Raw genomic sequence first — 57,671 nt, 5'->3', positions numbered from 1 at the left:
GCGCATAGGGCGGCAAATCCCATCCTTGCCGCGTGAAGAGATCTAACAAATAGTCAAACACACCTTCGATAATGCGCTGGCAAAACACGCGGTAGCGCTCCATGCGGGGGTGACGGTAGATGCGCTCTTTGTTAAAGGCGTAGAGCCGCAGCACCAATTCGTTTTTCTCGTCGGAAAAGCCGACGTAATCTTTCCCCGTCGACTCCTGCACTACATCGGCGACAAGCGTGCCGATAATCTGCCCGTTTGAACTGCCCAGCGCCTGCCTCACTAGGGGGTCTACCTCCGCTAGGGTGACAAACTTAGCGGTAATCGCGTCTTCTAAGTCGCGCCCGAGATAGGCTATTTTGTCGGCGAGGCGCACGACACAGCCCTCGTAGGTATTGGGAGCGAGCCCGCGGTCTTTAACTTCAGCCAGTATCTTTGGGAGAGGCTCCGGGGCAAGGCGTTGTTCAAAACGCTCTCCACAGTGACTAATTACACCGTCGCGCACTCCATACGTCAGGTTAAGCCCTGCCCCGTCGTGCGCTAACACATCTACCACGCGCAGACCGTGCAACTCGTGGATAAAGCCGCCAATCTCCGTCGTCCTGTTGTGCAGCACGCGTTCGCCTTCGTGTCCGAAAGGCGCGTGCCCCAAATCGTGTGCTAAGGCAATCGCCTGCGCCAAGTCGGCGTCGAGCCCAAGCGCCTTACAAATAGTTACGGCAATCGTGGCCACGTGCAGCACATGCTCAATGCGTGTGCAGACGTGGTCGTTTTGTGGCGCATAAAAAGCTTGCGTCTTGTGCTTGAGACGGCGAAAAGGCGTGGAGTGGATGATGGCCGTGACGTCGCGAAAGTAGTCGCCGCGCAAGTCGGCCTCGCGTGGGTAAGCGCGCGCCCGCAGTAGAGCAGGTGGCAGTGGATTTAGCATGGACTTCCTCCCTTCTGTGCATGGAACGTTTATCCATGGAGAGAATAGGCGTAGGAGGTGGAAGAGTGGTGAGCCTGTGGGAGAAGATTAGCGCGTGGTTGACCAAGGGGACATCCCAAGATACAGCGACAGCCGCCGTTCCCCTGCAAGGATACGCAGAAGACCTTACTTACTTTCAGGAACTGTTCAGGCAGGCGCCCGACTTTACGGTACGCGAGTTTCGCCTCGGCGTCGCCGGGAGGAAAATGGCGGCTCTATACCTGCGTAGCCTGGCCGACGAAGCGCGCATCGCGGCGGAAGTTATCCTGCCGCTCTCCGGCCTTACCGCGCTGGTCGACCCAACTCCAAAGAGTAGCGGCACAAACACCCTCCGCAATCTCTTGACATGTGGGACGATTACCGAAACTGACACACAGGACGACGCACTAAACCGCTTGTTGCTTGGCGAAGCGATTGTCTTGGCGGATGGGCTTAAGTCAGCCTTGGCTGTCGACGCCCGCGCTTACCGCGGCCGCAGCGTCACTCATCCCGAAATAGAGACCACGGTCTTTGGCCCGAAAATCGCCTTTGTCGAAGACTGCGAACTTAACCTCGCGCTCGTGCGCCAGCTGATACGCACGCCTCTGCTCCGTATAGAGACGTTTACGCTTGGCAAACGCAATCCACGACGCCTCTTAATGCTCTATATAGACGGCTTGGCCACAGCGGATACCGTAGGGCAGTTGCGCCAAAAGCTCTCGTCAGTCGATGTCGCCGGTTTGCTCCAGACAAACTACCTGACCTCTCTGCTCGGGGTTACTCCATGGTCACCCTTCCCCCAAGCCATCCAGTCCGAAAGGCCGGATCGTGTGGCCGGAAATCTGCTGGAAGGCCGCATCGCGCTCTTCTTAGACGGCTCTCCGGAAGCCTTAATTCTGCCGATGGGGTTTAGCGACCTCTTTCAAAGTCCGGCCGACTACTTCGACCACTATGCGGTAACGAGCTTAATGCGGGCATTTCGCCTGCTGGCGTTTCTTATCGCTACCACACTGCCCGCGCTGTATGTGGCTATTATAACGTACAACTACGAGCTCTTACCAACCGACTTGCTCTTTGCCGTAGCCGCGGCGCGTGCCGGCATACCCTTTCCGCCGGCGGTTGAATCGGTACTGATGTTAGTCCTAGTCGATATTCTCCAGGAAGGGACGCTGCGCATACCTTCGAAAATCGGTCAGACGGTGGGCGTCGTAGGCGCATTTGTGCTGGGGCAAGCGGTGATTCTCGCCCGCCTGGTGAGCCCCCTCCTTGTCATCGTCGTCGCTATCACCGTAGTTAGCTCATTCGCTACACCCGACTACCGCGTAGTAGGTCTGACGCGGGTACTCAGGTATGTGCTGTTGGCGGCGGCAGCCGTTCTGTCGGGCATAGGTATTACGGCGGTCTGGACGGCGATTTTCATTCATATGGCTTCTCTAGAAATATTAGGGGTGCCATACCTGCGCCCCTTTGCTCCCTTGCGCTTATCTAGCTTTTCGGACTTTGTATTTCATAAGCCCTACCGAGGATTCACCTCCGAACAAAATAGGCGGATACAGGGGAGTGACCAGTGAACCCAAAACCGTCTGTCACCGGCTTTCAACACGGCATGTTGATTATAAGCGCACTGATTGCCAACGGCATTTTCTCGCTGCCGCGCGTAACGGCCGAGGAAGCCGGACGCTCGGCGTGGGTAGCGGTGGCGGTTGCGGGCTTGGCGGTGCTTCTTGTGGCCCTTCTCTCCAATCGTTTGGCCGGTCTTTTCCCCGGCGAAGATCCCGCACAGTGGAGCACCAAGCTTATGGGACCGCTCCTTGGGCGCATCTGGCTCCTCTTGTACCTCGTTAAGGCGTGTTTTTTTGTCATCCTGACGATGCGTATATTTTCGGCCATTATTACCAACCGCATGTTGACGCACACCCCAAGCACCGTCTTTGCTACCATTATCTTAGTACTCTCGGTGCTGGCGGTATCGGCCGGCATTAACAGCTTAGCCCGCTTGGCGGAGCTTAGCGTCATGCTCTGGTTCCCGCTGATGACGCTCCTAGTCGTACCCTTAGTGGCCGGGCATATGGTCCACCTGCGGCCCGTCTTTGGCGACGCCGATGTCGGCAGTTTCCTAGCCGGGGCGATAGCCGCGGCCTATAGCTATGCGGGCTTTGATATTCTCCTCTTTAGCTACCCGCATCTGCGAAAACCAGAAGAGTCTGTTCGTGCCGTGCTGTGGTCGATAGGTTTAGTGACAGCCGTGTATACTCTGACCACAGTGGCGGCCATCGCCTTTTTTGGCCTTGAACACCTGACGCGTTTGTTAGTCCCTACACTCGTTATGCTGAGCATCGCCGAGACCAGTGTAATCGAGCGCTTCGACAGCTTGGCCCTGTTTATGTGGATAGGCATGGTCGTGATGACTTCCGGCACGCAGCTCTATATGGGCACGCGCCTTATCCAAGGGTTGGTACCGAAAGCATGCTTCCGTAAGACGGCGGTTTTTCTCGGTTCATTCCTGCTAATCGCCTCGTGGGGCGAGACACCGCTGCGCGAGCTGATTACCTTAGCCGACCTCCTTGGCACTTTCGACCTCTCCTTTTTTACGCTGAGCGCCGTAATTCTGCTGCCGCTTGGCTACTTCGCCCTAAGGAAGCGGCAAAAGCAATGAAGAAAGCCAAGTGCCTTTTGGTGCTAGGACTTATCGTCATCTCTACCCTGCTTAGCGGCTGCTGGGATGCTCTTCCCGTAGAGAGAAGAGCGTTTGTAACTAGCTTAGGCGTAGATTGGCTGCCGGAGGCCCCGCACCTAAATGTAACGATTGTCCACCCGCTGATGGAGGAGAGGCGTATGCGGGAAAACCGCGTATTGACCATTCGCGCCCACAGCGTGAGCGAAGCCTTAACGCTTTGGAACCATACCAACGGCCAGCATCTCTCCCTAGCCGTGTTGGGAGTGCTTGTGATCGGAGAAGCGGCGGCTAAACAGCCGCTGTCGCCGGTACTAAACGACCTCTGCGCACATCCTGATTTTAGGCTCGGGGCACATGTAATTGTCACGCGGGGTACGGCGCAAGCGCTCCTGTCTGTGCAACCTCCCGCGCACCAGCTTATTTCCGTACACTTAAGAAGCCTGTTAGACCGGGCCATCTTCAGGCGGGACGCCCCGCGCACCACAGTTTCGGCGTTTATTACGCATATGATGATGCCGGGGATGGACGCCATGACCGCACTGGTCAGCCCCATCGGCACGCTAGACCGTAGGCAGGCCGAAAAAGAGGCGGAGGCAGCCGCGCCAAACGGTCAGCAGGCGGGCGGAGGAGGAGGTGGTGGTGCCGGTGCCGGCGGTGGCGGAAACGGCGGAGAAACCGCGCCGCGCCCTCCGCAGGAAGACGTGCAGGTGGTAGGCGCCGCTATCTGGCAGGGCGACAAGGTAGTCGAGACACTTACTTTGCCCGAAGCCCAGTTTGTGTACCTAGCCATGGGTAAGGCGAATCGCCTGATGGTAAACGTCATGTTTCCGCCGGACGAGAGGCTGTTCCCTAAGCAAAGTGCCATGGTTCTAAGCATGGAGTCCGTAACAGCTAACTGGAGTCTTGAAATGGTGCAAGAAGTGCCGCATTACACTTTGCGGCTTCAGGTACGACTTAGCCTGCACAACTATGCGGGTGATGTTGACTTAAGCAAAAAAGATAACAGCGCGCTGCTGGAGAAGATGATTGGCGACGTACTGCGGCAAAACACGCTGCAGGCGGTACAGAAGGTGGCGGCTACAGGCGGCGACCCACTGCGCCTCGGGCAACTTATGCGCAGGCAGTACCCAGAGCTTTGGAACAGCAAGGAATGGCGCAACAAAATCCAAACGGCGCAGTTTACGGTTAAAGCAGAGGCGCAAATACGCAATATTGGTCTGGAGCTGCTAAGGCTTGAGCCGGTGGATAAGTGATGACGGGCGCACTTTGCACTTTGCACTTTGCACTTAGTGGACGGGGGGGCTGCTGGTAGAGGGAAGTGCCTAGTGCCCAGTGCTCAGTGCCCAGTAGAGCGGCGTCGCGGCTGTGTCCTGTTCCCCTTCGGTCACAGCTCAAAGCTCAAAGCTCAAAGCCCCTAAAGCCTAAAGCCTAGCGCCTAGAGTGACAGAAAGCCCAACACCGACACAAGCGGGTGTTTGTGCTGCCATTCGCGTCCGGCGAGGCGCGCGGCGGCCTGGCGCGCTTTGTCTTCGGGCGAGGCCAAGTCGTAATACTGCTGCAGGCTTTCGCGGTCGAGCTGGTGCTTTAGCTGCATGCCGACATAACACCGGAGCGCCTGCGCTTCGGCTTCGGTCAGTTCGGCGAAAGCGGCAGTGCACAGGCCGCGCTCAAGCACAACTGCGAAGTGCTGGCGCGCGTGGGTGGTGGCAAGCACCGCCTCGGGGCGAAGCTGCAACACCTTGCACAAGAGCTGTACGTACTGCCTGAGTTGGCCGTCGGTGCACCCAAGCTGTGCAGCTAAATCTATCAGCTGTGCCGCTTTAAGCCCTTCCAACAGGCGTGCCATCCGCATCAAGATAAGCAGCATCCTCTCGGCGCTAGCTGCACCTTGCCCGCTTAGCGCTAGCGCCGGGCGTAGCCGCTCTAATTCTGCTAAGCCACGCGGCGTCACCTGCATAAGCGGGAGAAGCTTGCCTTGTGCTTCTTTGTTCACAGTCTCTAGGAAGCCGTTCCGCTCAAGGTGGCTTATGGATTGCTGCACGTCTTTGTAGTCAAGGCCTGCCAAGGCACCAAAGAGCTCGGAAATGCCATTTTCTCGCGCTAAATGCTCGGTGCTTGCGCTGGCCTCACCTAAGAGAAACTTGATGATTCCACTCCGCCCGCGTTTGCCGCTAAAGGCCTTAGCACAGAGCAGCAGCATGCCGCGAATTTCATCTAGAGTCAGAGACATCTCGCCACCTCCTACAGGAGATATACGGTGGCGAGACTGGTTTTTCCTGCTATAATAATCGGGACAGTGCTGTCGCTTGTCACTTGTCGCTTGTGAGGAGGGCTACCAGCCGCCAGCAGAGCAGTGACGGGGTGGAAAGGTGGAAAGGGTAAAGGCGAAAGGGAACGGGAGTGGCTTTCCGCTTTCGGCTTTCCGCTGTAAGCCGTAAGCCGTAAGCCGCAAGGCCCCCGTTCTACGGCGCACGGAGCACGAAGCACGGAGCACGCTCCCCTCTGCCAGCGCCAGTAGTCCCTCGCTCTACTGGGCACTGAGCACTGGGCACTAGGCACGAAAAGGAGGCCCGCCATGCACTGGATACTCGAGGGCATAACTACAGCCATTCGCATGCTCGCGACGGGTGAAGGCGAAATCTACGAAATCGCTTGGCTGACGGTGCGAGTAAGCGGCAGCGCTACGCTTTTGAGCGTTTTACTTGGGGTTCCGCTTGGGGCCTACCTAGGGTTAGTGCGCTTTCCGGGACGACAAGCGGTGCGGGCTGTGGTCAACTCAACCTTAGGGCTACCGCCCGTCGTGGTCGGTCTGTGGGTTAGCCTGTTTCTCTGGCGAAGCGGGCCTTTAGGTGGTCTCAGGCTTATGTACACGCCTTATGCACTTGTTATCGCCGGCTGCCTAATCGCCCTGCCACGCGTAACAGCCCTGACTATGGCCGGAGTTATGCAGGTAGAGGGTGGCTTAGCCCTGCATATAAGAGCACTGGGCGCGAACAAGTGGCAGACGATCTGGCTTGTGATACGGGAGGCCCGCCTAAGTATTCTCGCCGCCGTGATGGCCGGCTTCGGCTCGGCGGTGGCCGAGGTAGGCGCAGCCATGGCTGTGGGCGGCAATATCCGCGGGCATACACGTGTGTTGAGTACAGCCATTGTACTTGAGGTAAACCGCGGCAACTTCGCAGTCGCTGTGGCGCTTGGGTTTATCCTGCTGACCTTGTCTTATGGGGTCGCGCTCATACTCACAGCTATGCAACAGGGGAGGCTGTGGAATGCTCACGGTTAAAGAGCTGTGCCTGACCATCAACAAGCGAAGAATCCTCGCCGTACCCGAGTTCACGGTGCGCCGAGGGGAGTTTACGGCTGTAATCGGCCCAAACGGAGCGGGCAAGACCTCGCTGCTGCGGGCCCTTGGGGCAATTGGTGAAGCTAGTCACCAAAGCTATAGCTTAGAAGGCACGGCGCACCGTTGGCCTACGGATCGCTTAGCCATAACGCGCCTGTACTCGCACGTTTTCCAGGCACCGCGACTTCTGTCCGGCAGTGTGCTAGACAACGTAAGTCTGCCGCTTCGGCTAAGAGGCGTAAGCTCACGGCTAGCGAGAGAACGCGCGCTGCATTGGCTGGGTGTTACGCAAGCTGAAACGCTCGCAACCCGTCAAGCTAAGACGCTTTCGGGCGGCGAGACAGCTAGAGTAATTCTGGCCCAGGCCCTAGTGACCGAGCCGCGCATCGTATTTCTCGATGAGCCCTTTACCTATTTAGACGTGGAAGCGCGGGCCTATCTCCTGCGGCACTTACGGGAGTGGCTTGCCCTCACGGATACAACCGGAGTTATGGTCAGCCATGATTACAGCGAAGTAGCGCTGCTTGCCGACAGACTGGTAGTGATGGACAGGGGCATGATTGTGGCGGACGGGGAGCCGTCGGCTATTCTCGCCGCCCCTACCCGACCCTTTCTCTGCGATTTTGTCAGCCTGGGACGCGCGGCGTACCGCACACCCACTCCTACCCAGCCGAAAGTTGGTCCACAGCCAGCCCGGGGCGTATAAGCACGAGCGGGGTGCGTTCGCTGCCCTGCCCGGCCGGGTTGTCGCGGAGCATCCCCATGAGCTCTGCTTCGCTAAACCCTAAATGGTCGGAGTGCCCAAGAATGGTTACGCCGAGGTCGTTGGCGTCGACGATCATACAGGCAATGCCAAGTTTTGTCTCAATCTCGCGGCATACCTCGCTCGGTTTATCCGGCACCAACACCCCTTTAGTAAGGTACCAGTCAAAGGCATCGGCACAGAAGCCGTCGATGCCGGCGATGCCGTGCCCCGCCACCATGTAGAACACGCCCTTGATGCCAAAAGGTCGCGTGAGAGCTGCGCAGGCCGCGGCCAGCAGAATGCGCGGCAACCCGGCGAGGTTTATGGCGATTTGCATCTTGTAGGGATTACCTACGGACTCCCCGGCCGGCGTCATATTGACGAAGCGGCTTAAGAACTTTGCCCAAAAGCTTAGCTTAATATCGCTCATTTCCAGTATTCTGTTCTGGCAAAGAGCGATGACCTTCTCGCTTATCGACAGGATGTCGCCCGGCTGATAAAGCGCACTTACGTAAAAGCGGATTATCTCAAGATAATCTTCGCCGGGGGTTATAAAGTGCGTCTGTATGGCGTGCCGATAGAAGGCCCTGCCGTTGACCACAATCGTTACTTGTTTATCCGGGTTAGCGTAGAAAGTGTCCATGACTTTCTCCCTTGTCTTGAGATTTAGAGTGTCGCTTGTCGCTTGTCGCTTGTCGCTTGTCGCTTGGGGAGAGGCTTTAGGCCTTAGGCTGTAGGCGTTAGGGGCTTTGAGCTGTGAGCTGTGAGCGAAGGGGAAGCGAACACTACGGCGATACCCGCTCTACTGGGCACTGGGCACTGGGCACTAGGCACTGGGCACTGGGCACTTCCCCCATCCCCTCACGGCGCAATGCGTCGCAGCCCCTTTCCGTCCGGTTGCACCGTATAGAGCGCGTGGCGGCCTTCTCCCTCTACTTGGATAAAGGCAATGCGCTTGCCGTCAGGCGACCATTGCGGCGACGATTTGGGCAAGCGGCTTTCCGTAAGTCGGCGAGGGTTTAGCCCTTCCTTATTTATAGTGAAGACTTCTAAACCCTTGCCTTGGAAATCCTGCAGAAAGACAATGTGCTCGCCGTCCGGGGAGAAGCGCGGGTCGGAAGCGCGTCCTCCGGTGACTAAGCGCGCTTGGCGGTAAGGGTTAATGTCGGCTACGTAGATGTCGCGCGGTACGGGCACTATGGAGAGGTTAATGTCCTCGGCCTGCCACGTGTGAAACACAAAGCGAGGTAGAGTGGGCTGCTTATGCGCGCCGAACGCGTTGTGCACCGGGCCTCCTTGGGAGAGACGGTTGGCGGCAAGCGTCGCTAGGTTGACTTCCCAAAGGTCGTACTTAAAATTCCAGCTGTGACTATGTCCCTCAAACGTACTCCACAGGTAGACTTTATCCGAGGCGTCACCAAAACCGAGCAGGCGGTTTGTATCGCCTTGGGAAGGAACGACGACCGCGCGCGCTGCTACTAAGTCGTACAGCACTACATCCTGGTAGACATCGGAATGAGCGTCGGCGGCGCCAAAGCTGCGCTGAAACGCGACAAACCTGCCGTCGGGTGAGAACATGGGCGAGGCCGGATAAGCGCCGCTTAGCGGTAAATCCAGACGCCGCGTAGCTCTCGTCGTGCGGTCATAGAGAGCCGGGTACCGCTCGTTTCCCCCCCCGTAAGTGACAAAAGCCACGTAGCGACCGTTTGGACTCACAGCCACGTCAAACTCGGTTTGTGTGCCTTCTGTAAGCCTGCGCGGCCGTCCGCCGGTACCCCCTACCAGCCAAAGGCGCTGTTCGCCGGCGGCGTCTTTGGCCACAACTAAGCCCTCATTGCCCGGAAGCCAAGCAAATGAGGAAATTGTAAAAGTCTCAGGCCCCGCTTCGCGCTCGAACCACTGACACCCAACTAGCAGCACAGCCAGGATCATCCCCAGTGCAACCAAGCGTACGGCTTTCATGCTTAGCCTCCGATCGTTTCTAAATCCCTGTCCCTAAGGTCGGTGACGAACATATGTCCCGGGGCATGCGTAATGACCAAATCGGGCTTAGACTGCATGACCACGGCTTGCGGGGTGCAGCCGCACGCCCAAAAGAGCGGCAGCTCACCCGGGCGTATGGTCACCGCGTCACCCATGTCGGGCGCCGAGATGTCCCTAATGCCAAGTGCCGCCGGGTCGCCGATGTGAATTGGCGCGCCGTGCACGGCCTTGTAGCGGCCGGTAATCTGTACCGCTTTGGCTACATCCCGCGCGGCAAAGGGGCGCATGCTCACCACCAGCGGTCCGCTAAACACACCGGCGCTCTGGCAAGGAATATTCGTGACGTACATAGGCGCGTTGCGTCCTTCGCTGATATGACGCACCTCTAGGCCTTGTTCCAGTAGAGCTCCTTCAAAGCTAAAGCTACAGCCGAGCAAGAAGCTTACGAAGTCGCTCTGCCAGTAGTCGACAATGGTAAGCGGCTCGGCCTGAAGTACGCCGTGGCGAAACACCCGGTAGCGTGGCAGGTCCGTGCGTATGTCGGAGCCGGGGGCTAGGAACTTCGCTTCAAAGCACCCGGGCTCTAGCACCTCAAGTACGGGACACGCTATGGCGTTACGCTGGCAGAAGAGCAGGAAGTCAAAGGCAAGTTCCAACTTTAGGATAACCAAATTGGCCTGCGCGTACCCAACCGCTAAGCCTGCTGTTGGCCGCGTGTACTCTCCGCCGCGCATCAGCGCTCGCCATTGACTGGGACTACGACTCTCGCGCTTCTCTTTCACGGTACCACCTCGCTGGCGTAAACATGAAATTGCTCCCCAAGTATGGCGACACTAAGTTCCCGCCGCGACTTTGCGCGACAAGGCGGCGCCGCAAGTTTTTTCGCTTGCTCGCAGAGGATTGACAACGCCTGCTCTAACGACACGACGCTAAACTGTAGCCTGTCGCCTGGTTTTAGCTGCCCAAAGAGCGGCAAGTCTGCCCCGATTACAGTGGCAATCTTGGGGTACCCGCCCGTAGTCTGCCTGTCGGCCAACATCACTATCGGTTGACCGCTTGGCGGCACCTGAATACTTCCCGGCGCCACGCCGTCACTGACAGTGTCGCCGCCGATATGGCGCGCAAGCGGCTGACCGCGCAAGCGATAGGCCATGCGGTCTGACTCCGCGGCGACTTCGTACTCGCCCTCCTCTAGCTGCAGGAGAGTCTCCGGCACAAAAAGCTCGTCTTGTGGCCCGAGCATGATACGCACACGCGTGAGGTCCTGCGGCAGAGCCGGCAGCAGCGCCCGCGGCACAAAATTGCCGACAAGCCCGGAGCGGTCTTCGCACTCCCCTACGCTCAGGGTATCTCCCGCTCGCAGCGCGCGGCCGCCGAGCCCTCCTATTTGCCCACGCAAAAACGTCGCACGGCTGCCCATTACCGGCGGGACGGCGATGCCACCTGCCACAGCAAGGTAGGCGCGCGCGCCGCGTATGGCCGTGCCACAATCTAATCTGTCACCCGGAGCTAAGGTAAAGGCCTCCCACTGCGGCGCGGGCTTCCCATTCACGGAGAGTGCAAACCTCCCCCCCGTTACCGCTACCAAGAGGCGCGCGTTAGCGAGAAGTACCGGCCCCTGCATGGTTATCTCAAGTGCGGCGAGCGAGCAGTCGTTTCCCACTAGCTTGTTGGCCCACTGCAAGGAGTAAGTGTCCATGGCACCGGAAACAGGCACGCCAAACGCCTGCAAGCCATGCCGCCCACAGTCTTGTACGGTGGTGAGTAGCCCTCCAGAAAGCACGGACAATGTCTTCATACTATCATACTATCTCCTCACGCGTGACGCGCGGCACATATTCGTCTCTGGCCACCTGCGCTTCTATGTCGGCGTACTCATCGGGCGTGACTGGTCGAAAACGCACGCGCTGCCCGGCTTTAAGCAGCACCGGCGGCGAGAAGTCCGGCCTGTAGAGCCTAAGCGGTGTACGACCTAAGAGATGCCAGCCTCCGGGGCTCTCGAGCGGATAGATGCCCGCCTGCAGTTCCGCAATCGCCACCGAACCCGCCGGAACCTTAGTGCGCGGCGTCGCCAACCGCGGCAAAGACAAGCGCGGGTCTAGCCCGCCGAGATAGGGGTATCCCGGCATAAAACCAATCATATAGACGGTGTAGTCTGCCTGTGAGTGAAGCTCGATTACTTCCCGAGAAGTCAGCCCTACCTTAAGCGCTACGTCGCTTAAATCCGGCCCCCACTCGCCGCCGTAGAGCACGGGAATCTCTATCGTCTCGCGCCACAGGGACGCGTCGTTGCCGTCGTTGTGCAGCAGTTTTGTGCAATGCGCGATTAGCGCTTCGCGGGAGAGCTGTAAGGGATCGTAGGATACCAAGAGCGAGGCGTAGGCCGGCACACTCTCTTTGAAGCCTAGGAGGTTTCCGGTCCTTAGCCGTTGGTCTAGGGAGTGCACTGCTCGGTTTAGAGCCGGGTCAATCGCTTGTCCGAACTCCACTACGAGGTGACTTTCGCCCGCAGACAGAAAACGCGGCATAACGTCAGCGCCCCCCTAACGGACTAAAGGCAACTCCTGCCTCACCTAGTGCCTTACGCATGGCGCTCACAAACTGCAGGGCGTGCGGGCTGTCCCCGTGCACGCAGATAGTGTCGGCGGTTACGGCTATCCGCTCGCCGGTGACGGCGGTGACGAACCCGCGCGTGACCATATCTAAGGCTTGCCGAACTACCAGGTTTACATCCGTGTAGACTGCACCCGGGTTGCCGCGCGGCACCAACGCGCCGTCCGCCTGATAAGCGCGGTCGGCAAACACCTCGCGCGCTACGGCGAGTCCGGCCGCGAGGCCCTCGTCGATAAGTTTCGAACCGCCCATACCTACCAGCCACAGCGCGCTGTCGACGTCCCTTACTGCGCGCGCAATCGCGGCGGCTAACCGCGCATCAACCGCGGCCGCATTGTAGAGTGCGCCGTGCACCTTGACATGCGTAACCTCCGTCCTCTGCGTGCGGGCTACGCCAAGCAAGGCCCCGATTTGATACACAACCGCATCATAGACCTCGTTAGGGGTCATGGCCATATATCTCCGTCCAAAGCCAGCCAAGTCTGGGTAACCGGGGTGCGCACCCACGCGCACGCCGTGGGTCTTGGCGAGGGCTACAGTCTTCTGCATAAACGACGGGTCCCCCGCGTGAAATCCACAGGCAATATTGGCGCTCGTGATATGCGGCATAATGAGTTCGTCCTGTCCAAGTGAATAGGGGCCAAAGCTTTCGGCCATGTCGCAGTTTATATCTACATGGATCCTCGGCGTCAAGCTCAAATCCCCTTTCTCACGACATAACCCATATCCCGCGAAATGTCTTCGGCACAACGCGACAGGTGTTTGACCATGTAGTCGAGCTTTTCTTCGTTGAAACTAGCACTCGGTCCGGCAATGCTTACAGCGCCCACGACTTTGCGCGTATGGTCGCGTACCGGCATAGCAATGGCCGACGAGCCTTCAAACAGCTCTCCCTGACTAAAGCAGTACCCTAAGGCGCGCTCGCGCTTGATGCGCTCCGCAAGGTCGGCAGCGTCTTTGGGAGTACTCGGGGTAAAGGGCACGATGGACAGCTTAGGCAGCAGCTCCTGCAGGTCCTTCTCCGGCAGGAAAGCAATGAGGGCGCGAGGGCACGCCCCGGCATAAAGCGGCGCGCGCCTGCCAATGCGCGTGTACATGCGCACGGGGTGGCTGGTTTCCCGCTTCTCAATATATACTCCGTCGTAACCGTCGCGAATAACTAGATTGACGGCTTGGTCTACCTTAAGCAACAGCTCGTCCATATGCACTAAGGCTGCGTGGCGAATGTCTAACCGTTCGGTGACTGCGTTGGCTAGCTCTAGGAAGCGCAATCCTAGGCAGTAGGCCTTGCTCCTGTCGCGCATCAGGTACCCGTTGGCTTCGAGTGTGTTAAGCATGCGTAAAGCCGTGGGCTTAGTCAGGCCGGAGCGCTCGGCGACGTCACGCAGTGTCAGGCGCGGCTTCTCAAGCGTAAAAAGCTCCAAAATCTTAAGTCCCTTGTCGAAGGTGTTGGCTATAGCCATAGTTGTCCCTCCATCACAATTTGAAATAGGGTGTTAAATATTGAGTTCGATGCCGAAATAAATACTCCTGCGTCGCGCAAGTAAATTGCGTTAGCAGGAGATTAGTTAGGGAAGGAGAAAGTAGATAATGTCGCTTGTCGCTTGTCGCTTGTCGCTTGTCGCTTGAGGGAGCCGCCGGCCGCCAGGCGCCAGCCGCCAGGAAATTGTCGCTCGGGGCTTGGGGAACGGCTGTGAGCGGTGACGTAGGGACGTGCCTATGGCACGTCCGCGGACGTGCGAACGCACGTCCCTACTCTCGGGCGTTAGGGGTTAGAAGAACGGTGCTACGAGCACGAAGTCGCCATATCGCTACATAAACACTCTCGGAGGTGTCGCATGCAGATAGTTATTTTCTCGGTGGGAGCGGATTCCTACGCCATAGAGGCGCTAAGCGTGCAGGAAATACTGCGCAAACCTACAGCACTGGCTATTCCCGAGGCTCCGGCACACATTGTGGGCGTCATCGATTTTCGCGGCGCAAATATCCCGCTGGTTAATCTCGGGCATCTGCTCGGACACCCAGAGAGGGCCGAGTCTGAACAAGCCGTTGTGCTTACCGCAGGCGGCATGTCAGCTGCGTTCCAAGTCGACGAAGTCGAAGACGTGCTCAATGTGCCAAATCATGCCCTAGACACGGCTTCGGCTACACTCGCGGGTTCGACCTCGATAACAAAAGCCGTGGTGCGGCTGAAAGAGCGCATGCTGGTGCTACTTGACCCCGCGCGCCTGCTCGGGAAAGCGCTTTGAGTTCTGAGCCGCCTACCGCGGCGCTATCGCTATCCCCTGCCGCCCGAGCGCTTTCCAGCGCTGCTGAAAGACCGCCTTGTCGAAGCGCCGCAGCGTTCCCGTCCAAGGGTCGTTTACCAGCACACTGGTATCGCTAAACCCAACGAGTAGCATCGCATGCTGGTTTCCGTTCCAGTGATGGATATCTCCCTGCGGGGTAATCCAAGCGTCTGTGCGGAGCACAGGCAAGTTAGAGATCGTGCCCCACACCGCGATGGGGTTGCCGGCGCGCACCATGGCTTCGTATTCCTCCCAAGGGCGCTCAGTCATGTTGATGACGCGGTCACCAAAATAAGGCTCCAACATAAGCAGCAACGGCTGATGATACACGCCGTAGCTGTTTCTGTTATATGGGCTTCCCACAAACATCTCGCGCGGGTCGGGACCGTGTAACCGGCCATCCCGCCAGAAAAGAGACCCTTGCGGCAATTGTGTTATCCACTCATCCACGCTCTTTTGCACTCCGTAGAACTCCGCGAGTTTGGCCAACGCCACTACTTCACACCCGGTTGGCCAGCGGGGGTGCTGAGAAAAGAGCGGGGCGTTCTCTATGTATACAAGCGAACCAGTAACAAGCGCTGGTCTAATAGCCGGAGGCGACTCGTTATGCGGCACCTCTGGTTCTTGCTCTTGGCTCTCGGCGACGAGTCCGCCTGGGATATCAGGCTCGCTACTCGCGGCGTTCCCCACATAGTACAGGCCAAGTAGCGCCAGTAGAGCGACAAATATGACGGCGAGGACCGCTAGCGACAAATCAATAAGCCTAAAGCTAATCACCCCTTTTCTCCTATAGTACATCGGAGAAAAGGGGTTAGAACTTAAGTCGTAAGTTGCGCGAGGATCTGCGCTCGCCGCGCCTCTACGCGCGTGAAGTCCATATTTGGCACATAGAGACCTTCCAGTTCGTCGTGCGCGGATTTAGCTCGCGCTAGGAACCCCACGGCCTTTTCGAGCGCTCGCTTGCCGTCTGCCAGCACGGCGTTCATTTCCCCACGCCAAGGCGTCAAGCGCTCTTCTCTGACGAGCGCGTTCAGGTCTTCTGTCCATGTACCGGTAGCGGTATACACATGCGGCGTGCGGCTCGTTACCACAGCTAGGGATAACTCCGGCACATAGAGGTGTTCGACCGTCTCTGGGTCTAGTCCGCAGTGGTAGACCTCGGTCCACAGTGACCTGGCAGCTAACGCACGCTGCAGATGATCGAGTATATACTCCGCACCCGCACCCTTGGTTGCCTGTAATACTAGCACGCGTTGGCACCGCCGCATCAAGCTGTCCACGAAGTTGACAAAGCCGCTTGGGGTAATCGCTGAGGCAAAGAGATGCCTTGCCGTGGAAGCACTTTTGGCCACGCTACGCGGCAGCAGCAATTCCTCATAGCGGAGGGCTAAGGTCTTAAGCGCTGCCCAATCGAGGGCCCCTGCGTCAACGTAGTAGGCGGCGTGCTCATCTAGGTGTTTTTTGGCGCAGGCAAGGTAGCCATAAGTGCGGCGAAACAGGCGGCTAATCTCGGTTGTCACAGCCTGAATCTGCGCGCGATTAGCCTGGAGTGCTGCTTGCTGCCAGTACTCCCCTAGGTTAACAATCTCATCGACCGCACCCGGAAGCTTGGGGTCAACTACATGGGGGGAAGTGCCGTCCAAGAACGCTACGCCTAGCTCCGGTATCACGAGGCCGTCAAGCGATTGCGGGTCAGAGGAGCAGTGAAAATACTCCACGTGACGCTGCCTTTGTATGACCTCGCCAATGCTTTGCATCAGCCTAGACTTCCCAACGCCCGGACCGCCCTTAATTACCCACACTCTGTGCGGGTTAGTTGGGATAACGTGCTCAAAAAAAGAATGGAACCCGAAAGCAGTATTGCCGCCCGCAAACAAGTGGCGCTCGTAGCCCGGCATAACTCATCCTCCCTATAATGACCTGTTGCATCATACGGAGAACGAGCGCGGCACGTGCGTAAGTTTAGTTAAGTTCCGCCATCATCGCCAAAAAGGCTTCGGCAACATGTGGAGCGAACTGCTTGCCGCTTCCCGCGCGAATGCACAGAAGGGCGTCCGTGTGCGTTAGGGCGCCGCGATAGGCGCGAGGGTTAGTCATGGCGTCATAGGCGTCTACTACCGAGATAATCTGTGCGGGCCAGGGTATGTCTTCGCCGGCTAAGGCGTAAGGGTAGCCCGTGCCGTCCCAGCGCTCGTGGTGGTGCAAGATCCCCTCCGCCAAATGCGCCAGCTCAACTGTAGCGCTGGCAATGCGATAGCCAATCTCGCTGTGCTTCTTCATGATCTCCCATTCTTCTGGCGACAACTGGCTAGGCTTGTTTAGTATATGGTCGGGCACGCCAATCTTGCCGATATCGTGCAGTGTTGCCAGCATATAAATGTCGTCGAGGTCGCTGCCGGATGCGCCTAGGCGCCTAGCCAAGTCGCGTGCTAGGTCTCCCATGCGGTCGCTGTGAGCGGTGGTGTCGCGCGTCTTCTCTTCTAGCGCTTGCATCAGACTGGTAATAAGCGAGCCGCGCACGCTCTTGCCCTCGCGCAGTTTGCGGCGATACATGCGGTCTTCGGCTTGCACGAAAAGCCCGAAGAGGTTATCCGTCACTGCAGTTTTGCAGCTGACACCGAAGGCAAGACTTAACTGCCTGAGCCCTTCGCTCCGTTCGCGGCACTCGGCTTCGACACACAGAGCGAGCGCCTCGGCTTCTGCTTCCGTGGTGTTAGGCAAAATCATGGCGAACTCATCCCCGCCGACGCGCGCCACGATATCTCCCGGGCGAGCGCAGGCACGTAAAGCGTCCGCCGACAGCCGCAGCACCTCGTCGCCCAAAGCGTGCCCAAAAGCGTCGTTGACCAGTTTCAAACCGTTAGTGTCGCCTAGGAGCAGACTGATAGGTACTGCGCCGCTCTGTTCTAAGTTGCGTAAGCTATTGTCAAAGTAAGCGCGGTTATACACACCGGTAAGCTGGTCGTACTGACTGAGCTTTTGCATTTCACGTTCGGCCGCGCGGCGCGAGCGCACATCGCGGTAGATGGCGTAGGCACCCTCTACGTGACCTAAAGCGCGGATAGGCACGATAGAAATCTCAACGTCTATTTCCTGCCCGGAACTGGTAAGACGTGCAGTGAGGAAGTTAGCTATGCCTACCGTCGTCTGCGACGAAAGAAAACGCGCCTCATCTAGCCTATGGGAAGCAACAAGCAGATCAATATCCCGACCTATTACATCTTCGCCTTTCCACTCAAATAGACGCAGAAAAGCCGCATTGGCGGCAATAATGGTGCACGATAAATCTACTAACGCGATGGCATCTTGCGCGTTCTCAAACAGTGCCCGCCAGTAGCCTTGCCTTATTTCCAGTTCGTTGCGCGACTCTCGTTCTTCGGTTACGGCTACTTCTAGGCGCGCGTTCATCGCTTCCATTTCTACCTTGGCCGTGTGCACTTCGAGGTAATACGATTGGGCGCGGTCTAGCAAATCGTTTATGCTGTTGACCAGCGCGGCGAATCGCCCCGGTCGGTTAACCGGCGGAATGCGGTCAAAGCAGTCTTCCTTTATGTGCAGTGAGTTAATCGTTCTTTCAAGCGCTAGGAGCGGCGCGGAGACTTGTCCGTAATAGAAGGACGCCAAACCAAGCATTAGGCCGACGCCTGATACGCCAATGAGCGCCACGTACATCCAGAGGGTCCGCGCGTGCGGAAAGAAGTCCTCCCAGGGGACGTAGGCCACTAGATGCCACCCTACCCGGGGCACGGGGACATAGAGCATTCTGTCTCGTAGCCAGCCTGTGCCCACGTACTCCTGCCCGCTGCCGGTAAAGGGCAGGTTGCGCTCTACCACCGCTAACAAGGAGTCGTCCAAAGTATCGCGCGCACTGGTAATGAGATTGCCGCCGTTATAGAGAAGCGACGCGCTGTGGCGGGTGATTGGGGTATCTACGAGGAATCTGGCGATTGTGCTAAGCTCGATGTCGGCTCCGACTACCCCTAAGAGACTCCCCTCTGCGGAGTGCACGGCCTGAGCGACGGTGACAATCATGGCGTCGCCGCTGGCGTTAAGGAACGGATCCGTGAAGACAAGGCCGCGCGTGCCGGTCGCCTTAATATACCAAGGGCGCAGGCGCAAGTCCCAACCCGGGGGCGCAACCCAGCCCGAAGCGTTAAGCATGCGATTATCGGCCGTGCCGTAGTATACGGAACGCAGTGCCGGTGAAGCGCTAAGCACGCCGCGGAGGAGTGTAAGCAGTTCTGCCTCGCTTGTCCCTTCATCCATTAAGGCAATCTGCGCCGCAGCCAACTCCACGCCGCGCGCCTGTACATCTAGCCATTGACCTACCTCTCTCGCTACGCGGTTTACGCGCTTCTGGGCGATTGTATAGGCATCTTCCGTCACGCGGGAAGAAAAAACGGCGTACATCACTGTTGTCGCCAACAGCGGTAAGCCGATTGCCAAGACAATCAACGCCACGTAAAATCTTCTGCCTCTCGACACTGCTGCCACCCCGCTCAACTCCGCTGTTACCTTACCAAGTCACCTCGCCATACTTCGACATAATCCGACACTTTCCTGCTGCTAGGACGAAAATTCTTACGTTTCGCCTAGCTGAAGGTGGCAAGAGGCGTTAACCGTACGCACTTGCCAACGGCGCGGTGTGGGTTTGTAGTGCAGCACCGTTAGGCCGGTGTTGTCCACGGTAAGTGCGGAGGCAAAAGAGAACAGCTCAGGCGGCGCGGACAAAGCGTAGGCGAGCAGAGTGCGCACGCAGCCGCCGTGCGTAACGAGGCAGATGGTGCCCGTTTCAAGCTGTGCGACCTTATCCTCTAACCAACTAGTTGTGCGCTGGTAGAGGTCCCAATAGGATTCGCCGCTAGGTCGCCGCGTGTAGAGCGTGTCGGCGTGTAGGTTCTCCCAAATGGTCGGGTGCGTGACGCGCCCTTGTTCGAGCGTAAGCCCCTGCCAGAGACCTACGTCAAGCTCCCTGAGTTCGGCTACCGCCGTAATGGGGCAATGCTGTTTGGCGGCAATAATCTCCGCCGTGGAATACGCTCGCATCAAGGGGCTGCTGTAGATATGCTCTATAGGGTAGCGCGCGGCGAGGTAGCGCGCGAGATGCTTAGCCTGTGCCCGCCCTGTCTCGTTAAGCGGTACATCAAGATGCCCCTGCATAATATTGTTCTTGTTATGGTCTGTTTCGCCATGTCGCACTAGGAGAACCGTCAGCATGCGCCACCTCGTTAAAATCATCAATAACCATTAAGATTTTATCATCGCTTAGCGCCTTTGGCGAGTAGCGGCGGGTGGAGTTGCTGCGGAGGCCAGTGCGTTAGCGTGTTTGGCGGCAAGGTCTTCGGCAAGTTTACCGAGGCGCCCGCGATACTCACCGTACATTTGTTCCCTAAAAGTGGCGAGACTGGCCGTGTATTCGCTAAGCATCCCGGTTTTGAGCTCGGCGAGTAAGCCTGCGAATTCACCGGCAAGCTCCATCTTAGCGGTCGCTAGGCGCTCTGTGCACAGCGCAACCCAGTGCTCATACCGCGCCGCAAGGTTCTCTTGGTGAAGAGAGAGCACGTGAGCTTGATGTTCCTGCAAGTGCTTCTGGAATTCTGCTGACAACTGGCGCTCCAGCGCGGTAAGGCGTGTTACGGCACCTGTCTGCCACTCTGCGAGGTACTCTCCCGCATGGGAGAACAGCCGCTTAGCCAACTCGGTGTCGCGCTCTCGGTGCGCCGCTTTGTCCTCCTCGGCCGATTGCGCAAGCGTTACTTGGTACTCTGTGCGCATTTCTTGCGCCAGTACCTGCAGCGCACGTTGGTGCTCCTCACGCAGGGTGCGGCAGAGACGCTCTAGTTCACTGCGACTACCGGCGAGCCACTCGGCGTGCGACTTCGCTAACGCTTCTGCATGCACCGACTGCAGCGCTTGTTCAGCTCGCTCAAGCGCGCCCGCGAACGTACCTTTGTACTCGTGTGCTAGGTGACTTAAGCGATTTTCATGCTCGGCGGCCAAGTTCGTGGCTACTTTCTCGAGCGTCGCTTTTAAGTCAGCCCGCAGCTCTTGCCCAAGCAGCTCTATTTCTTGTTGGTGCTGCCGCACGTACTCCCCTTGTACCGTCCGCGCCGCTCTTTCCAGTAACACATGCAGTTCCTGCCGTGCCTGCTTTAGCACTTGCTCCACTTCTACCTTGGCCGTTTGATTCGCCGCCATCTGCTCATTAAGCCATGCCCTGCCCATTACTTCTAGTTGGCCGGCCAGCTCACTGCGCAAGTTCTCGCTTACTTGCTGCTGCCCTTCTTTTTTCCACTGCGCGATGGCCTCTGCGAGCACTCCGGCTTGCTCTACCCGCCATTCTGCCTCCATGCGCCTAAGGTAAGCCCGCTCGCGGTGCATAACCTCCTGCTCGCGCCAAGCGGCCTCTAGCGCGTTTAGCTCCGCGCCACGTTGTTTCCGCCATTCTTTTTCTATCTCGGCAAGTTCCCGCTTTGTTTGCTGTTGCCACTGCGCTTCCCGCATCTGTAGGTCCTGCCTAATGCGGAGCATCCCTTCCTGCATCTGCCGCGCTATATCTTTTTGCTGGGAGCGTAGCCACGCTAACGCCTGGGCCTCGGTTTCGGTTTTGCGGCGCATCTGCCATTCGTCCTCGAGCTTAGCTTGCCTGTCGGCCAGTGCGTTAAGGAGTTTTCTCTCTTGCTCGTCTAAACGCAGGCGCTCTGCCTTGTGCCACTCTTGCTCGCGGCGTTCAAACACGGCGTGTTGTCGGCTGAGCAGGCTTTCCTCAAGCAGAGCCTGCTGGCTACGCAAGCGCTCGCGCCACTCAGATTCACTTTGGTGCTCTTCGAGGAGCAAAGGGTCGGGGCGCTTGACTCCCTGAGCTAGCTCGGGGCGCTCTTTGAGAAAGGCGATAATCTGCTCGTCAAGGCGTACTATCGCTTCCTCCAGTTCGAGCTGAGTACGGCGCTTCTGACGTGACGGCGCTTTCTTTAGCTCGCCCTGCACCTGTGCGAGCTGCTCATTTAGGCTGAGAAACTTCTCCTCCATCTGTGCATAGGCTTGCCGGTCATCCTTGACACTAAGCTTTGACTTGGGTACGGGATTGCTCGGCTTTTGCTTAGTGGGCAACAAAAACACCCCCTCCTGCATGTTCATGGCAGTATATGTGGGGGGTGTTCACAACGTTACCTGAGAAATGTCGCTTCCCGTTCCGGCCCGACTGAGATAAGCCGCGCCGGCGCGTTTAGATACCCTTCAATCAGCCGCACGTAGTCCTGCGCGGCTTGCGGCAGTGCCGCGAAGCTTTGTACAGAAGATGTGGGCTGCTGCCACCCCGGCATTTCTTCATAGATGGGCTCCACACGATAGAGGTCTGCCGTAAGAGGCATATAGTCTATGTGGTGGCCGTCTAGTTTGTAGCCGACACATACCTTAAGCATCGGGAGGCCGTCTAGGGTGTCTAGCTTAGTGACTGCCAGCTCGGTAAAGCCGTTTAGCGCTGCGGCATAGCGCAAAGCAACCGCGTCAAGCCACCCGATGCGCCGGGGACGGCCGGTTGTCGCTCCGTACTCGTGCCCGACTTCCCGCAGGTAGCGCCCTGTTTCGTTGTCTTGCTCGGTGGGGAAAGGCCCTGCGCCCACACAGGTGGAAAAGGCCTTGACGACGCCAAGCACAGACGTAATGCGCTGCGGGGGTATGCCTGCACCGGCGCAGGCCCCGCCCGGCAGGGGGTTAGATGAAGTCACATACGGGTATATGCCCCAGTCTAAGTCGCGCATCGTGCCCAGCTGCCCCTCGAGCAAGATGTCTTTGTCTTGCTTAACAGCCAGGGAGACTAACGACAGGGTGTCTCCAATGTAAGGGGCAAGTCGCTTGGCGTACGCAGCGTAACGCTCTACTATTAGCTCTCTGTCTGCCGCAAGTGGTTTGGCGTCATAGAGCTTAACTAACAGGTCGTCACAGGCGGCAAGTAGCTCCCGCAACTTCGGCTCCAGTCGCCCCCAGTCTTTAAGCTCACCCATCTGAATCCCAAGACGCAAGGCCTTCGCCGCATAGGCGGGCGAAATACCCCTAAGCGTAGAGCCTTGTTTGCGCTCACCGCGGCTTTCCTCGGCCATGCGCTCAAGTTGCGCATATGAAGGGACAGATAAGTGGGCGCGATTAGAAATGTAGAGCCTCTCCGTGCTAATCCCGCGGCTTGTTAGCATGTCTAATTCCTTGACTAACTCGTCAAGGTCTATAACTGTGCCCGTGCCGATAATGTTGACGGTCTCTCTGTTAAAAATGCCACACGGCACAAGATGCAACGCAAACTTGCCATACTCGTTAACCACGGTGTGGCCTGCATTAGCTCCGCCTTGATAGCGGATGACGTAGTCAGCCTGCTGGGCCAGCAAGTCGACTATTTTGCCCTTACCTTCGTCACCCCATTGCGCACCGACGACGGCTCTTATAGGAATGGTGATCACTTCCTTTCGCTTTGTGGAGGCGGGGCTCCTGGCTACTGGCTGCTGGCTGCTGGTAGAGGGGAGTGCCTAGTGCACAGTGCCTAGTGCCCAGTAGAGCGGTAACGCGGTGGCTCCCCCTTGACCTTTCCACCTTTACCCTTTCCACCCTCCACACTTATAGCTTACGGCTTACGGCTTACAGCGGAGAGCGGAAAGCGGATAGCGGATAGCGGATAACCCTCTCCCCGCAGTTCACGATTCACGATTCATGATTCACGATTGCTCACCGCTCTTCCAATGCCTCAAGCCTCATGCCTAAGGCCTCTCCCCAAGCGACAAGCGACAAGGGACATGCGACACTCTCCTACGCCCTCGCCCAAGTGTCTTTTAGCCCGACGATGCGGTTAAAGACGAGTTGCCCAGACGAGTTAGACGCAGGGTCGGCGTAGAAATACCCTTGGCGCAGAAACTGGTGTCTGCTGCCCGGGGCTGCAGATGCGAGCGAGGGTTCTAGCTTGCAGTCGCGGAGGACCACGAGCGAGGTAGGATTAAGGCAAGAGGTAAATTCTTCGCCTTCGGGTAGGTCCTCGGGGTCGGCTTTACTGAAAAGTGTATCGTAGAGCCGCACTTGTGCCTCTACCGCATGCGACAAGGACACCCAGTGGGAAGTCCCTTTTACTTTGCGCCCACTCTCTGCGCCTCCGCTCTTGCTGGCAGGGTCGTAGGTGCAGTGGAGTTCGGTAATCTCGCCGGTGGCGGGGTCCTTGGTAACGCGCTCGCAGCGGATAATGTAAGCCCCTTTTAGGCGCACTTCGCCGCCAAGCGTTAAGCGATGAAACTTCTTGATAGGCACTTCCATGAAATCTTCGCGCTCAATATAAATTTCCCGGGAAAAGGGGAGCAGGCGCGTTCCGGCTTGCGGATCCTCGGGGTTGTTCTCTAGCTCTAGCCACTCTACTTGCTCTGCCGGATAGTTTTCTATGACTACTTTAAGCGGCCTCAGCACGGCCATAGCGCGCGGCGCATGAGCGTTAAGCTCTTCACGGACGCAGTGCTCAAGTACGGCAAGGTCCATAACCACACTCTTGCGCGCCACACCGCACAGAGCGCAAAACGCGCGGATGGCGGATGGCGTGTAGCCGCGGCGGCGGAGTCCCGCAATGGTCGGCAGGCGTGGGTCGTCCCACCCGGCTACGTGACCTTCCTCCACCAGGCGTCTGAGCTTGCGCTTGCTCATAACGGTGTAGGATAAGCTTACGCGGCCAAACTCCGTCTGCTCCGGATGCCCTTCAGTCGGGAAGGCGTTTGCCATATGCTTAACCACCCAGTCGTAGAGCGGACGGTGGTCGGCGTATTCGAGTGAACAGAGTGAATGCGTAATCCCCTCTAGGTAATCGCCGATGGGATGCGAGTAGTCGTACATCGGATAAATGCACCACTCGTCTTTAGTGCGGTGATGGTGCGCATGCCGAATGCGGTAGAGCGCCGGGTCGCGCAGGTTTAGGTTCGGACTCTGCATGTCTATCTTGGCGCGCAGAGTGCGGCTGCCGTCGGCGAACTCCCCGGCGCGCATGCGCGCGAAAAGGTCTAAGTTTTCGTCCACCGACCTGTTGCGGTAGGGACTCTCCTTTCCCGGCTCGGTCAGAGTCCCGCGGTACGCGCGCATCTCTTCTGCCGAAAGGTCGTCGACAAAGGCCAGTCCCTGCTTTATGAGGTATACGGCAAAATCGTACTTCTGCTCAAAGTAGTCGGACGCAAAAAACAGCCTGTCCTCCCAGTCTGCGCCCAGCCACCTGACGTCGGCCATAATTGAGTCTACAAACTCCTGCTCCTCTTTTAAGGGGTTAGTATCGTCAAAGCGCAGGTTAAACTTGCCGCTGTAGCTTTGCGCCAGCCCGTAGTTAAGGTTTACGGCAAAGGCATGCCCGATATGCAGCCAGCCGTTTGGCTCCGGCGGGAAGCGAGTATGTACCCGGCCGCCGTTCTTTCCCGCGGCGATGTCTTGGCTTATCATGTCCCGTAGAAAGTTGTTAGGTGTGTCAGTCAATGGGATCACCTCGCTGTGAATCAATCGTGAATCATGAATCGTGAATCGTGAACTCTGGGGAGGGGCTTTCAGCCCGCAGCACTCAGCTTTCAGCGTAGGGACGTGCCTATGGCACGTCCGCGGACGTGCGAACGCACGTCCCTACAACGCCGTGGCGAGCGCGCGTGTTCTACTTCTACCAGCAGCCAGGAGCCAGCAGCCCCCCGCTCTACTGGGCACTAGGCACTGCGCACTGGGCACTTCCCTCTACCAGCAGCCAGCAGCCCCCCGTCTACTGGACACTAGGCACTGAGCACTGGGCACTTCCCTCTACCAGCAGCCAGCAGCCCCTCGTTCTACGGAGCACGAAGCACGAAGCACGAAGCACGCTCCCCTCTACCAGCAGCCCCCGTCTGGATTGTAGCACGAGTTCTACCGGGCAGCAACTTATGCCAAGCTACACGGCAGGATTCTACATCGCGACAACGAACGAGGAAGGTAATTCTTATGGAAAGGAGCTCTAGACATGAACATCCTAATCGGTGGAGCGGCCGGGCAAGGGATAGATACGCTTGCCCACTTTCTGGGGCGGAACTTTACTCGAGCCGGAGCCGGTGTCCACCTCTGCAAAGACTATATGTCCCGCGTGCGCGGCGGGCACAACTTTAGCTTGCTGCGCGTAGAAAGTGCTACGCCTGAGGCACCTTTGGCCCATGTCGACTTACTGGTGGCGCTAAACGAGGAAACATACAGAACGCACAGCCGCCGCCTTACAGCGAACGCCCAGATTATCTTTGACCCAGCGGCTTCTACCCTGCCGCCTGCGGAAACACGCGGGGTGCCGGTCTCGCTCCACGCGCTGGCCCGCACAGCCGGCGGAGCCGTGCTAGCCAGCACGGTTGCGGCCGGAGCGGTGCTATCCCTCCTCGGCGAACCGATAGAGGAGGCACAAAAGTTGCTAGGCGAGTTATACACTACTCCTCTCCTGGAACAAAACATAGCGGCACTTAGCGCGGGGTACCTTGCTGCGGCACCCTACCAAAGAAGCGAGCAAACTCTGCCTAAGCAGACTCTAGCCGCAGAGCGGCTCTTTATTGACGGGAACTCGGCTGTGGGTATGGCGGCCCTCGCTAGTGGCTGTCGCTTTGTCTCCGCGTACCCGATGACGCCGGCTACCGGGGTTGTGTCCTATCTTGCGGCCAAACAGGATGCATACGACTTGGTAGTCGAGCAAGCCGAGGACGAAATCGCCGCCATCAACATGGTGCTTGGGGCGTCGTTTGCCGGCGCGCGCTCTCTCACCTGCACCTCGGGCGGTGGTTTTGCGCTGATGGCCGAGGGGCTCTCGCTTGCCGGCGTTATGGAGGTACCGATTGTAATTTTGCTGGCCATGCGCCCGGGCCCGGCCACCGGACTCCCGACGCGCACGGAACAAGGCGATTTGAACTTTGCCATTTTCAGCGGCCACGGCGAGTTCCCGCGCGCGGTGCTGGCGGCAACTTCGCTCGAAGACGCTTTTTATCGGCTGAACAAAGCGTTTGACCTGGCGGACAAGTACCAAATGCCGGTAATTTTCCTTACCGACCAGTACTTTGCCGACAGTGCGCGTTCGATTCCTCCCTATGATTTCTCGCGCCTAGTGTATGAACGCCACTTGACTCCGGCGGAATTAACCGAACGGCCATATCAGCGCTATCGTTATACCCCTGATGGGATATCGCCGCGGGCGTTGCCCGGGCAGTATGCGGGCGAAGTTGTTTTGGCAGACAGCCATGAACACGAAGAACACGGGTTTATTGCCGAGGACGTCGAGACGCGCCTAGGCATGACCGACAAGCGAATGCGCCGCATGGAAGCTGTGCGTGAGGAAATGGATGAACCCGAGTTTTACGGCCACACCGACGCCGAAGTCCTGCTAATTGGGTGGGGTTCAACGCACGGCGCTATCCGCGAGGCAGTCGACATGCTATGTGGGCAAGAAATAAGAGCCGCGATGCTCCACTTTCAAGATTTGTGGCCGCTCCGGCTCGAAACAGTCGGCACGCTTCTGCCAAAGGCACAGGTGAGCTTCTGCATTGAGAACAATGCTACGGGGCAGTTCGCGGCACTGCTTAGGCGCGAGAGCGGGCTTAGCGTGCAGCATTCCTTACTTAAGTTTGACGGCCGCCCCTTTACGGCGGCAGACATTGTAGGTGAGGTGAATAACTATGTATAGACCACAAGACTACCTCGGCAAAGACCCCACGTGGTGCCCGGGCTGCGGCAACTTCCCCATTCGGCAGGTGCTAGCCGATGCCCTAGCCGAGGCCAAGCTCGCTCCCCATCAAGTGTTAATGGTCAGCGGCATCGGACAGGCCGCGAAGATGCCCCACTACATGCGGGTCAACGGCTTTAACGGTTTGCACGGGCGCGCCCTACCCCCGGCGGTAGGAGCGAGAATAGCTAACCACACGCTTACCGTAATCGTCGAATCCGGCGACGGCGACACTTATGGCGAGGGCGGCAACCACTTTATTCACACCATCCGCCGCAACCCTAACATCGCCCACTTCGTGCACAACAACCAAGTCTACGGCTTAACCAAGGGCCAAGCCAGCCCGACGAGCGATATCGGCATGCGCACCAATGCGCAGCCCGCAGGCGTGTTCCTAGAGCCCTTTGCACCGCTGGCAGTCGCCCTGGTTATGGGAGCAGGGTTCGTGGCGCGCGGGTTTGCAGGCGACAAGGCGCGGCTTAAAGAGCTAATGCTCGCAGCCATTGCCTACCCGGGCTACGCCTTGGTAGACATTTTGCAGCCCTGCGTCACGTTTAATAAGCGCAATACTTACGCTTGGTACAAAGAGCGCGGCTACTATGTGGAAGGGCACGACACAAGCGATTGGGACGCTGCGCTTAAGCTCGCGCGGGAGTGGGGCGACCGCATACCGCTGGGCATTTTGTACAACGCGCCACGCGCGACCTTCGAGTCGCACTTCCCGGTACTCGACGGCGAACCGTTGGCCCTGCGTCCGTTTGCACCCGCGGCGGTAGCGAAGGTGCAGGGGGAGTTTGTGTAGTGAGCTATGAGCGGTGAGCTGTGAGCTGTGAGGGGGGGCTGTTGGCTCTCGGCACTCAGCACTTAGCATTCAGCGTAGGCGTTAGGCGTTAGGCGTTAGGTGTTAGTGGCTTTGAGCTATGAGCGGTGAGCGGTGAGCAATCAAGAATCGTGAATCATGAACTGCAGTGAGAGGGCTATCCGCTATCCGCTTTCCGCTGTACGCTGTAAGCCGTAAGCTATAAGTGTGGAGGGTGGAAAGGTCAAAGGTGGAAAGGTCAAAGGGGAGCCACCGCGTTACCGCTCTACTGAGCACGGAGCACGGAGCACGACGCACGCTCTCTTCTTCCAGCAGCCAAAAGCTAGCAGCCCTGTAGCCTCGCCGCTAGCACGCGCGCCACATGCACTCCGCTCGCACTTGCTTGCGATAAGCCGCGTGTCACGCCTGCGCCGTCGCCTACGGCGAATAGCCCTTTGACTTCCGTCTCAAGCTCGGGCGACAAGCGCAGGCGGGAGCTGTAAAACTTAACTTCCACCCCGTACAGCAACGTATCGTCGTTAGCCGTGCCGGGGGCAAGCTTGTCTAGCGCATAAATCATCTCCATGATGTTGTCTAAGTGGCGCTTGGGCAGAACCAGACTTAAGTCGCCCGGTGTGGCGTCAAGCGTCGGCTTGGTGAAGCTCTTTCCTAACCGGTGATCATTCGTACGTCTGCCCTGCACTAAATCACCAAAGCGCTGCACCAAAACCCCCCCGCCCAACAGGTTGGAAAATGATGCGATGCGCTTGCCGTATTGGTGCGGCTCATTAAAGGGGTGCGTAAAGCGGTTGCTTACGAGTAGTGCAAAGTTGGTGTTGCGGCTGTGCAGTGCCGGGTCGCGGTAACTATGCCCGTTGACGGTGATAATCCCGTCGGTGTTTTCGCTCACTACGTAGCCGCGTGGGTTCATGCAAAAAGTGCGCACGGAATCGCCGTACTGCTTGGTACGGTAGACTAGTTTCGCTTCATAGACGTCGTCGGTGATGTGGCTGAAGACCTCGTAGGGGAGCTCGACACGCACGCCGACGTCGACTTGGTTGTTGTAGAGACTTAAACCTAGGGACTTGCATTGCGCGGCGAACCACTCGGCTCCGGCGCGGCCCGGTGCGGCAATGACATAGTCTGCGAAAATCGACCGCGGCTCATTGCGCTGCGAAGAGACAGCTAAGACAAAACCGCCGTCTCTGGGCTCAAGTTTGGTGACCGGGGAGTTAAAGTGCATGGCGAATCCGAGGTCGCGACTAAGCGCGCGATGCAGTTCGTGCAGGATGCGCAGGTTGTTCTCGGTGCCTAGGTGCCGCACGGTTGCTTGGAGCAAGTGCAGGTCAAAAGCAAGTGCCTGCTTGCGCAAGGCGCTGTCTTTGGTCGTATACAGCTCGCGCGGAGCTCCAAACTGCAGGTTTATGCCGTCGACGTACTCTATGAGGTCGAGCACGTCTTGTTCGGGCAGAAACTCCTGTAGCCACCCGCCAAACTCGGTAGTGAGGTTGTATTTGCCGTCGGAAAACGCCCCCGCACCGCCAAACCCGCGCATAATGTCGCAGGGTACACACCCTACACACTTGTTGACAGCGCGCTCGGCAATCGGGCAGCTGCGCTCGGCGAGGTCTGCACCGGCCTCAAGCATGATTACCCGCAGTCCTTTGCGGCGCTGCAACAGCTCAAACGCGGCAAAAATACCCGCCGGGCCTCCTCCGATTATGGCTACATCTACGCGTTCCTGCACAGGTTACACTCCTTAGAAGCAAAAGGGACGGAGCCTTTTGCTTCGCACTTTGCACTTTGCACTTCGCACTTCGTGGCCCGCACTAACGCCTCAGCTGAGTGCTGAGCGCCCCCTGAGTTCAGTCATACAATAACCCCATCCCTCTGAACTTCTGAATAGAGTGGAATCAGAGAGTAGACGCCTTTATTCCAGGCAAATGTGTCAACCACAACAAGGCTTAAGTTGGTTCCATATGCATAATTTACGTCGAAGATAATATCTGACATGACATTCCTGTCGCGATGGGTCACCATTTCCTTCGTAATCACCAGCAGATCCAGATCTGACTCCTCATCGGCTTCACCCCGCGCGACCGACCCGAATACTACCAGTAGCTCCACAGCATACTGCTCCGTTAGTCGCTTCTTAGCCTCTAGCACGGCCTCCCTGTATTCTTTGGCAAGCACAAGATCGTCAAACTCGAGCCTCATTACTGACACCTCCAGACAGGTCTTGCTTCGCAATTCGCACCCTCATCATACCATATGGCCTGGCACCACGTGCGCTCCCTGGCGGCTGGCGGCTGGCGGCAGGCGGCTCTCACCGCTTCGCGGTTTGCGGCTTCTTCTTCTTGGCAGTGTACTTGTTAATGAGCGGCACAGCGGCGTTTAGGCCGAGTATAGCGAAAGATGTCCCTTCGGGCAGAGGGCTAAAGAAGCGCATGGCCATGATGCCAAGGCCGATTGCCGCACCGAACACCCAGCGGCCGAGGTCGGCGCGTGGCGAGGTAAACGGGTCGGTGGCCATAAACAAGGCGCCGAGAAGCAGGCTGCCGGAGAAGACATGGAAAAGCGGGTTGTCTCCGGCGAGTAGTGCCCATACTGCTACGGCAGCCACGCACCCCGCCGGGATGCGCCAGTTCGCGAACTTCTGGTAAGCGAGATAGGCGAACCCGAGGAGCAGCGCTAACGCCGAGGCTTCGCCGATGGTGCCGGGCACTAGACCTGTGAAAAGGTCGAGGATAGCGGGCGTGGCCTGCCCTGCCCGGTGTAGCTGTAGCGGCGTCGCCGAAGTAACCATATCGATAGGAGTCAGCCACGGGCTCATTGTGCCGGGAAAGGCCAAAACAATAAACAGCCGCCCAAACAAAGCCGGGTTAAACAGGTTCTTGCCCATGCCGCCAAACAATTGCTTACCGGCAATCACGGCGACCGCCGCGCCTATCGCGGCAATGTAAAGAGGCAGAGACGGCGAAAGACCAAGGCCGAATAACATCCCCGTGACTACCGCGCTTAAGTCATATATCTTTACGGGCTTCTTCGTGGCATACTGCCAGAGAACCTCACTGCCGACAGCTACGCCGACACTTACCATCATTAAGAGCAGTGCCGGCAGTCTGTAGAACCATAGCGCGGCAAGCGTGGCCGGAATAAGCGCAATAATCACCGCACGCATCATCTTCAATGGACATTACCTCCTAGTAAAGGCTAGCACTATTCTAGCATATATGAACGCTCAAAGCTCACCGCCCGTTCCCCAAGCGACAAGGGACAAGCGACAAGGGACAACTCCTCACGCCTCACGCCTTCCCAAACACCACCGTATGCCGCATGTTTACCGTGACGGCGACGCGAGTGCAAGGCGCGAGCAGATTAGCCGACAGTCCCTGCGAGTGCAGGATGGCGCCGTCATCTAAGCGCAGGGTATAGAGTGCGTGCGCGCCAAGGAAGCGCACATCCGTTATGGTGGCCTCTCCGGCCGTATCGGGCGCGATGGAAACGTCGTCAGGCCGTATTAGGAGCTCTCCCAGAGACAGGTTGCTCGGGTGCGGCACGGATAAAGCGAAGCGACCTAGGCGGGACACGACGAAGCTGCCCTCCACGCGGGCAGGCAGATAGTCGGCGCGACCGACAAAATCGGCGACGAAACGGCTGGCGGGATGATGATAAATCTCGTAAGGCGTGCCCACTTGCTCTAGCTTGCCGCCGCTTAAGAGACCTACGCGGTCGGAGAGCGAAAAGGCTTCCTCTTGGTCGTGCGTAACCAAAATCACCGTTGCGCCGCTCTCGCGCAGGATTTCCTTGGTTTCGCTGCGCAGAGCAGCCCTAAGTTCTGCGTCTAGGTTAGAGAAAGGCTCGTCAAGCAGCATAACTTTAGGCGCGGGCGCGAGAGCGCGGGCTAATGCTACGCGCTGTTTTTGCCCGCCCGACATTTCGTGCGGGTATTTTTGCCCCGCCGAAGCTAACCCAACTAGGGCCAGCAGCTCGCCGACGCGCTTAGTAATTGCAGCTTTTGGGCTACCGTAAAGGCCAAATGCCACATTCTCGTACACAGTCATATGCGGAAACAAGGCGTAGTCCTGAAAGACTATGCCCACACCGCGCTTTTCCGGCGGCATAAAATACGTGGGGCTTGACACAAGCAAGCCGTCAATCGCAATAGAACCTTCGCTTAGACAGTCAAGTCCGGCCACGAGTCGCAAGGTTGTCGTCTTACCGCATCCGGACGGGCCTAGCAGGGAGAAAAACTCGCCGCGATTGACGTTTAGGCTAAGGTCATAGAGCGCTGTCACATCGGGATAGCGCTTGCATAATCCGTTTAATTCGACATGAGGCTCTGATGTTAGTCTACTGGCCACGCAGACTTCTTCAGTCATATACTACGTCCTTTCATTTGCTCTGCGATAAGAGGAGCTTTATCGGTATAAGGCCTACCAACACAATGACGAGCGCGGGCAGCGCGGTACTTGCCCAGAGTGACTCGGCGGCCATCTGCCACACCCAAATGGCCAGCGTGTCGTAGCCAAGCGGGCGCAACATTAGTGTGATGGGAAGCTCTTTCATCACATCGACAAACACTAAGATTGCCCCCGCCATAAGACCCGGCAAAATTAAGGGCAGTTGCACCTCCGTGATTAGCCGCAGGGGAGTCGCACCAAGAACACGCGCAGCTAAGACTGTGTTTGGCGGGATTTTTTCTAGGCTGGAGTCCACGCTGTTATAGGCGACAGCCATAAAGCGCACGGTGTATGCGTAGATGAGCCCAACAATAGACCCCGTAAAGATTAAGCCGGGGGCTACACCCCACCACGCTACGGCTACCGCGTTGATACTGCGGTCAAGTGCCGACAAAGGCAGCAGGATGCCTACGGCAATGACGGCTCCGGGCAGCGCATAGCCCGTAGTAACCACACGCGTTAAGAGACGCGACAATGCACCGCTCTTTAGGCGGGTAAGGCTGGCCACAAGCAGGGCGACAGCCACCGCGACGGCAGCGGCAATCCCGGCAAGAGAGAGACTGTTGGCCGCAAGTCGCACATAGACCGCTAAAGTCCCCGCGGTTAACTGACTTAGCTCGCGCGAGCCCCACAAGAGAAGCTGCGTGAGGGGTAGCCCAAAAGCCGCAAAAACTACAAAACTACAAATGCCTGCCGCGACCAGACCGCGCCACCCACCCAAAAACATGGTAGGCAACCCCTGCCCTTTTCCCCGCACTTGATGGTATGCGCGGCGATTGCGCAGCCTTTGCTCCGACAGCAAAAGGAGCAAAGCCAGCATAGCCAAGAGGCCGGCCATCTCCGAGGCCGCGCCTAAGTCCATCAGCCCGTGCCAGACGCGCAAGATTCCGTCGGCCACGGTTGGGAAGTTAAAGTAGCGCACAGTCGCAAAATCGGCTAGTGCTTCCATCAGCGCAAGCGACACCCCGGCCACAATTGAGGGACGCGCCAAAGGCAGGACCACCTGCAAGAACAAGCGCGTCTTGCTGCTGCCGAGGACTTTCGCCGCCTCAAGCGCCGAACCTGACTGCTCGGCGAACCCTGCCTTAGCGAGGAGATATACATAGGGGTAGAGCACAAGTGTCATTACTGTGATGGCACCAAAGCCTGACCGAATCTCCCAGAAGACTAGCGCATCTAACCCTTGTGCGCGGAGGTAGGTCTGCACAGGCCCGGCAAAGTCAAAGATGGCCATATACACAAACCCCATAATGTAGGCGGGCATCGCCATGGGCAAAACCAGGAGCCACTCAAACGTGCGCTTCCCGGGGAAATCGTATGCCGTAACGAGCCAGGCTAGGGAAGTACCTAAAGCCAGCGTACCGATGCCCACACCTGTCAGCAGCACCGCCGTATTGAGCAGTAGCTCAGGCAGAATTGTGCTCCAAAGGTGTTGCCACACGGGCCAAGTTGGCGTAAAAAGCGAAGATGCCACCACCAATACGGGCAGGAGCGTGAGAGCAACCACAATAAACGGAAGCAAGGACAAAAGGCCAAGCGGCCTTTTGTCCCGCACAACTTGCGTGATGCTAGTGTTGTTTGTCATTAACTACGACCTTCCTCGTTGACTGCGTGGCTAGCAAGAACGAGCGAGAAGACTGCTTATCTATATCCAGCGCGGTCAAGGATTTGCACAGCCTCAGCTTGCAGGCGACCGAACTCCCCGATGTTTAGAGGGTCAGCCTTAAACTCGCCGAAACCGACGATAATTGGATGCGAGGTGGCGTTAGGATTCGCGGGGTACTCGTGGTTAGAGCTCGCGAAATCTGCCTGCCCTGCTGTGGCTAGCCACTCTAAGAGCTTAATGGCGTTAGCGCGGTTCGGTGCATGGGTAGTTACACCGGCGCCGCTGATGTTTTGGTGCGCGCCGCGGTCGTTTTGGTTAGCCCAAAAGACGCGAATCGGGAACTGTGGATTAGCTTGGAGGAGTCGACCGAGGTAGTAATGATTAGTGATTGCCACATCACCTTGACCTGCGGCCAGTGCTTCTAAGATGCGGGTATCGCTGTCGATTAGAGTCGGTCTATTGGCCACCCAACCTCTTACGATCTCTTCTGCCCGGGCAGGGCCGTGCGCGGCGATAAGACTTGACACAAGCGATTGCGTGTAGGAGTGTGTAGCCGGACGCATTACCAAACGACCTGCCCACTTAGGATCGGTCAGCGCCTCGTAAGTGGACAGCTCTGCCGGATTTACGCGGTCGGGGTGATAGAGGATAGTCCGCACGCGGCGCGTAAGGCCGAACCAGCGGTTGCCCGCATCGCGCAGGTGCGCGGGAATGTTGTCGCGCAACACTTGGCTCTCAAGCGGCGCTAAGAGCCCGGCTTCGCCTGCTAACCAAAGGTTGCCGGCATCAACAGCCATGTACACGTCGGCCGGAGTGTTTTTGCCCTCAGCGCGCAAACGCTCGCGCAACACGGCGTCGCTACCGGTAGTAAAACGCACCTGAATGCCGGTTTCGCGGGTGAATCTCTCGAAAACGGGCTCTACACCATAATGACGGGATGTATATACGTTGACGAATTCGGGCTTAGCGGCCGCCTCTTCCGCCGGAAACAGGTCAATCATCCCGCCGAGCAAAAAGGCCAGAGCCACGGCCACGACCCCTAGGACTAAGTACATGGATTTCTTGTTCATTATAGGACCTCCCCCTTGCTAATGCAATCCTCGCCCGCTCCTGCAGATAACGAGAATCGTTCTCAGCTATAGTAGCAGGCCAACGGGGGTGGTGTCAAGGGCAACAAAGGATTTCCCCCCGCGCGCGTGGAATACCCTTTAGGGAACATTCGCGTGGGGGGATTCATCTTGCAGTATAGACCCTTTGGACAGCTAGGTTTTAGCGTTTCCACTCTGGGATTTGGTTGTATGCGCTTGCCCTTGCTCGAGGCTACACCGGACGCACACGGCAACGTCGCCGAAGAGCGCCGCATTGACGAAGCCTTAGCTACGGCCATGCTTCGTTTCGCCATCGACCAAGGTGTAAACTATGTGGATACGGCCTACAACTACCACGGCGGACAGAGCGAATGGGTGGTGGGGCGTGCGCTATCTGATGGCTACCGCGAGAAAGTTAAGCTTGCCACCAAGCTCCCCTGCTGGCTGGTCAAAGAACCGGCAGATTTCGACCGCCTGCTCGATGAGCAGCTGAAGAAACTCAACGTCTCACATATAGACTTTTATCTGCTCCACGCACTCCGCCGTGAATCGTGGGACAAGGTTAAAGCACTTGGTGTATTGGAGTTCCTCAACCGCGCAGTAGCCGACGGCCGCATTATGTATCCTGCCTTTTCGATACACGACGAGTTTCCCGTATTTAAGGAAATCCTCGACGCACATCCTTGGGCTATGTGCCAGATTCAGCTTAACTACATGGACGAGGACTATCAGGCGGGACTTGCGGGGCTGCAGTATGCCGGCCACAAGGGTGTACCTGTGGTAATCATGGAGCCGTTACGGGGTGGCAAGCTAGCCCAAGAGCCGCCCGAGGAAATTAAGCAGGTGTGGAAGCAGTCCAAAAAGAAAAGGACGCCGGCGGAGTGGGCTTTCCGCTGGGTATGCGACTTTCCGGAGACCACAGTCGTGCTTAGCGGCATGTCGACCATGGAGCAAGTACGCGAGAACGTCAAGATTTTTGACAACCTCAAGCCACCGTGCCTTGACCTGCAAGAAGGTTTCCTTATAGATAAGGTGAGACAAATCTACCGCCAACGCATGGCCATCGGCTGCACACAGTGTGGGTACTGCATGCCCTGTCCCGCGAACGTCAGCATCCCCCACATTCTCGACTTGTACAACGATTACGCCATGTTCGGCTCAGCCGAGGGAGCATTCCTGACCTATAAGGCCCTCGTGGCCCGCGGCCGTGACGCCGCGCAGTGTGTAGAGTGCGGCAAGTGCGAGGACGCCTGCCCGCAGCAGCTGCAGATTGTACGCGCCCTGCGCGAAGCACACACTGCCCTGCAGAAATAAAAAGAAACAAAAGGGACGGTTCTTTTTGGAATCGTCCCGTTCCCTTTGTTCCCCTTTGTTTTCCCCGGGGAAAGTGTATATCATAGCATTTTTGTGGATATAAAAGTGCAAAACATGGTATTCTTATCACAGTGGAGGTGAAGGGCATGAAGCGAAAACTCACGGAACGCCTTTTGCAGTGGAGAAAGCAAAGAGGGGATCGTCTGCCATTGTTAATCTACGGCGCCCGCCAGGTAGGCAAAACGTATACTGTGCTTGAGTTTGGCAAGGCCCATTACCGTAATGTGCTGTACGTGAACTTTGAACAAGACGCTAGACTAACGCCATACTTTGAGGGTGACATTTCCCCCAAGCGGATCATTCCCGTACTGGAGCAGTACTATCAGACAAATGTTGACCCCGATGAGACTCTGATTTTCTTCGATGAAATCCAAGCATGTGAGAGGGCGTTGACGGCTCTCAAGTACTTCGCGGAAAACGCACCTGAGTACTCGGTCATTGCGGCGGGGAGCCTGCTCGGTGTTGTCATTAATCGGAGCAAGTTTTCCTTTCCCGTTGGGAAGGTGCAGATGACTACACTGCATCCTTTGGACTTCGAAGAGTTTCTCTGGGCCAAAGGGAGAGCGCTACTGGCGGCTGAAATCCGTCGGTGTTGCCTCGCCAACGTCCCCCTGCATGAACAACTGCACGGTGAAGCCCTGCTCTACTATCGAGAATACCTGATTATCGGGGGCATGCCCGCTGCGGTGAAAGCATCGCTAGAAGCACATCCCTTCATGACTGAACTGGAAGTAAGGCGGGCGATTCTGAACGCATACGTGGCAGACATGTCGAAGTACACCTCCCCTGCGGAAGGCGTGAAGATCCGCAGTGCTTTTGAGTCCATTCCCGCCCAATTAGCCAAGGTAAACACCAAGTTTCAGTACAAGTTGATTCGCAGTGGTGGTCGTGCATCTCTGTATGGCGAGTCCATCGATTGGCTAATCGCGTCCGGAGTGGTGCTGCAGTGCGCAAAATGTGAACACGGGTACATGCCGCCTGTGGCTTACCAGGACCTTTCAAGCTTCAAGCTTTACATGAGCGATGTGGGGCTGTTGTCAGCTCAGGCAGGCATTACTCTTCAGGCTTTGGCAGGTTCTCATCTGCATCAGTTCCGCGGTGCTCTTACGGAGAACTACGTGGCGGGAGCGCTGACCATGAAGGGGCATGACTTGCACTATTGGGAATCCAAGAGCTCTGCCGAAGTAGACTTTCTGATTGTTGTAGACGGCACACTAGTCCCCGTGGAAGTTAAGGCGGCAGAAAACACCCGCTCCAAAAGCCTCGCCGTGTACATGGAGAGATACAAACCACAGATGGCGGTACGCACATCAATGCGGAATTTTGGGTTTGAGAATGGCATTAAGTCTGTCCCACTGTATGGGTTGTTTGCGCTGTAGAAAACAAGAAGAACCGTCCCTTTTGTTTTTATTCTCCGGTGTAGCGCAGGGCGCGGGTGGCGTTGAGCACCGCTAAGAGTGCGACGCCGACATCGGCAAACACGGCTCCCCAAATTGTAGCTATCCCCGCGGCCCCAAGTGCCATAAACCCGACTTTAAAGCCAAGGGACAAAGCGATGTTTTGGTGAACTATGCGACGGGTGAAGCGCGCAATTCTAACCGCGGCGGTGAGCTTAGCGAGGGAGTTTGGCATAATTACGACGTCTGCTGCTTCGATAGCCGCGTCGCTGCCTAGTGCCCCCATCGCCACCCCTATGTCAGCCCGTGCCAGTACCGGGGCATCGTTAATGCCGTCCCCGACAAAAACTAATTTGCCGCCGCTGTGTGCCTCTGCCTCGCGCAGGGTGTCCACGGCGGCCACTTTGTCTTGGGGCAGAAGTTCGGCTGCATAGCCGTCAAGCGTTAACTCGCGTGCCGTCTTTGCGGCGATATCTCTTCTGTCGCCGGAAAGCATCCATAGCTTGTTGATGCCAAGCCTGCGTAGGCTCGTGATAACACCAGGAGTTTCATGGCGCAGGACGTCGGCGACCCCGATGGAACCCAACCATTCTCCGCCTAGTGCCAAATGGACGACGTTTTCTTCTCCTTGTGCTATCGGGACGACAACGCCTTGCTCGGCCATAAGTTGCGCATTACCTAGCAACACCCTGACGCCATCTAACGTCGCTTCTATCCCTCGACCTGCAACTTCGCGCATGTCACTTACGCGCAAAATAGCCTCGGGCTTGCCGTGTGCCGCACAAATCGCACGCGATACCGGATGATTAGAGTGTGCACCTAAGCTTGCAGCGTATGTTAGGAGCGTTTGTTCACTTACGCCATTACGCGCTGACACGCTTTGCACCGAAAAGTGCCCATGTGTTAACGTCCCTGTTTTGTCGAAGGCGACCGTGGAAGCCTTAGCCAACGCGTCTAAGTAGTTTGCCCCTTTAAACAACACCCCTTGGCGCGAGGCCGCCCCAATGCCGCCAAAGTAGCTTAGCGGCACGGAAACTACTAAGGCACAGGGGCAGGAGATTACTAGCATAACTAAAGCGCGGTACAGCCACTCGCTGAAACTAGCGCCAGGCAGGATTAGCGGTGGCACAACCGCCACTAAGGCAGCGACGGCGACTACGGCTGGCGTGTAGACGCGCGCAAACGTGGTGACGAACCGCTCTGTCGGGGCCTTGCGCTCGCTCGCTTGCTCAACTAACGCTAGAATGCGGGCAACGGCCGAGTCGGCGTAGATTTTGGTCACTTCTAACGCAAATACGCCCTCAGTGTTGACCATCCCGGCAAGGGCTACATCTCCTGCTTTGACTGAGCGCGGCAACGATTCGCCTGTAAGCGCGGACGTGTCAAGTGACGATGTCCCTTCGCAGACCATTCCATCTAGCGGCACCCGCTCGCCGGGTTTGACGACAATATGTTGGCCGACTTGAACAGCCTCCGGTGGGGTGCGAACTAGCCCTGTTGGCGTTAGCAGATTGGCGTATTCGGGGCGCATACTGAGCAAGGCCGTAATGGAGCGGCGCGAATTGTCGACTGCCTTATCTTGAAAGTACTCCCCTACTGCGTAAAACACCATTACCGCGGCGGCCTCAGCCGTCTCACCGATGGCAATAGCCCCTAGTGAGGCTATCCCCATTAGGAAGTTCTCATCAAAGACTTGTCCTTTCAGCACGTTGCGAGCTGCTATCTTAAGCACCGGCCAGCCCACGAGAACATACGCCACAAGTAGCAGTGCGTGCGGCAGCACGGCAGACTCGGCCGTCTGCCATTGCCACGCCGCTCCGATTAAGAGCAGTGCCACTGCTCCTATTACCGTAGATAGCGACCTAGCCGAACCGCCACAATTCTGGTCGCACGTCTTTCTCTCCACCATGCCTACCGCTCCTCTCTAAAGTGGGCTTGCGCTTCGCGGATAATGTGCAACACATGGTCATCGTCTAAGGCATAGTGGACATTCTTCCCCTCGCGGCGGTATCTAACAAGCCGCGCCATGCGCAGCAAACGCAAGTGGTGCGACACTGCCGGCAGGCTCATTTCAAGAATCCCCGCCAAGTCACAGGTGCAGAGCTCGCCGTGAGCTAAGAGATACAAGATGCGCGTGCGCGTCTCGTCGCCAAGCACCTTAAACAACTCAGATAGCCCCGCCACCTCAACTATTTTTGCGCGTAGCCCCAAAACATCTGCCTCCGCGTGACCGCTGTTGCACCAATCTGTGCGTGCGTTGTCGTCCATGACTGCTACCTCCCCACAAAAAAAAACAAACGATTAAGCAATTGCTTAATCGTTATTCTAGCAGACGCACGCGTACTGCGCAAGGCCAGGAGATTGTCGTATGTCGCTTGTCCCTTGTCGCTTGAGGGAGAGGGGGGTGAGCGCTGAGCGGAGTCCTGGCTCCTGGTAGAGCGAAGTGCCTAGTGCGCAGTGCTCAGTGCCCAGTAGAGTGGTGTCGTGGCGGGCAACTTACGGCTCACGGCTCACAGCCGAAGGCCACCCCCCTGTTCGCTGATTCATGATTCGCGATTCATGATTTCCCACAGCTCACAGCTCAAAGCTCATCGCCTGCTTACCTAACCATCAGATTTCCTTCCTCGATAAGCAGCGTGACCTTATGCTGCTCTTTTGTAAAGGTGTGTTTGCGTAGACCAATAGTTACGGTTGCGTTCTCCCACACTGTGCCCACAATAACCTTGGCCAGCGGCGGGCAGTAAACGTTGGTACTTACGCCGGACTTAGAGCCAAGCTCTTTTACTTTAACATCGCCTCCCGCACGCAGCTCACCGCCGCGGAACACGCCCTGCACCTCAACCCGTCCTCCCGCTTGGATTTTCGAGTTGTAACATCCGCCTTGGATCACTATATCTCCCGAGCAAGAGAGAGTCGAGCCTACGACGTTACGTGCTGATATAAACGCTTTCTCTGGTGGTGTAAACACCATAATCTTCTCGCTCAATGCGGCAAAAACCCGCGCTAGTTCCGCGATGTGCGCCTCTGTGCGTGAGCCGTGTTCGGTGTCTTTGAGAAAAGCGCTGATGGTGTGCAGGAGTTCTTCGCCTAACAGGTGCATAATACGTGTATCTAGTTTACCCATCTCTGTTTGCAGCAACGAAACGCGCGCCCTAAAGCCCTCGTCACGCTGGTCTAAGAGGCCGCTGATGAGCTGGGCCGCATAAAGGCGTTTGCTCTCTGGGATGACCTTCTTAAGCTGCGAAACCGCGCTAGTAAGGCGCTTGGAATCCGCACTAAGCTCCTCAAGCAACTGCGTGGCGAGCCGCACGAAGGATTGCGGCGGGCCCACGAGCAGCTGTGAGGACATTATGTTCTCGCGTACCAACACCGAGCTGAGGGCTTGAACTAAACCGTGGTCTACGACACCGTCAATGCGGACTTTCCCGCCCGACCATACGGCAAAGCCGGAGCACACATCCCCGCTGACCGAAACATCGCCTAGGAATGAGATATTCCCTGTCGCTAGGTCGACATTCCCTCGCACAGCCATATCCGGGACGATATGCACCTTGTAGCTGCCGCGACTTTGCGTAGCGACAGGTCGACCGGACTTGACCGCGACGAGAGTCTCGGCGGCCTGTTGCCATACTACCCCGTCGCCGGCCATCAACTGAATTTCTTTTGGCAAAGGTGCCGCGATGATTTCTCCTCTGACGCTGCGCCCGGGGGTGCCGTTAACCGCAGGTGTCTTCTTTACCAACACCTGCCCCGGGACCACGTCGGTAAACTCGAAGCGCTCTCTAAAATCTACTTTGTCATCCTCGCCTGCCACCAAAGCTACACGCGCCTCGGCGGTAAAAAACACGTCTAGCTTAGCATCTGTCCCCGGCAGCGGGGCCACTCCTTCCGCTACCAGAAAGTCGTTTTCTGTGAGCGCATTCGCGGCACGCACCAAAACTCCAAGCTGTATACCAAACACCACCCCCTCGGCGCGCAAGCGCGTGCGGAGCTCTTCTATGCTGACGGCAGGCACGGGTGTAGTAGTCTCGTCTACCGCTAACACCAAGTGCGCGGCAGGCGGTATATCCCGTAAAATTCTCTTAGTCCTAGTACCCGGTACAATACGCGCCGTAGCCGTCAAACCGTCCCCGCTGACGGTTATCACGCAACTCCCTTTTTTTAGTTCCTCAAGCGGCGTTATCGCGACTATGTCCTGCGGCTTAATTTCCGTAGCGGCGGTGCAAAGGCGACCGTTGACAAGAAGCTCTACGCCGGCGTGAGGAACGAGTACAGGGAAAGGTTCGCCTTCGGCAGGCGGCCAAACGACCAGTTTGCCGTCTTGTATCGCCAGTTGACCTGTCAAACCGCTGTCTTCATTAGACATGCTTATTCCCTCCCTCGCTGTGTCAGTAATTACTTTCGACTCATCGCCGCGCTTTCCTGCATGTGTCGTTCGTCGGCGAGGTAGCCTTTAGCCGCAAGTGCGTTCAACACGCGTTCGATAATCTTTTCGTCTCTCGCCTCGATAGTGTGCAGGTGTAGGCCCCCCGTAAGTACCAGCAGAGGCTCGGCGCGGGCCTCTCTGAGTTTCGCGATAAACCCGTCAACGTCCGCGCGCGAGGAGAGCCGCAGTGTTCCGGTTATCTCACCGTACACGGGATGCTCAACGGTGACATCAAGCACCATGCCGCCGTTGTCTACAATAGTATACAACTCCGCCGCTAGCTCTTCGGCGTCAGCGCCATGATGCGAGGCAATTGTCTGCCGCACAACTGCTGTGGGTGACACCGGCAAAATTACATACCCTTGTGTCGTGGCGACAATCGGGACATTGCGAGCGCGTAGAATCGCTATGTCAGACACAATCACCTGTCGCGTCACACCAAATGTATCGCTTAATTGCCCTCCCGTAATGGGGCGTCTACATTCGAACAGCGCCCGTAATATAGCGGCACGTCTCTCTTCATTGGTCATGCGGCACCTCTCCTCGATATGGTTGCGGGTACCCCTAGAGTATAGTATACTACAAAAAAACAAGTGTATATACACTTGTAAAGGGGGCTGTCTAGTTGATAAGACCCACGACGCGAGAACTCCTCTATGGTGCACTGCTGACGGCAATCTCTCTCCTGATACCGCTAGCTTTTCGGGGCTTCCTGCAGATTGTCATTCCACCCTTTAGCGCAACACTGGGTAGCCACGTAGCCGTAATGCTGGCCATGTTCGTGAGCCCCAGCGTAGCCGCCGCGGTAGGCATTGGGTCAACCTTGGGGTTCCTGATTACATTAACCCCGGTAATTGCGGCGCGGGCATCCATTCACATAGTTTTTGGCGTCCTTGGCGCACTCCTGTATCAGCGCGGCGCTAAGCCTTGGCAAGTTTTCGCAGTTACCGCTCCTGTCCATGCGCTGGGCGAAGCGCTGGTGGTTATACCCTTTGGGTATACGCTACAGGCAGCATTGGTGCTGGTTGGGGTAGGAACTTTATTACATCATGTAGTCGATGCGGTAATTGCGCTGTCGCTCTACCATAGCTTACGCCGGGCAGGGGTCTCGCTTAGCGCGCGTCACGCCCCGCGGTAACGAAAAAGGGGGCAGTCCGCTTCTGCACAGCCTGTACCGCAACGTAAACACAGCTGCTGCCACCCCGGCCACTGCCGCACGGCCGCAGCAGAGAGCGCCTCTAACCCTTTTTGCAGCGAGTCGCGCTCGGAAGGCGTCATAGCGACAAAAAGCTCGGCAAAAGCGTCCATCTGGAGTTTGAGGTACCTCTGCACCTCGACTCGCCCGGCAGGCGTGAGCAATGCTATCGTCTGCCGTCGGTCCGCGCCTTGGGCACGCACTACCAAACCCTTGCGTTCAAGTCTGTCCATAACTTTCGTGGTCGCAGGATTAGAGATAGCCAAACCTTTAGCAAGCGCAGTCAATGAGCAATCAGGGTGCAAGAGAATGTAGCGCAATGCTAGTAACTGGCTGTTTGTCAGGTCAGCCGAAGATCGCGCGAGAGGCTCGGCCACAGCCCTAGCGCCAATCTGCATAAAGAGGTCCGTAAGGTGCTTTAGGATATCGGTTTGCTTCACATTACCCACCCGCCTTAAGCCTTGTTGGAACGAGCAGCCATTATCAGTAATTATATTATATCATGACAAATGTCGCTTGTCCTTTTTTTATCATGAGTAGTGCCGCTTGTGGGAGCCGCTGGCCGCTAGGGGAACGGGCTGTGAGCGATGAGGGGGCTGTCGGCTGTCGGCTCTCGGCTCCTAGTAGAATTTTGGGCACTCAGCACTCAGCACTCAGCTTGGCGGGTGTAAAGGTGAAAAGTGGATAGGTTAAAGAGGAACCGGCAACGCTGCGACACCACTCCACTGGGCACTGGGCACTGGGCACTGGGCACTTCCCTCTACAAGGAGCCAAGAGCTAGGAGCCAGCAACCCCTCGTCCCACTGTGCGCCGGAAATGCAAAAACTGCCCCGTTTGCACGGGACAGCCTCACTTCTTATGGTTGGGTTCCGGCCGCAGGAATACCGGTGATAAACCCGCTGTAGAAACGCTGGATGTAGACGTTGTCGGCTACACGCCGGAAGTAATGTATCGCGTCGATATTGTGGTCAGGCATAAAATGCAGCAGGAAACCTTCCGTTACGTCTTGACCAACCTGCTTAGTGAGCCGCAGAATCTGGTGCCCACCGGGCTCTGGCTCTTGGTGCGAGGGAACAAAGTCGGGGTCGCGCAAGGCCTGCCTGAGCTGCGCAAGCTTCGCGGCAATAGTAACGTAAGTGTCAGGCACTGTATCCGGGGCATGCTCCTTAGCTTCTTTCGTGCGCGGGTCGGTAAGCGTAATCTTGGAGCCTTCTTCCCTAACGTGGAACTGCGTGACCTGATTCTTTTCATCAGTGTAGCTATACACGACCTCAAGTACCGGTTTTGCTTCAAGCCAACGCACGGCGCGACTAATCATGTGTCGATGCACGCGGGGGCTACCTTCAGCGTAGGACTGCGCGGTAATTAATGGGAAGAAGTATGACCATACCGCGATGCCGATGAACACCACCAGCACAACCGCTGCAATAATCAAATCCCACGGTAATGAAGGTTTCTCTTTCCGCAGGCGACGCCTGCGCTCTTGTCTGCCCATACATACAGCTCCTCACACATAATAGCAGGGAATCGAACCAAAGGCAGCTCTATTGCCCTACTCATAACCTATTCGACAAACTCGGCCGTTTCCCTGCTCGCAAAAGAAAAACTCGCGGCTCGCCGCAAGGCTTAAGCCGTGAGTTTGTTTTACACGCAATACTACTTTAGCTCGCCTTCCACGCCGACGTTAATGCTCATCACGGGCACTTTTACACCGGCACGCTTGATGGCTTCGTTTACGATGCGGCCAAGCCCAAAGCAGCAAGGCACTTCCATATGGGCAATGGTAATACTGCGGAAGTCATTCTGCCGAATCATTGCGGCAAGCTTCTCTACATAGAGCTCGGCGTTGTCGAGCTTCGGGCAAGCAATAAGCAACGCGCGTCCCTTAAGCATCTTTCTGTGAAAATCGGGATAAGCAAATGGCACGCAGTCGGCAGCGAGTAGAAGGTCAGCCTCGCGCAGAAACGGAGCACTCGGCGGCACCAGCATAAGCTGTATGGGCCACTGGGTAAGTTCAGAACGACCGGCACTCGCAGGCGCGTTAACTGGCTGTTCTGCTTGGCGCTTCCCAAAGGACTTCATGGCTGTGCCGGGGCAGCCACACGGCAAATCGGGTTGATGCGCCGGCGCGTGCTGCTTGGCCTCCGCAGCGTGATGTGCTCCGCCGACGGTCGGGCGCCCGATGCTCTTTAGCCATTCGTTGGTAGCAGCTTCGTCGTAAGCGTCTGACTCGCGCTCCTCGATTGTGAGCGCTCCGGTTGGGCATTCGCCTAGACACGCGCCCAGGCCGTCACAGTATTGTTCTTTAACTAACTTTGCTTTGCCGTCAACAATCTGTAGCGCACCTTCAGCACAACCGGGCACACACTGACCACAACCGTTACAAAGCTCTTCGTCTATCTTGATGATTTTGCGTACTGGCATCTCTAAAATCCCCTTTCAAGGTTTCTGCGCTAATTTTATCGCGGCTGTACGCAGAAAAATGTGACCGAAATCACACTGACAGGGTATTTTCTGTCGCGACAAACACAAAGCCATCTGGTTCTATTGCCCATGTGCCAGTTTGCCCCGCGTGCTCGGCGGCGAGAGCAAAGTGCAGCATAGCAATGCCAAGGTCAATGTAAGCAAAAGCAGTTTTGCGAGTCGGTTTAAGCACGACCTGCTCCTTTGTGCCGGAAAAGTGCCAGGGCTGCAGGTTAACGGCCGAGGGAGCGATGCGCACAGCCTCTAGCGACGCGCGCAGCCAAGGCGGTCCTTGTAGTAGGGCCGGTGTTGCGATTTGTGCAAGTTTCTTGCGCCGGACGACAGCGTGAAGCAGCCTACCGACGGAGTCATGGCTTGCCCCGGCAAACCCAAGCGCAATGACGCTGACGACAGCTTCGTCCGGGCTGAGGGCGAAGCGCTTAATCAGAGACTTGAAGTTAAAAGTCCCTCCCACCCAGCACGATGCTAATCCGAGGTGAGTTGCGCGAAGCACATACTGCTCGCCAAGGTATCCCGCCTCTAATTGCCCGCGGTTGTCGCTATCAGCCGGTACGAGCAACGCCAAGACTGCCGTTGCGCGGCAAATCTTGCCGTAACTGCCCACAATGCCGGTAAAAACAGCGTCAAAACCAGCCGAGTCGCACAGCAACACGGAGCGGCAATCGACTAGGCCGAGCGTACGCAGGTTTGCAGGCTGCAGCAAGGCATTAAGTAGACTAGCCTCGATGACCTGCCCCGCGAAGCGGCGAGTGGAATGACGCCGTGGCATAGCTTGCACCAGTTGTGCTGTATCGATGAGCACTTACTTGCACTCCTTCTCTACACGCGCGTCAGTTCTTCGCAGTATTCACAGACATAACTGCGCGCTTTCTCGTCGTGCAGGTGGAAAGTGGGGATGACGTTTGGGTCGGCGTTAGCGACGCAGCGGGGGTTGTTGCACGCAAACAGCCCTTTGACTACGGCCGGGGTGCTCACGCGTACTTTTCTTGCGACGCCGCAGTTCTCAATTACATTCACCGTAAGCGTCGGGTCTATGAGGCCGAGCATGGCGGTGTCGACTGCGGTGAAGTTCTCGATTTTAATAATGTCCTTCTTGCCCATGCGCTTGCTTGAAACGTTCATTAGGAGGACGACGGGAAAACCTAAGGCAGCTAAGTTGAGCTTATTAAAGATATGCAGCCCTTTCCCCGCGGCGATATGGTCAATGACGATGCCCGCCTTAATTGCTGTTACCTCCATTAGTTGTTCACCCCCAATAAGTGTGAGATTAACGACATCCGCACATACACGCCTAGCTCGGCCTGCGGGAAGTAAACGGCTCTTTCGTCTTGGTCTACTTCATAGGCAATTTCATTGACGCGCGGCAAGGGATGCATCACGATCATATCCGGCTTGGCAAGGCGCATCTTCTCGGCATCGAGGATGTAGCTGTTCTTTAGGCGCTGGTAATCCGCTTCGTTGAAGAAGCGTTCGCGCTGAATCCGCGTCATATACAGGACATCTACGTGCGGCAAGGCTTCTTCTAGGCGGCGGCACTCGGTTAGTGAGCAGTTAAAAGTGCGCTCAAGGTGCTGTTTTAGGCGCTCAGGCAGAACTAGTTCCTCTGGGCTGACGAGGTAAAACTCACATCCGGGATAGCGTGCCAGTGTCTCGATGAGGGAATGAACCGTGCGGCCAAACTTTAGGTCGCCGCAAAAAGCTACGCGCAGTCCAGTAATGCGCCCCTTGTAGGTGTCAATTGTCAGGAGGTCGGTCAATGTTTGCGTCGGGTGTTGGTGGCCGCCGTCGCCGCCATTAATGACCGGCACGCGCGAGTAGAGCGAAGCAAGCTTGGGCGCACCTTCCTTGGGATGGCGCATGACTAGGACATCGGCATAGGCGTCAAGCACGCGCACGGTGTCAGCAATCGATTCGCCCTTAGCTACCGCGGAAGTGTTGGCGTCGGCAAAGCCTAAGACTTGTCCACCGAGCCTAAGCATGGCTGATTCAAAGCTAAGCTTAGTGCGCGTGCTAGGCTCGTAAAAGAGTGTGCCTAAGATACTGCCGCGGCAGGCCTCAGCATAAGCGCGGCGATTCTGCCGCATGTCGTGGGCCAGAACAAGTATAGCGTTAATTTCGTCTAGCGTCAGGTCGTTAGGGCTAATCAAGTGTCTACCCGTAAGCTGCATGAAAATTCCCCTTCCTTACCGTAGCTTCTCCTGTGGCAGAGTCCCAAACACTCTTTGGCACAGCAAAAGGCCCTCCCCGGAACATGGGAGGGCATAGCTAACACCGCTTGCCTTCCCAGCCTCACAGGGCTATGCCGCAACGCGTGCGGCGGAATTAAAGGCGCTTCTGTAGATAAACTATACCTTTTGCGGCGAGGTGTCAAGGGGTCGCTTGACATCCGCTTGCGGCTGCGGTAGTGTTTACTCGGTACACGAACTCCTTTAACCGCGCCCGGAGAGGCTAGGAAGGAAGTCGCCCGCAATACGTTTGGGCTACACGGCTTTCCTGCGCTCCGGCAGGGAAGCCTATTTTCATGGGGGTGAAGCCATGCCAACTGTCATTACCGGCGCCCGCTTGCTTGACCCGGCACACGACATAGACAAGGTAGCCGATGTGCTTGTGGTAGACGGGCGAGTCGCCGCGGTAGGGACAAATCTTAACTTTAACGGGGTCGAAGTCATTCAAGGCGACGGCAAAGTGCTGGTGCCCGGTTTTGTCGACTTACACGTGCATTTGAGGGAACCGGGCAGAACACATAAAGAGACTATACAGACCGGGTGCCGAGCCGCAGCCGCAGGTGGGTTTACCGCTGTTTGCGCCATGCCTAACACCTTTCCGCCCGTTGACAGCGTGGCCTTAGTGCAACAAGCGCGCGAATTAGCCAAAAAAGCTGCCGTACGCTGCTATCCGCTTGCTGCCGTGACGCTTGCACAGAAAGGAGCAACACTCTCACCGCACCGGGAACTGCGCGAAGCCGGCGCAGTCGCGCTTTCCGATGACGGAGAACCGGTGACGAACACGCGCCTTTTTTACGAAGCCTTGCATAACACGCGCGACCACGGCCTGGCCATAGTTGCTCACTGCGAGGACAAAGCGCTCTCCGCAGGAGGTGCGATGCATGCCGGTAAGCGGGCCGAGGCTTTAGGCTTGCCCGGTATCCCCGCGGCCGCCGAAGAAGCAATGGTGGCGCGCGACATTGCCCTCGCCCGCGCGACAGGCGGCAAGCTCCATATCGCCCACGTCAGCACCAAGGGCGCTATGCTCCTTATCCAGCAAGCTAAAGACAGCGGGCTAGACATAACCTGCGAAGTGACGCCGCACCACCTTGTGTTGACGGACCGTGACGTCGATGCGGCAGACGCCAACACCAAAATGAACCCTCCCCTGCGCGCATGGGAAGACGTTCTGGCGCTTCGGGCTGCTGTTAGCGAAGGCTATATCGACTGCATCGCCACCGACCACGCTCCGCACCACAAAGACGAAAAAGCCCTGCCCTACGCGGAAGCTCCCTTTGGCATTGCCGGGCTTGAGACTGCCCTGCCCCTCTTGCTGACGGAACTTGTGGATAAGGGAGTGTTAGGACTGTCCGAATTAGTGGCTCTGCTTTCCACGCGCCCGGCCAGGATTTTTGGGCTGCCGGTCGGAGCTCTGGTGGTGGGCGGCACGGCCGACTTTACGCTGATTGACCCTAAACTCACACGCACCGTAGAGCCTGACACGTTTTACTCTCTCGGAAGAAACACTCCTTTTGGCGGCCGATGTCTCACGGGGTGGCCGGTAATGACCATGGTCGCAGGCCAAGTTGTGATGAAAGATGGTGTGGTGCATGACTAAAGCGTTTTCTCTCCGCCTAGCGGAGGCTGTTCTGGCTAAGAGGTGTCACCTGATAGTGGGATTAGACCCTCGACCCGCACTTCTGCCACGGGAAATTACAGCCAAGTGGCGCGCCGAGCTCGGAAACACAATGGAAGCGACCGCTAAAGCTACGCTCGAGTTTAACAAAGGCCTGATTGACGCGCTCGCGGAGATTGTCCCCGCCGTAAAGCCGCAACTCGCCTGTTACGAGCAACTAGGCGTGCCGGGCATGGAAGCCTTCGCGGCGACCGCTAGGTATGCAAGTGAGCGAGGACTCCTCGTAATTGCTGACGGCAAACGCGCCGACATCGGCTCCACTGCCGAAAGCTACGCCGACGCCTATTTAGGCGAGACGACAATCAGCGACCTGAAGGCGCGTGCCTTTGTCGCCGATGCCCTGACGGTAAACCCCTACCTCGGACCAGACAGCTTAGAGCCGCTGCTTACGCGCTGCCAGACTTTCGGGCGGGGAATCTTTGTGCTGGTGAAAACGTCTAACCCCGGGGGCTCACTGCTGCAAGACCTAGAGTGCGGCGGGCGAAAGGTATACGAAATAGTAGGGGAAATGTGCCACGCACTCGGCCGCACAGAACTTGACGAGCGGGGCTACTCGCCCGTAGGCGCCGTAGTCGGCGCAACCTTCCCCGCCGAAGCCGAACGGCTCAGGCGCATCATGCCGCACAACTACTTTTTGGTGCCGGGGTTCGGTGCGCAAGGCGGGACTGCGCGGGATGTCTTGCCCTGCTTTAACCCCGATGGTTTGGGAGCCGTGGTAAATTCGGCGCGCGAAATTATTTTTGCCTATCACAAGCAAGGCGGCGATTACCGTGACGCCGCACGCGCCGCCGCGCTTGCCTCACGGGAAGCCATTAACAAGGCACTAGCGGAGGTGAACAAGCTCGCGTGGTGAGTAAGAACGTAGTAAGTAGAGATGCCGCTAAGTTTGCGCAATGCACAGTCATACGTCAGGAGGAGATATCGCCTAATATCTTTCGTACGACGCTTTTTGCGCCGGAAATAGCTCTAGGAGCAGCTCCCGGGCAGTTCGTTAATGTTAAGTGCGGCGCACCCGGCAGCTTCGACCCCCTTCTGCCGCGCCCCTTTAGCTTTAACCGCATCGACAGAGAGGCCGGCACATTTGCGGTGTTGTACCGCGTGGTGGGGAGAGGGACGGAGCTTTTGCGCCGCGTCAAGGTTGGCGACAAGCTCACGGCGCTCGGGCCGCTGGGGAAAGGATTTGTTCTACCGGGAAAAGACAGTCCGCTGGGGCCAACCAGTTTGAAGCGCGTGCTACTTGTCGCCGGGGGAATGGGCATCGCGCCGTTTCATCCTTTGGCAGCTGGGCTTTTGGCCCGAGAAATTGCAGTCAGTATCCTCTACGGCACGCGCTTAGCTGTCGATTTGGCTGACCAAGCGGAACTAGCGGCCCTTGGGGCGGACGTTCTCTGTTGCAGTGAAGACAGAGGCTACGAACACGGGGGCTTAGTGACCGAGCAGCTGCAAGCAACCGTCGACACAGGCGCACGTTTTGCCCTAGCTTACGCTTGCGGCCCGCGCGGCATGCTAAGTGCCGTAAAGCAAATTTGCCAAGAAGCCAAGCTGCCTCTCCAACTAAGCCTCGAAGAACATATGGCCTGCGGCCTAGGGGTGTGTCTAGGTTGCACGTGTGAGCGTGCAGGCAGCGACGGCTACTGGCATGTCTGCACCGATGGCCCGGTGATGTGGGCGGAGGAGGTCAAATTATGAGCGAGAGACTTAAGGTTGCGCTTTGCGGCTTAGCCCTGAGTAGCCCAGTACTGTCGGCGTCTGGCTGTTACGGCTACGGCCGCGAGTTTGACTCATTTTACGACTTGCGGCTGCTAGGCGCGGTGGTCGTTAAGGGGATAACGCTTAAGCCGCGCTACGGCAACAGCGGCCGCAGACTAAGCGAAACGCCAGCAGGACTTATAAACTCCATCGGCCTAGAAAACCCTGGCGTGGAAGGGTTTATAGCGGAGGAACTGCCTTTTTTGCGCGACATGGGTGTGCCAGTAATCGTCAACATCTCCGGCAATACCGCCGAAGAATACGCCGAGCTCGCCGCACGTCTTAACGGGGTGCCGGGTGTGAGCATGCTTGAAGTCAATATCTCGTGCCCTAATGTCAAGCAAGGCGGCATGGCTTTTGGCGCAACTTGCGAAACGGCAGCCGGAGTGACACGCCTCGTACGTCGCCAAACTTCCTTGCCGCTGACGGTAAAACTATCGCCCAATGTCACAGATATTGCCTCGATAGCGCAAAGTGTCGAGGCAGAGGGTGCTGACTGCATTTCGCTCATCAATACGCTGCTCTCTATGGCCATCGACGTCGAGGCTAGACGCCCTGTGCTGAACAATATCTTTGGCGGGCTTTCCGGCCCGGCGATAAAGCCAATTGCCTTGCGCATGGTCTGGCAGGTGGCCGGAGCCGTCAAGGTCCCAATCATTGGCATGGGAGGCATTAGCACCTGGCAGGATGCCGCAGAGTTTATCTTGGCCGGAGCTACGTGTGTCGCCGTGGGCACTGCCAATTTCTTTAACCCAGCGGTCATCCCGGAGATCACCACAGGTCTCGCGGAGTACGCGTCCAAACAAGGCGTCGCCAACATACAGGACCTCGTAGGCGCCGCACGAAACAAGTGAAGCAAAAGGTAAAGCAAAAGGGACGGAGCCTTTTGCTTCAAAAGAAAGGGGCATACTGCGATGATTAACCAAGACCAAATCACCGCGTTGTTTAAGACTACTGGCACATTTATGGAGGGGCATTTTCGCCTGACCTCGGGCTTGCACAGTGGGCTGTATGTAGAGAAGTTTCGCCTGCTCGAACATCCCGAACACACGGCTGTGCTCTGCCAAGAAATTGCGCGGCGTTTTCGCGATGACGGCATCTCACTGGTAGTCGGCCCGGCTATCGGAGGCATCATCATTGCCTACGAGGTAGCGCGCGCACTAAAAGTACGCTCGATTTTCCTCGAGCGCGAAGATGGTCGCCTGCAGCTTAGGCGTGGGTTTGTGATTGAGCCGACTGATAGGGTGCTGGTGGTCGAGGATATTGTGACGACTGGCGGCTCTGTCAAAGAAGTATTGGCGGCAGTCGAAGGGGCTGGCGCTACCATCGTGGGTGTGGGCTTATTGGTTGACAGGAGCGGAGGGCAGGTTAACCTCCACTACCGCACTGAAGCTCTCCTAACGATGAAGGTCACTACGTATACGCCGGAACAATGCCCACTTTGTGCGCAAGGCATTCCAATCATAAAGCCGGGAAGTCGCAAAGCCTGAAACAAAAATGAAGCAAGCGGAACATAAAACGCCCTAACGCTCTTCAATCGATATAATCAACAGCCTGCCTATCTGCTCGAACCACCTGTGGTGTGCCCTAACCAAAGCCCAGCCGTAGTTGGCATGAATCCCTGCAGACTCAAACCTTCCGAGGGAAGCAAGGGTGGTATGGACAGTTTCCCCTGTAATAGAAATGTTGTGTCCGTCGCGTGGCCTGGCACCGACTACTCCTACTGTAGCCAATATTTGTCCATGCCGACGTATGGCGGGAGTAGGGAGGGGAGGCGGTGGCCAGCCATCAAAGGGCACACCTTCTTCAAGTCGGTGCGCTTGCCACTTGACTTCTCCGGTTTCTTCGTTAACCGTAACCTCCACAAACCTCACGCTGCGGTCGTGCATGTAGCGCAGCAGCAGCGCGCCGGCGTCCGTTCTGGTCAGTCTTCCTGCCCAAGGGGAGCCGTAGGGGTCCATCCAGGGGTAGATATCTGCGTCCGCAAGCACCCCCAACTCCGCGCGGGTTAGCCTTGGAAGTTGCACCACCAACCGCTTCCGCGCCGTAGCCAAGTCAACGCGGTAAAGGCGCCTGTTCCGGTCGACAACATAGGCAGCATCTTCCTCTATTAGAGGCTCACTAAGCGGCATAGCCCAAATCCTAACGCTCCGCACCCTGACCACCGGATCGGCCAAATGCCGCACCTCGTATTGAAAGGTGAAGTAGTAGACGGCACCCAGCAGCAGCAGCATTTGCAGCGCGCAAACGAAACGGTAAACCTGGAGTCTTGTTTCCGCCTTGAGACCGCGTAACCAAGCGATAAGTACCCATGGTGCGATATAGATTACAATGAACAAGACAAGCACAACTCGGTACACGTACTCCGGCCTACCCGGACCTGCTATGTACATGTGTATTCTCATATAGAGATCCAGTACGACTATCACTAAGTAGGGCAGGAACGCCAAGGCATATCCATCAGAAGTACCTATTGCTATGGCCAAGACTATCGGCACAAGCAAAACGACAGCACTAGCCCAGTAGACATAAATGCTACCTATGCCGACACCAACAGCCACAAATATCCATATGCCCGCAAGCAAGGTAGCTGCCATAGTACACGTGGCGATGTTGTGCTCAGTGTGCGCAATGCGCTTGACAGAGCTCGCCCGCAAGTTCAGCCACGCCTTTACCTTTTCGAGGGTCATTTCCTCTGTGCCCCTCCTTTTTGCGTACATGGTAGAAGAACCAAGCTATAAGTGTGCCCATCGCCTCGCCAAGTAGGCATCCCGGGCCGATGGATTATGCCCATCGGCCCGGGCACCAGAGGAGTGAGTCAATTGCGCTACTATACCGCAGAGAAGTTACGGCTGCCGGATAAAGATAGGGCTGGTGTAAATTGTGTCAATTGCTACTCCTTGTCCTTCTAGATCCTGGCCTTCTACGACCACGTGATAAGCACGTTGTCCTCCGCTAAAGCTAAAGCTGACAGGTACTACTATGGAGTGACCAGAAGAGACGGTGTGCCAAGAGTCGTGCCTTGTGTCCTCTAACCCAGTACGCGTACTCCTGTTTTCGATAACTCTCACCCGGTAAAACCCGGTGCGTGCCGCGCGCAGTGTAATCTCGCCGCTCACCGTGGCATGAACCGGCATAGTAAACCGCGAGCCTATTTCCTGTGGGACACCCTGCGCGTCTCTGAGCCTTAGAATTGCTAGGCCGCCGAAACGGCTGGCCACTGTTCGCCCCGCGCGCAAAGCCGCATCGACGTTCTCTTGCCCAAGTTGTGTCATGTCACCCCACCACTGGGATAACCCGATATGGGTGACGAAAGGGATGCTAGTGAATTGGCTTAGAACATCTGCCCAATCGCTGCCTGTCCTAGCGGAGGGGAAGCCATTACCCGCAAAGGTTGCGTTAAGACGCGCAACAATCTCTTCCCTCCATTTCTGCATAGGACCAAAGCCTGGAGAAAAATTGGTCTGCAGCGCCCCGCTCATTAACTCAAAGCCGTCGTAACGGGCAAAAAGCGTGGGAGACCAAATGTTCCACGGGTAACCTAAAGGCGGCTGTGCGCCCGGATGCGCAATACCTCCGGAGGACCACCCAAGCCTGTTGTTGTTAATGTTCTCGAGCAAAGTGTTGGGTGCAAACCAGCTGTATCTTAGCCCTGAAATTTCAAAGCCTGATGCGCCGCCAATGCCAACCAGGTTTTGGATACCATAGGCCAGGGCATGTCCATTGTGATCGGTGTGAGTATGGTTTGCTGTAGAAGCAGCGATTTCAACCCCGGGAAACATTGCTATCTGCGCAGACGAGGCTGCTCGGACTCTAGCGTGATAGTCTTCCCATGTTGCTAGATATGGTAGATAACGCACACGGTCGTTCCCAAAAGTTGCTGTCAGCCAGGCGTTTGTTCCTGACTCTATTGCTGTCCCCCGACGCCCTGTTCCGCTCATTCTTGGCAATATGGGTTGAGTGGTTATATACCGCCCTGCTGGCTCGTCGGTAATATAGCCGATTGAATAACCCCTGTTTGCCAGCCTTGATGCTAGCTCCCCAGGCGTGAATATGCCATCTAAAGCAAAAGTACTGTGCAGATGCAGGTCTGCCGGGGTCCAGGTGGAATTGGTAGTTACCGGCTCGATGTCGACAATCAGCACTTCACCTTCCCAAACAGCACTTCGCCCTCCCCTTTCCACTACGGCCCGCACTCGGTAATGGCCGTCAGCGGCAACGCGAAAAGGCAGTTCGGACACATTAAGTGCGATGTTAAGCGGAGCAATCTCGCCGCGCCGACGCATTACCTCGCGCATACGCGCGTTGCCTTCCCTAAACTCACGCTCTTCGGCGGTGGATAGGGCCTGGCGCTCGTCATTGCGTACGCGCAGGACTGACGCCCGCTGCCGATAGTTGTTCCAACTCCTAAATGCCGCAGGGGCAATCTCCTCATCCAGACGATGGACCGGCATGGTTCTTTGCGCCATGGGGATGGTCCCGAGCAAGTCGTGTCCGTCAATCCTCAACTCTGTCAAGCGGGCTGTACGTGCGCCGGGGCCAAACCCGACGAGAGCAAAAGGGAAATCCCACCGATAAGCATCAAGATCGTATGTCTGCACCACCGGCGCTAGAATCGCTAGCTCCGGCTCAAGGTCAACCGGAGCGGAAAGAGTAAACCCAGTTAGTGAAAACACAAGCAGCAAACAACAGAGCGCTACGAACACAACGCGTCTTGCAGCACTATTCGCGAGCCGCAAACCTTTCCCTGCCAACATAGGAACACATCCTCCTAAAAACTTATTCCGGCAACTAAGCAGGCGTTACGCATTACCCCCATTCTGCCTTTATTTAGCAATAGTCACCATATCTAACATATCACCCCCCCCCTGCCTGTCAAGTGAATTGACGGAACAAGCCCTTTAAGAAAAGCAAAAGGGACGGAGCCTTTTGCTTCAAGAGAAAGGGGCATACTGTGATGATTAACCAAGACCAGATCACCGCGTTGTTTAAGACTACCGGCACATTTATGGAGGGGCACTTTCGCCTGACCTCGGGCTTGCACAGTGGGCTGTATGTAGAGAAGTTTCGCCTCCTCGAACATCCCAAACACACGGCTGTGCTCTGCCAAGAAATTGCGCGGCGTTTTCGTGACGACGGCATCTCACTGGTGGTCGGCCCGGCTATCGGCGGCATCATTATTGCCTACGAGGTAGCGCGCGCGCTGGGAGTACGCGCGATTTTCCTAGAGCGCGAAGACGGGCGCTTACAGCTTAGGCGTGGGTTTGTGATTGAGCCGACAGATAGGGTACTGGTTGTAGAGGATATCGTGACCACAGGCGGTTCCGTCAAAGAAGTACTGACGGCAGTCGAAGGGGCGGGCGCTACAATCGTGGGTGTCGGCTTATTGGTTGACAGGAGCGGCGGGCAGGTTGACCTCAACTACCGCACCGAAGCTCTCCTAACGATGAAAGTCACGACGTATACGCCGGAAGAATGCCCACTTTGTGCGCAAGGCCTTCCCGTAGTTAAGCCGGGCAGCCGCAAAGCCTAATAAAATTAAGTCGCGCTACGGCGATATGTCAGAAGGATTTGGCGAATAGAAATAGAACAACTCTTTAGGCACCGCCAAAGAGTGTGCCAAATATAGGAGGAGATCGCGTTGATCAAGAGAGTTGCCATCGTCTCTACCATCGCCTTGCTGCTCTTGAGCGGCCTAGGCGGCATCACGCTGACCGCCGCGCAGCAACCGGCCATCCGCGTCATGTTCAACGGCCAGTACATGAACCTCGATGTGCCGCCTGTTATCCAGGGCGGCCGCACACTAGTGCCCTTCCGCGCCATCTTTGAGGCACTAGGGGCGACCGTGTCGTGGAACGACGCCACGCGGACCGCTACCGGCCCACGCGGCACCACAAC

Annotated in this window: 52 protein-coding genes (1 of these 52 running past the window's edge); 18 read left to right on the top strand and 34 right to left on the bottom strand. The window is 57.0% G+C overall.

Annotated elements, in window-relative coordinates; all coding sequences use genetic code 11:
* Positions 1–916, bottom strand: the 5' portion of a protein-coding gene (locus tag KGZ66_08060; protein ID MBS3985546.1) for an HD domain-containing protein. It extends 182 nt beyond the left edge of the window; 916 of the gene's 1,098 nt are visible here — the first part of the coding sequence; its start codon is at positions 914–916; its stop codon lies off the left edge, out of view.
* Between the two features lie 65 nt (positions 917–981).
* Between KGZ66_08060 and KGZ66_08055 the strand changes: the two genes are divergently transcribed.
* Genes KGZ66_08055 through KGZ66_08045 form a run of 3 tightly spaced genes read left to right on the top strand, consistent with a single transcriptional unit; the run spans position 982 to position 4,864 of the window.
* Positions 982–2,505 (top strand): spore germination protein, encoded by a 1,524-nt coding sequence (locus KGZ66_08055; GenBank protein MBS3985545.1) that lies wholly within the window; start codon positions 982–984, stop codon positions 2,503–2,505.
* Entirely contained in the window at positions 2,502–3,590 is a 1,089-nt protein-coding gene (locus tag KGZ66_08050; protein MBS3985544.1) for a GerAB/ArcD/ProY family transporter, read from the top strand. Before KGZ66_08055 ends, KGZ66_08050 begins: the two co-directional genes overlap by 4 nt.
* Positions 3,587–4,864, top strand: a complete 1,278-nt coding sequence (locus tag KGZ66_08045) for a Ger(x)C family spore germination protein (GenBank protein MBS3985543.1) — start codon at positions 3,587–3,589, stop codon at positions 4,862–4,864. Before KGZ66_08050 ends, KGZ66_08045 begins: the two co-directional genes overlap by 4 nt.
* A gap of 182 nt (positions 4,865–5,046) precedes the next feature.
* On the opposite strand, the gene KGZ66_08040 is transcribed toward KGZ66_08045, so the two are convergent.
* Complete coding sequence (locus KGZ66_08040) at positions 5,047–5,841, bottom strand: hypothetical protein (protein MBS3985542.1); 795 nt, start codon at positions 5,839–5,841, stop codon at positions 5,047–5,049.
* Between the two features lie 345 nt (positions 5,842–6,186).
* On the opposite strand from KGZ66_08040, the gene KGZ66_08035 reads away from it, so the two are divergent.
* Together KGZ66_08035 and KGZ66_08030 are read left to right on the top strand one after the other, a co-directional pair.
* The gene (locus tag KGZ66_08035) at positions 6,187–6,894 is read left to right on the top strand and encodes an ABC transporter permease (protein ID MBS3985541.1); all 708 of its coding nucleotides are present in this window, start codon (positions 6,187–6,189) and stop codon (positions 6,892–6,894) included.
* Positions 6,881–7,660: an ATP-binding cassette domain-containing protein gene (locus tag KGZ66_08030; protein MBS3985540.1), complete on the top strand. Its 780-nt coding sequence runs from the start codon at positions 6,881–6,883 to the stop codon at positions 7,658–7,660. The genes KGZ66_08035 and KGZ66_08030 overlap by 14 nt, the downstream gene beginning before the upstream one ends.
* Here the strand turns inward: KGZ66_08030 and KGZ66_08025 are convergent.
* From KGZ66_08025 to KGZ66_07995, 7 genes are all read right to left on the bottom strand, one after another.
* Positions 7,617–8,342: a coenzyme F420-0:L-glutamate ligase gene (locus KGZ66_08025; GenBank protein ID MBS3985539.1), complete on the bottom strand. Its 726-nt coding sequence runs from the start codon at positions 8,340–8,342 to the stop codon at positions 7,617–7,619. The genes KGZ66_08030 and KGZ66_08025 overlap by 44 nt on opposite strands.
* Before the next feature lie 218 nt (positions 8,343–8,560).
* The gene (locus tag KGZ66_08020) at positions 8,561–9,661 is read right to left on the bottom strand and encodes a PD40 domain-containing protein (protein MBS3985538.1); all 1,101 of its coding nucleotides are present in this window, start codon (positions 9,659–9,661) and stop codon (positions 8,561–8,563) included.
* Between the two features lie 2 nt (positions 9,662–9,663).
* Entirely contained in the window at positions 9,664–10,416 is a 753-nt protein-coding gene (locus KGZ66_08015; GenBank protein ID MBS3985537.1) for a putative hydro-lyase, read from the bottom strand.
* A 44-nt stretch (positions 10,417–10,460) separates the two neighbouring features.
* On the bottom strand, positions 10,461–11,480 hold the full coding sequence (locus KGZ66_08010) for a biotin-dependent carboxyltransferase family protein (protein ID MBS3985536.1): 1,020 nt from the start codon (positions 11,478–11,480) through the stop codon (positions 10,461–10,463).
* 4 nt (positions 11,481–11,484) lie between these two features.
* The gene (gene pxpB / locus KGZ66_08005) at positions 11,485–12,210 is read right to left on the bottom strand and encodes a 5-oxoprolinase subunit PxpB (protein MBS3985535.1); all 726 of its coding nucleotides are present in this window, start codon (positions 12,208–12,210) and stop codon (positions 11,485–11,487) included.
* Positions 12,211–12,214: 4 nt separating this feature from the next.
* Positions 12,215–12,976, bottom strand: coding sequence for a LamB/YcsF family protein (locus KGZ66_08000; protein MBS3985534.1), 762 nt, complete (start codon positions 12,974–12,976; stop codon positions 12,215–12,217).
* A 14-nt stretch (positions 12,977–12,990) separates the two neighbouring features.
* Entirely contained in the window at positions 12,991–13,758 is a 768-nt protein-coding gene (locus tag KGZ66_07995; protein ID MBS3985533.1) for an IclR family transcriptional regulator, read from the bottom strand.
* Between the two features lie 375 nt (positions 13,759–14,133).
* Here KGZ66_07995 and KGZ66_07990 point away from each other — a divergent pair, with 375 nt between their 5' ends.
* Complete coding sequence (locus tag KGZ66_07990) at positions 14,134–14,544, top strand: purine-binding chemotaxis protein CheW (protein ID MBS3985532.1); 411 nt, start codon at positions 14,134–14,136, stop codon at positions 14,542–14,544.
* Between the two features lie 12 nt (positions 14,545–14,556).
* Here KGZ66_07990 and KGZ66_07985 read toward each other — a convergent pair whose 3' ends face one another.
* The 7 genes from KGZ66_07985 to KGZ66_07955 form a co-directional block, all read right to left on the bottom strand.
* The gene (locus KGZ66_07985) at positions 14,557–15,360 is read right to left on the bottom strand and encodes a C39 family peptidase (protein MBS3985531.1); all 804 of its coding nucleotides are present in this window, start codon (positions 15,358–15,360) and stop codon (positions 14,557–14,559) included.
* A 41-nt stretch (positions 15,361–15,401) separates the two neighbouring features.
* Complete coding sequence (locus KGZ66_07980; protein MBS3985530.1) at positions 15,402–16,481, bottom strand: hypothetical protein; 1,080 nt, start codon at positions 16,479–16,481, stop codon at positions 15,402–15,404.
* 64 nt (positions 16,482–16,545) lie between these two features.
* Positions 16,546–19,077, bottom strand: a complete 2,532-nt coding sequence (locus tag KGZ66_07975) for a diguanylate cyclase (protein MBS3985529.1) — start codon at positions 19,075–19,077, stop codon at positions 16,546–16,548.
* Positions 19,078–19,164: 87 nt separating this feature from the next.
* A complete protein-coding gene (locus KGZ66_07970; GenBank protein MBS3985528.1) occupies positions 19,165–19,800 on the bottom strand; it encodes a histidine phosphatase family protein in 636 nt (211 codons plus the stop codon).
* Positions 19,801–19,848: 48 nt separating this feature from the next.
* Positions 19,849–21,696, bottom strand: coding sequence for a hypothetical protein (locus KGZ66_07965; GenBank protein ID MBS3985527.1), 1,848 nt, complete (start codon positions 21,694–21,696; stop codon positions 19,849–19,851).
* Positions 21,697–21,749: 53 nt separating this feature from the next.
* A complete protein-coding gene (locus tag KGZ66_07960; protein MBS3985526.1) occupies positions 21,750–23,033 on the bottom strand; it encodes an adenylosuccinate synthase in 1,284 nt (427 codons plus the stop codon).
* A gap of 343 nt (positions 23,034–23,376) precedes the next feature.
* Positions 23,377–25,026 carry a glutamine--tRNA ligase/YqeY domain fusion protein gene (locus tag KGZ66_07955; protein ID MBS3985525.1) on the bottom strand — a complete coding sequence of 550 codons (1,650 nt, stop codon included), beginning with the start codon at positions 25,024–25,026 and terminating at the stop codon, positions 23,377–23,379.
* Positions 25,027–25,564: 538 nt separating this feature from the next.
* On the opposite strand from KGZ66_07955, the gene KGZ66_07950 reads away from it, so the two are divergent.
* Together KGZ66_07950 and KGZ66_07945 are read left to right on the top strand one after the other, a co-directional pair.
* Positions 25,565–27,253 (top strand): 2-oxoacid:acceptor oxidoreductase subunit alpha, encoded by a 1,689-nt coding sequence (locus tag KGZ66_07950; GenBank protein MBS3985524.1) that lies wholly within the window; start codon positions 25,565–25,567, stop codon positions 27,251–27,253.
* Positions 27,246–28,094, top strand: a complete 849-nt coding sequence (locus KGZ66_07945) for a 2-oxoacid ferredoxin oxidoreductase (GenBank protein ID MBS3985523.1) — start codon at positions 27,246–27,248, stop codon at positions 28,092–28,094. The genes KGZ66_07950 and KGZ66_07945 overlap by 8 nt, the downstream gene beginning before the upstream one ends.
* A 340-nt stretch (positions 28,095–28,434) precedes the next feature.
* Here the strand turns inward: KGZ66_07945 and KGZ66_07940 are convergent, their stop codons facing one another.
* The 6 genes from KGZ66_07940 to KGZ66_07915 form a co-directional block, all read right to left on the bottom strand.
* On the bottom strand, positions 28,435–29,838 hold the full coding sequence (locus KGZ66_07940) for an NAD(P)/FAD-dependent oxidoreductase (protein MBS3985522.1): 1,404 nt from the start codon (positions 29,836–29,838) through the stop codon (positions 28,435–28,437).
* A gap of 122 nt (positions 29,839–29,960) precedes the next feature.
* Entirely contained in the window at positions 29,961–30,308 is a 348-nt protein-coding gene (locus KGZ66_07935; GenBank protein ID MBS3985521.1) for a nucleotidyltransferase domain-containing protein, read from the bottom strand.
* A 109-nt stretch (positions 30,309–30,417) separates the two neighbouring features.
* Complete coding sequence (locus KGZ66_07930; protein ID MBS3985520.1) at positions 30,418–31,281, bottom strand: RnfABCDGE type electron transport complex subunit D; 864 nt, start codon at positions 31,279–31,281, stop codon at positions 30,418–30,420.
* Between the two features lie 115 nt (positions 31,282–31,396).
* Positions 31,397–32,473 (bottom strand): ABC transporter ATP-binding protein, encoded by a 1,077-nt coding sequence (locus tag KGZ66_07925; protein MBS3985519.1) that lies wholly within the window; start codon positions 32,471–32,473, stop codon positions 31,397–31,399.
* A gap of 13 nt (positions 32,474–32,486) precedes the next feature.
* A complete protein-coding gene (locus KGZ66_07920) occupies positions 32,487–34,139 on the bottom strand; it encodes an iron ABC transporter permease (GenBank protein ID MBS3985518.1) in 1,653 nt (550 codons plus the stop codon).
* Positions 34,140–34,195: 56 nt separating this feature from the next.
* Positions 34,196–35,230, bottom strand: coding sequence for an extracellular solute-binding protein (locus tag KGZ66_07915; protein ID MBS3985517.1), 1,035 nt, complete (start codon positions 35,228–35,230; stop codon positions 34,196–34,198).
* 228 nt (positions 35,231–35,458) lie between these two features.
* On the opposite strand from KGZ66_07915, the gene KGZ66_07910 reads away from it, so the two are divergent.
* The gene (locus tag KGZ66_07910) at positions 35,459–36,562 is read left to right on the top strand and encodes an aldo/keto reductase (GenBank protein ID MBS3985516.1); all 1,104 of its coding nucleotides are present in this window, start codon (positions 35,459–35,461) and stop codon (positions 36,560–36,562) included.
* A 146-nt stretch (positions 36,563–36,708) separates the two neighbouring features.
* Positions 36,709–38,001: an ATP-binding protein gene (locus KGZ66_07905; protein ID MBS3985515.1), complete on the top strand. Its 1,293-nt coding sequence runs from the start codon at positions 36,709–36,711 to the stop codon at positions 37,999–38,001.
* A 28-nt stretch (positions 38,002–38,029) separates the two neighbouring features.
* On the opposite strand, the gene cadA is transcribed toward KGZ66_07905, so the two are convergent.
* From cadA to KGZ66_07885, 4 genes are all read right to left on the bottom strand, one after another.
* Complete coding sequence (cadA, locus tag KGZ66_07900; GenBank protein ID MBS3985514.1) at positions 38,030–39,928, bottom strand: cadmium-translocating P-type ATPase; 1,899 nt, start codon at positions 39,926–39,928, stop codon at positions 38,030–38,032.
* A 2-nt stretch (positions 39,929–39,930) separates the two neighbouring features.
* Positions 39,931–40,287, bottom strand: a complete 357-nt coding sequence (locus KGZ66_07895; GenBank protein MBS3985513.1) for a helix-turn-helix transcriptional regulator — start codon at positions 40,285–40,287, stop codon at positions 39,931–39,933.
* A 331-nt stretch (positions 40,288–40,618) separates the two neighbouring features.
* Entirely contained in the window at positions 40,619–42,385 is a 1,767-nt protein-coding gene (locus KGZ66_07890; protein ID MBS3985512.1) for a DUF342 domain-containing protein, read from the bottom strand.
* 29 nt (positions 42,386–42,414) lie between these two features.
* Entirely contained in the window at positions 42,415–42,975 is a 561-nt protein-coding gene (locus KGZ66_07885) for a transcription repressor NadR (GenBank protein ID MBS3985511.1), read from the bottom strand.
* A gap of 95 nt (positions 42,976–43,070) precedes the next feature.
* On the opposite strand from KGZ66_07885, the gene KGZ66_07880 reads away from it, so the two are divergent.
* Positions 43,071–43,583, top strand: a complete 513-nt coding sequence (locus KGZ66_07880) for a hypothetical protein (protein ID MBS3985510.1) — start codon at positions 43,071–43,073, stop codon at positions 43,581–43,583.
* Here KGZ66_07880 and KGZ66_07875 read toward each other — a convergent pair.
* The 6 genes from KGZ66_07875 to pyrB all read right to left on the bottom strand — a co-directional run bounded on the left by KGZ66_07875 (position 43,568) and on the right by pyrB (position 48,292).
* Positions 43,568–44,080: a MarR family transcriptional regulator gene (locus tag KGZ66_07875; GenBank protein ID MBS3985509.1), complete on the bottom strand. Its 513-nt coding sequence runs from the start codon at positions 44,078–44,080 to the stop codon at positions 43,568–43,570. The genes KGZ66_07880 and KGZ66_07875 overlap by 16 nt on opposite strands.
* Positions 44,081–44,496: 416 nt before the next feature.
* Positions 44,497–45,135: a hypothetical protein gene (locus KGZ66_07870; GenBank protein ID MBS3985508.1), complete on the bottom strand. Its 639-nt coding sequence runs from the start codon at positions 45,133–45,135 to the stop codon at positions 44,497–44,499.
* 161 nt (positions 45,136–45,296) lie between these two features.
* Positions 45,297–46,064, bottom strand: a complete 768-nt coding sequence (locus KGZ66_07865; protein MBS3985507.1) for a 4Fe-4S binding protein — start codon at positions 46,062–46,064, stop codon at positions 45,297–45,299.
* A gap of 70 nt (positions 46,065–46,134) precedes the next feature.
* Positions 46,135–46,926, bottom strand: a complete 792-nt coding sequence (locus KGZ66_07860) for a nitroreductase family protein (protein ID MBS3985506.1) — start codon at positions 46,924–46,926, stop codon at positions 46,135–46,137.
* A 17-nt stretch (positions 46,927–46,943) separates the two neighbouring features.
* Entirely contained in the window at positions 46,944–47,363 is a 420-nt protein-coding gene (locus tag KGZ66_07855) for an aspartate carbamoyltransferase regulatory subunit (protein MBS3985505.1), read from the bottom strand.
* Positions 47,363–48,292: an aspartate carbamoyltransferase gene (pyrB, locus tag KGZ66_07850; protein MBS3985504.1), complete on the bottom strand. Its 930-nt coding sequence runs from the start codon at positions 48,290–48,292 to the stop codon at positions 47,363–47,365. The genes KGZ66_07855 and pyrB overlap by 1 nt, the downstream gene beginning before the upstream one ends.
* Positions 48,293–48,659: 367 nt before the next feature.
* On the opposite strand from pyrB, the gene KGZ66_07845 reads away from it, so the two are divergent.
* From KGZ66_07845 to pyrE (KGZ66_07825), 5 genes are read left to right on the top strand one after another with little or no spacing between them, the layout of a single operon-like run.
* Complete coding sequence (locus KGZ66_07845; protein MBS3985503.1) at positions 48,660–49,946, top strand: dihydroorotase; 1,287 nt, start codon at positions 48,660–48,662, stop codon at positions 49,944–49,946.
* Positions 49,939–50,877: an orotidine-5'-phosphate decarboxylase gene (pyrF, locus tag KGZ66_07840; protein MBS3985502.1), complete on the top strand. Its 939-nt coding sequence runs from the start codon at positions 49,939–49,941 to the stop codon at positions 50,875–50,877. The genes KGZ66_07845 and pyrF overlap by 8 nt, the downstream gene beginning before the upstream one ends.
* A complete protein-coding gene (locus KGZ66_07835) occupies positions 50,871–51,713 on the top strand; it encodes a dihydroorotate dehydrogenase electron transfer subunit (GenBank protein ID MBS3985501.1) in 843 nt (280 codons plus the stop codon). The genes pyrF and KGZ66_07835 overlap by 7 nt, the downstream gene beginning before the upstream one ends.
* Entirely contained in the window at positions 51,710–52,627 is a 918-nt protein-coding gene (locus KGZ66_07830) for a dihydroorotate dehydrogenase (protein ID MBS3985500.1), read from the top strand. Before KGZ66_07835 ends, KGZ66_07830 begins: the two co-directional genes overlap by 4 nt.
* A gap of 60 nt (positions 52,628–52,687) precedes the next feature.
* Positions 52,688–53,263, top strand: coding sequence for an orotate phosphoribosyltransferase (gene pyrE, locus KGZ66_07825; protein MBS3985499.1), 576 nt, complete (start codon positions 52,688–52,690; stop codon positions 53,261–53,263).
* A 33-nt stretch (positions 53,264–53,296) separates the two neighbouring features.
* Here the strand turns inward: pyrE (KGZ66_07825) and KGZ66_07820 are convergent, their stop codons facing one another.
* Together KGZ66_07820 and KGZ66_07815 are read right to left on the bottom strand one after the other, a co-directional pair.
* The gene (locus KGZ66_07820; GenBank protein MBS3985498.1) at positions 53,297–54,463 is read right to left on the bottom strand and encodes a hypothetical protein; all 1,167 of its coding nucleotides are present in this window, start codon (positions 54,461–54,463) and stop codon (positions 53,297–53,299) included.
* 156 nt (positions 54,464–54,619) lie between these two features.
* Positions 54,620–56,530, bottom strand: coding sequence for a hypothetical protein (locus KGZ66_07815; protein ID MBS3985497.1), 1,911 nt, complete (start codon positions 56,528–56,530; stop codon positions 54,620–54,622).
* 200 nt (positions 56,531–56,730) lie between these two features.
* Here KGZ66_07815 and pyrE (KGZ66_07810) point away from each other — a divergent pair, with 200 nt between their 5' ends.
* Together pyrE (KGZ66_07810) and KGZ66_07805 are read left to right on the top strand one after the other, a co-directional pair.
* A complete protein-coding gene (gene pyrE, locus KGZ66_07810; protein MBS3985496.1) occupies positions 56,731–57,306 on the top strand; it encodes an orotate phosphoribosyltransferase in 576 nt (191 codons plus the stop codon).
* A gap of 108 nt (positions 57,307–57,414) precedes the next feature.
* Positions 57,415–57,671 (top strand): copper amine oxidase N-terminal domain-containing protein (locus KGZ66_07805; protein MBS3985495.1); only part of this gene is annotated, 257 nt, incomplete at its 3' end.

Source organism: Selenomonadales bacterium, assembly GCA_018335585.1.
Lineage (GTDB): Bacteria > Bacillota > UBA994 > UBA994 > UBA994 > UBA994.
This window is presented reverse-complemented; position numbering and strand designations above follow the sequence as displayed.

Coding starts and splice junctions, on each gene's coding strand:
- KGZ66_08045 (MBS3985543.1), top strand. CDS start 3,587: ATGAAGAAAGCCAAGTGCCTTTTGGTGCTAGGACTTATCGTCATCTCT.
- KGZ66_08040 (MBS3985542.1), bottom strand. CDS start 5,841: ATGTCTCTGACTCTAGATGAAATTCGCGGCATGCTGCTGCTCTGTGCT.
- KGZ66_08035 (MBS3985541.1), top strand. CDS start 6,187: ATGCACTGGATACTCGAGGGCATAACTACAGCCATTCGCATGCTCGCG.
- KGZ66_08030 (MBS3985540.1), top strand. CDS start 6,881: ATGCTCACGGTTAAAGAGCTGTGCCTGACCATCAACAAGCGAAGAATC.
- KGZ66_08025 (MBS3985539.1), bottom strand. CDS start 8,342: ATGGACACTTTCTACGCTAACCCGGATAAACAAGTAACGATTGTGGTC.
- KGZ66_08020 (MBS3985538.1), bottom strand. CDS start 9,661: ATGAAAGCCGTACGCTTGGTTGCACTGGGGATGATCCTGGCTGTGCTG.
- KGZ66_08015 (MBS3985537.1), bottom strand. CDS start 10,416: ATGCGCGGCGGAGAGTACACGCGGCCAACAGCAGGCTTAGCGGTTGGG.
- KGZ66_08010 (MBS3985536.1), bottom strand. CDS start 11,480: ATGAAGACATTGTCCGTGCTTTCTGGAGGGCTACTCACCACCGTACAA.
- pxpB (MBS3985535.1), bottom strand. CDS start 12,210: ATGCCGCGTTTTCTGTCTGCGGGCGAAAGTCACCTCGTAGTGGAGTTC.
- KGZ66_07995 (MBS3985533.1), bottom strand. CDS start 13,758: ATGGCTATAGCCAACACCTTCGACAAGGGACTTAAGATTTTGGAGCTT.
- KGZ66_07990 (MBS3985532.1), top strand. CDS start 14,134: ATGCAGATAGTTATTTTCTCGGTGGGAGCGGATTCCTACGCCATAGAG.
- KGZ66_07980 (MBS3985530.1), bottom strand. CDS start 16,481: ATGCCGGGCTACGAGCGCCACTTGTTTGCGGGCGGCAATACTGCTTTC.
- KGZ66_07970 (MBS3985528.1), bottom strand. CDS start 19,800: ATGCTGACGGTTCTCCTAGTGCGACATGGCGAAACAGACCATAACAAG.
- KGZ66_07955 (MBS3985525.1), bottom strand. CDS start 25,026: ATGATAAGCCAAGACATCGCCGCGGGAAAGAACGGCGGCCGGGTACAT.
- KGZ66_07950 (MBS3985524.1), top strand. CDS start 25,565: ATGAACATCCTAATCGGTGGAGCGGCCGGGCAAGGGATAGATACGCTT.
- KGZ66_07945 (MBS3985523.1), top strand. CDS start 27,246: ATGTATAGACCACAAGACTACCTCGGCAAAGACCCCACGTGGTGCCCG.
- KGZ66_07935 (MBS3985521.1), bottom strand. CDS start 30,308: ATGAGGCTCGAGTTTGACGATCTTGTGCTTGCCAAAGAATACAGGGAG.
- KGZ66_07925 (MBS3985519.1), bottom strand. CDS start 32,473: ATGACTGAAGAAGTCTGCGTGGCCAGTAGACTAACATCAGAGCCTCAT.
- KGZ66_07920 (MBS3985518.1), bottom strand. CDS start 34,139: ATGACAAACAACACTAGCATCACGCAAGTTGTGCGGGACAAAAGGCCG.
- KGZ66_07915 (MBS3985517.1), bottom strand. CDS start 35,230: ATGAACAAGAAATCCATGTACTTAGTCCTAGGGGTCGTGGCCGTGGCT.
- KGZ66_07910 (MBS3985516.1), top strand. CDS start 35,459: ATGCGCTTGCCCTTGCTCGAGGCTACACCGGACGCACACGGCAACGTC.
- KGZ66_07905 (MBS3985515.1), top strand. CDS start 36,709: ATGAAGCGAAAACTCACGGAACGCCTTTTGCAGTGGAGAAAGCAAAGA.
- cadA (MBS3985514.1), bottom strand. CDS start 39,928: ATGGTGGAGAGAAAGACGTGCGACCAGAATTGTGGCGGTTCGGCTAGG.
- KGZ66_07895 (MBS3985513.1), bottom strand. CDS start 40,287: ATGGACGACAACGCACGCACAGATTGGTGCAACAGCGGTCACGCGGAG.
- KGZ66_07890 (MBS3985512.1), bottom strand. CDS start 42,385: ATGTCTAATGAAGACAGCGGTTTGACAGGTCAACTGGCGATACAAGAC.
- KGZ66_07885 (MBS3985511.1), bottom strand. CDS start 42,975: ATGACCAATGAAGAGAGACGTGCCGCTATATTACGGGCGCTGTTCGAA.
- KGZ66_07870 (MBS3985508.1), bottom strand. CDS start 45,135: ATGGGCAGACAAGAGCGCAGGCGTCGCCTGCGGAAAGAGAAACCTTCA.
- KGZ66_07865 (MBS3985507.1), bottom strand. CDS start 46,064: ATGCCAGTACGCAAAATCATCAAGATAGACGAAGAGCTTTGTAACGGT.
- KGZ66_07855 (MBS3985505.1), bottom strand. CDS start 47,363: ATGGAGGTAACAGCAATTAAGGCGGGCATCGTCATTGACCATATCGCC.
- pyrB (MBS3985504.1), bottom strand. CDS start 48,292: ATGCAGCTTACGGGTAGACACTTGATTAGCCCTAACGACCTGACGCTA.
- KGZ66_07845 (MBS3985503.1), top strand. CDS start 48,660: ATGCCAACTGTCATTACCGGCGCCCGCTTGCTTGACCCGGCACACGAC.
- pyrF (MBS3985502.1), top strand. CDS start 49,939: ATGACTAAAGCGTTTTCTCTCCGCCTAGCGGAGGCTGTTCTGGCTAAG.
- KGZ66_07830 (MBS3985500.1), top strand. CDS start 51,710: ATGAGCGAGAGACTTAAGGTTGCGCTTTGCGGCTTAGCCCTGAGTAGC.
- pyrE (MBS3985499.1), top strand. CDS start 52,688: ATGATTAACCAAGACCAAATCACCGCGTTGTTTAAGACTACTGGCACA.
- KGZ66_07820 (MBS3985498.1), bottom strand. CDS start 54,463: ATGACCCTCGAAAAGGTAAAGGCGTGGCTGAACTTGCGGGCGAGCTCT.
- KGZ66_07815 (MBS3985497.1), bottom strand. CDS start 56,530: ATGTTGGCAGGGAAAGGTTTGCGGCTCGCGAATAGTGCTGCAAGACGC.
- pyrE (MBS3985496.1), top strand. CDS start 56,731: ATGATTAACCAAGACCAGATCACCGCGTTGTTTAAGACTACCGGCACA.